The organism is Sphingomonas sp. Leaf198 (assembly GCF_001424005.1).
Classification (GTDB): Bacteria; Pseudomonadota; Alphaproteobacteria; order Sphingomonadales; family Sphingomonadaceae; genus Sphingomonas.
In genome coordinates, this window is sequence record NZ_LMPX01000002.1 from 1,028,707 (window position 1) to 1,086,377 (window position 57,671).

A 57,671-nucleotide genomic window follows, 5' to 3' on the forward strand; every position below is an offset into this window, starting at 1 on the left:
GACGCTCATGTCCTCGCGGATCTGCGTCGTTACGGCCGGAAATACGCCCTTCCATTCGACAGACATTCGGTATCGACCTTCCTGCGTTTCAAGATATATATCGTATACGAATTCGTTAAGCGCCGTGCAACAGGAGATTGGATTGAAAACGATCGGTATCGTGGGGGGCGGCGTGGTCGGACTGTGCTGCGCCGTCGCGCTGCTCGACCGCGGCTACGACGTGAGTGTGTTCGAACGCGATGCCGATTACAACGCCGCATCCTGGGGCAATGCCGGGCACATCGCGGTCGAACAGGTCGAGCCGCTCGCCTCGCCCGCCGCGGTGCGCTCGGTGCCGAAGCGTCTGTTCAGCGTCGGCGGCGCGCTGGGACTGCCGGTGTCGATGGCGGCGCACTGGCTGCCGTTCGCCGCACGACTGGTGGCAGCGTCGACCCCGGCGAAGTTCGCGGCGGGCACCGCGGCGCTGACGCCACTGCTCGCCAGCGCGATGCCCGCATGGCGCGATCTGGTCGGCACGCTCGGCGCGCGCGATCTGCTCCGCGAGGACGGCCATATCGTCGTCTGGGACACACCCGAAAGTGCACGCGCCGGCCGCACCCATTGGTCGCGCGCTGCGATCGGCACGGCACGGATCGCGGACGCCGATCCCAACGTGCTGCACCGCCTCGGCTTTCTCGCCGATCCGGTCGGCGGCGCGATCCGCTTCACCGGGAGCGGACAGATCGCCGACCTTCGCGTGCTTGCCACGACACTGGAGGCCGCGGTCGAGGCACGCGGTGGCAGGATCGTCCGCCACTTGGCGCGGCTGGCCGACGATTCAGGACGGATCGTCATCCTCGGCCACGATGTCGATCAGGTGTTGGTCACCGCGGGCGTCCGCTCCCGCGCGCTGCTCGAACTGCTCGGCTACCGCGTGCCGATGATCGCCGAGCGCGGCTATCATATCCGCGCGCGTGCCGATGGCTGGCCGGCCGACCTGCCGCCGGTCGTGTTCGAGGATCGCTCGATGATCGTCACGCGCTATGCCGAGTGCGTGCAGGCGGCGAGCTTCGTCGAACTTGGTGATCCCGACGGCCCGCCCGATCCACGCAAATGGGACCGGCTGGAGCATCACGTCCGATCGTTAGGCCTGCCGATCGAGGGGCCGTTCGAACGCTGGATGGGCGCGCGGCCGACGCTGCCCGACTACCTCCCCGCGATCGGCCGCTCGACGCGCCACGCAAATCTCGCTTATGCCTTCGGCCACCAACATCTCGGGCTCACACTCGCGCCGGTGACTGCGACGCTCGTCGCGGCGATGCTGGCGGGGGAGACCCCGGCGGTGCCGCTCGCGCCATTCGACCTCGACCGCTTCGGTAAAAAAGGACCTGACGCATGACCATTGGCGGATCATCGATACCCGACGAGCTGGCGACCATCGCCCCCTGGGCGGACCGTGCGCCACCGATCACGCTGGCCGAGCGCACCGCGCGGCTCGACAAGGCGCGCGCGCTGACCGAGGCGGCGGGCGCCGACGCCCTGCTGATCGGCGCCGGGGCGAGCCTGCGCTATTTCGCGGGTGTGCCCTGGGGCGCGACCGAGCGGCTGGTCGCGCTGCTGCTGCCAGTGAAGGGTCAGCCGATGCTGATCTGCCCGCGCTTCGAACAGGGTTCGCTGGAGGCCGCTGTCGAGATCGACGCCGACCTGCGGCTCTGGGAAGAGGACGAGAGCCCATATGCGCTGGTTGCCGACACGGTCGGCGGCCGCCTGCTGCTCGACCCGCAGCTTCCCTACGGCATGGCCAGCGCGCTCGCCGCCACCGGGCTCGATGTTGCCGATGGCGCGTCGGTGATCGACGCGTGCCGGATGATCAAGAGCCCCGCCGAACTCGCGCTGCTGCGCCAAGCCAAGGCGATGACGCTCGATATCCAGCGCCGCGCCGCGCGCATCCTCCATCCCGCTATCGCCGCCAGCACGGTGATCCGCTTCATCGACGAAGCGCACCGCGCGATCGGATCGTCGGGATCGTATTTCTGCGCCGTCCAGTTCGGCCACGCGACCGCGTTCCCGCACGGGCTGCCCGGCGATCAGCTGCTCGAAGAGGACCAGCTCGTGCTGATCGACACCGGCTGCCAGGTCGAGGGCTATCATTCCGACATCACGCGGACCTACGCGTTCGGCAATGTCGGCGACGAGGCGCGCGCGATCTGGAACATCGAACACGAGGCGCAAGCCGCCGCGTTCGCCGCGGTCGAGCCGGGCGTGCCGTGCGAGGCGATCGACTATGCCGCCCGCGCGGTGCTGGAGAAGGCCGGGCTCGGCCCCGACTACCGCCTGCCCGGCCTGTCGCATCGCACCGGCCACGGCATCGGCCTGTCGATCCACGAGCCGGCCTATCTGGTCCGCGGCGACCGCACGCCGCTGGCGCCGGGGATGTGCTTCTCGAACGAACCGATGATCGTAGTGCCCGACCGCTTCGGCATCCGGCTGGAGGATCATTTCCACGTCACCGACACCGGCGCCGCCTGGTTCACCGAACCGCAACCCTCGATCGACCGCCCGTTCGGCTGAGGCGCCGCCATCCCGTCATCCTGGGCTCGACCTAGGATCCAGAGCCACCGAAGCCGACGCTCGAGGCTCTGGATCCCAGCTTTCGCTGGAATGACGGGGTTAGTCGGAAGGCAGTTCTTTCGGATTAGCCGCAGGGTGGCGCAGGCGTGGCGGCCGGGTCGCGCGCCGCGACCGCCTGTGGATGCGGGGCAAGCGCCTCCCATTCCTGCACCGCGACGCCGGCATGACCGCGAGCATCGCCCGATGTCTCGAACACCGCGCGTAGGCACCGCGTCGTCACCTGCGCAAAGCTCGCGGACTGGATCCCGTCCACCCCCGTGCCGAACCCACGCGCCCGCCGCACCCGTTTCCAGCCGAGATCCCAATATTCCAGCCACCAGCGCTTCGGCGGCGCTATCCCGGTGCGCGATCCCGCCGGCTGGTCCGCCCAAAAACGCATCCGCGCGCCGTCCAGCGTCACGGGAGCATCCCAGCGATACGCGATCCACTGCCGCGCAGGCCCCGCCCGGCTCCCCCACATATCCGGCGGCAGCGGGTTCGCGCGCACGATCCCGTCGTTCAGCGCGGCCAGCCAATAGCGCACCGGCACCGGCTCGTTCGACGCCTCGACCGTCGCCGCACCGGCGATATTGCGCGACGGCAGTGCCGCCGGCCGGGCGCGCCGCGTCGCCACCACCGGCAGGATCGCGGCGGGCGTCACGCTGTCGTCGAACAGCATCGGATCGATCGCGACGCTACGCCGGAAATGCCCGCCGCCGACCGCATCGGCGGTGTGATACACCAGATACCAGCGCCCTTTGAAGTCCACCGCGCCCGGATGCGACGTAGTCGACGACACCGGCTTCAACACCACGCCGCGATACGTCCACGGCCCCATCGGCGACGGCGCGGTGCCGTACGCGATGCACGCATGATAGATCGCCGGCGTACAGTCCGAGCCCGGTCCCGCGGTGTTGCCGGCGTACAGCATGTAATAGACGCCGCGCCGCTTCATGATCCACGGCGCTTCGAAGAACCCGGTCAGCCCGGTGATCCGCCGCTCAGGCCCGATCGGCGTCACCATGTCGCGCGCCAGTTCGACGCCGCGCAGTTCGCCGAACGTCCCCCAATAGAGATACACGCGGCCATCATCGTCGATCAGCACGGTCGGGTCGATATTTTGGATGGCGTTACGCACCGGCACGCGCTGCGAGACGATCGGGCCCAACGGATGCGCGTCGCGCCATGGCCCGGTCGGGCTGTCGGCAACCGCGACGCCGATCGCGAACCGGTCCTCGGCATCGCTGCCTTTCTCGACCACCGGCGCGTAGAGATACAGCCGTCCATCCCGCGCCTGGACGATCTGCCCGGCATAGGCGCGCGCCGGCTCGGCCCATCCGAATACGGTCTCGGGCCGTGCGATCGCCGGATAATGGACCCAGTCGCCCGACGCCGGATCCCGGGTCGACAGCAGCTGCCACTCCTTCATCACGAAGTCGTCGACGTCGGCCGCCGCCTCGTCGCGCCCGGCGAGGATCCACAGCGTGTCGCCGATCACCACCGGCGCCGGGTCGGTCGAATAATACCCGTCGGCGAGGATTGGATTGCCCGGCGCATGGATGTGCGTCCCGGCAGGAACATCCTGCGCCAGTCCGGCGGAGGCGATCAGTCCGACCGCCGCGAGCCAGCGCCTACTCCTCGTCAGGATACGGCCCCTTGCCGCCCGCCGCGATCAGTTCATCCGTCCGCGCCTCGATCACCGGCACCGGCACCGATCCCATCTCGAGCATCGCATCGTGGAACGCGCGGATGTTGAACTTCGCGCCGAGCTTGTCCTGCGCCTTCTTCCGCGCCGTCTGGAACGCGATCTGCCCCATGTAATAGGACAGCGCCTGCCCCGGCCACGCGATGTATCGGTCGACCTCGGTTTCGATCTCGTGGTTCGACAGCGCGGTGTTGTCGTGCAGATAGTCCTGCGCCTGCTTCCGGCTCCAGCCCTTCGCATGGATGCCGGTATCGACCACCAGCCGCGCTGCGCGCCATGCCTGGTAGCTCAGCATCCCGAACAGGTCGTACGGCGTCTCGTACATCCCCATGTCCTCGCCGAGCGTCTCGCAATACAGCGCCCAGCCCTCGCCATAGACCGACAGATACGTGTCACGCCGGAACGCCGGCAGGCTCTTGTTCTCGGACGCGAGCGGCATCTGGAACGCGTGGCCGGGCGCGCTTTCGTGCAACGTCAGCGCCACCTGCGAATAGAAGGGCCGCGACGGCAGGTCGTAGGTGTTGACCAGATAGATCCCCGGCCCGCCGCGACCGCCGGTGTAGAACGGCGCGATGTCCGCCGGCACCGGCTTGATCGCGAACCGGCTGCGCGGCAGGTGGCCGAACCACTGCGACGCCTTGCCGTCGAACGTCTTGGCGATCCATGCCGCGCGGTACAGCAGCTCGTTCGGCGTCTTGGGATAGAATTGCGGATCGGTCCGCAGATGATTGAAGAACGCCTGCAAATCGCCCTGGAACTTCACGCTCCGCATCACACCGTCCATCCGGCCGCGAATCTTGGCAATCTCTGCGAGCCCGAGCGCGTGGATCTGCTCGGGCGTGATATCCTGCGTGGTGTATTCGCGGACCTTCGACAAATAATAGGCCTTGCCGTCCGGCAGGTCGTACGCCGCCAGCCCCTCGCGGGCATGCGGGATGTAGTCGGTGCGCAGGAACTTCAGCAGCGTCGCATAGGCGGGGACAACCGCCTGCGAGATCGCCGCAGTCCCCTCGGCCCTGAGCGCGGCCTGATCGGCGGCGGGGATCGTCGACGGAAAGCTCTTGAACGGCTCGTAGAACGGCGACTCCTGCGGCGTCTTCGCGTCCGCGACCTGTGCTACGCCGTTGTCGCGCCCCGTCAGAGTCACCCGCGCCGGGGTGAACCCCCGCGCGAGCCCGGCGCGCATGTTGCCGGTCTGCTGGTCGAAATAGCGCGGAATCTGGCGCATCACCGCGATGTAGTCGCGATAGTCCTTCACCGACTTGAAAGTGCCGCGCGCGCTCTCGGCGACGTCTCCCCAGAAGCTCGTATCCGCGGTCAGCGGCTTTTCGTAATCACGAAAGCGTTGCTCGGCGAGCAAGGCGTCGATCTGTTGCGCATAGACCGCATAATTGACGCGATTGGCGGGGGAGAGTGTCGCCGGAGAGATCGCCGCCAGTTGCCGCGACACGTCGGTCCACCGCGCGAGGCGCTCCGCCTGCGCCTTGGGGCCGACATCGGGCAGCCGCGGCGCGGCGGTCGGATTGTCCTCGCCCTGCGCGAACTGGAGTTGCCGCCACGCATATTCCGCAGTGTAGAGCGCCTCGAACCGCGCATCCGCCGAGGTCGCCACGGCCGATTTCGGAGTTTTTGGAGGCATTGCCCCCAGCGCAGTCGAGCCCAGCGCCAGCAACAGGATCAAAGCCTTCATCGTCATTCTCCTGGAACCAGCGCCATGATGTCGCGGTACAGTGCGGCGGGTATCACCACACCCTCGGTCAGACTGCGCGCCCGCGCCGCATACCGCCGTTGCGACGGCAGGCGAGCACCCTGCCCCTCGATCGCCGCGAACATCGCTTCCGCGCGCGCGAGGTGCTCGGCGACCGCATCGCCGAGGAACCCGACCGGATCGATCGCGATGATCAGTTCACCCCCGATCGGCGATCCACCGCGCGCAGCGTCGGCCTCCAGCGACTCCCGGCTGGTCATGTCGCCGATCAACGGCCCGGCGAGCAGCTCGACCATTGCCGCCAGCGCCGACCCCTTGTGCCCGCCGAACGTCCGCATCGCGCCGTTCAACACCGCCGCCGCGTCGGTGGTCGGCTGGCCGTCCGCATCATAGCCCCAGTCGTCGGGCACGGCCTTCCCCCCGCGCCGATGCAGTTCGATCTCACCACGCGCAACCGCACTCGTCGCGAAGTCGAACACGAACGGTTCGCGGCCGGGCCGCGGCCAGCCGAACGCGATCGGGTTGGTCCCGAACACGGGTTCGGTGCCCCCCGCCGGCGCGACCCAGGCATGGCTCGGCGTGACCGCGAGCGCGACCAGCCCATCCTCCGCCAGCGCCTCGACCTCCGGCCACAACGCCGCGAAATGCACGACGTTGTTCAGCGCCATCGCGGCGATCCCATACGCGCGCGCCTTCTCCGCCAAGCGTTGCCGCCCTCGCTCGAACGCGAGTTGCGCGAACCCGCCGCCGCCATCGACCCGCACGAGCGCGCGCGCCGGCTCGCTCACGACCGGCTCGGCATCGACCGCCACGACACCCTTGGCGATGCTGTTCGCCGCGACCAGCAGCCGGTAGATGCCGTGACTCGCACACCCATCGCGCTCGCCCGCGACCATCGTCTCCGCCACCGCCTCGGCATGCGGACGCGACAGGCCAGCCCCGAGCAGGACTTTTCGCGCAAGCCCCCGCACCTCGTCGAGCGTCATTGGTACGTCTCCGCTCATGCGGTCGAGCCCGGCTTGGCAGCCACCATCCGCACCCCGAACACCGGCCCCGCCGACGACCGGTCGTGCGGCACGAACCGTATCTTCACGCTAGCCTTGCCCTTGGTAACCCCAATCGGCAGCGGATATTCAACATCGAAGAACTTGCCCGGCTGGTCCGCCTCGAGATGCTGCGTGGCGACTTTCACATTATCCACGAGGATGTCGAAATCGCGCGCGCGCTCGTCGCCCCAATAGGTCGCCTGCACCACCAGCGGCCCTGGCCGTGTCTTCAGCGCGAACTCGAAATAGCCGCCCGACCGCGCATCGCGCCCGTTCCGCCCGCGATAGCTGACCGGATACGAGATCTCCGACGTCAGCGCATGATCGCGCTCCGGCTGCATCTCGCCGAGGTGCATCACGTCGACCGACCGTGCGGCGAGATCCTTCAGCCGCGCCTGCTCGGTCAGGAACGCCGCCTCCTCGGTCTTCCACGCCGCCTCGCTGAAGCGCTTGAAATACACCGCGCTACGCCGGTCGTACTGGCTGTAGAACGGCACGAAGTTGAGGTCGGCAGGCCGGATGATCCCCTTCGTCGCATAGCGCGCGCCCGCGCCAACAGCCGGCGTAAACGCGGCGAGCAGATCCGCGCCGACCATCGCTGGATCGGCCTGCTCCCATTTCGCCTCGGTCGAGCCGAGATCGGCGGCCATCACCATCGGCCCGCGCAGCACCGCGACCGTATCGGCGTCGCCCGGGGCACTCTCCAGCCGCAGGTCGAGCGGTACGGTGATCGCAACCACGTCGCCAGACTTCCATTTGCGCTCGACGATCGCATAGCCCTTCGCCAGCACCGGCTCGACCGCGGCACCGTTGACCGTCACCGTCGCACGCCCATTCGCCCAGCCCGGAACGCGCAACGCGATCGGAAACCGCCCCGGCTTGGCCAGCTTCGTCAGCGTCAGCCGCGACTCCGGCTCGAACGGATAGCGCGTGTCGAGCGTCAGCACCGCACCTCGCGCCTGCCACCGCGCCTCCGCCGGGATGTAGAGATTGACCAGCAGCGTGCCGTCGCCCTCCCAGAAGATTGCCTCGCCGTGCTTGGCATGGCTTTCCATCCCCGTGCCGACGCAGCACCAGAACGCGTCGTCCTTCGGCGTCGAATATTCGCGCGCGGTGCCCGTCATCAGCGGCGTCATATAGGTGAAGCCGGCAGTCTTCGGGTCCTGCGCCGCCATGATGTGGTTCAGATGCGCGCGCTCGTAATAATCGAACATCGCGCCGTCCGGGGCCCAGCCATAGAGCTGCTGCGTGAGCTTGAGCATGTTGTAGCTGTTGCAATGCTCGCACGTCTGCTCGGTGATGTGCGTGGCGATGCTGTCGGGTTCGGAGAAATACTCGCGGTCGGCATTGCCGCCGATCACATAGCTGTGATGCTGCGTGACGGTCTTCCAGAAGAACCGCGCGGCGTTCGCGGGCGCGGGCTTGCCGTTCAGTTCATGGATCCGCGCGAGCCCGATCAGCTTCGGCACCTGCGTGTTCGCGTGGAAGTTGGCGAGCTTGTCCTCGCCCGCAACCATCGGATCGAGCATCTTGCGGTCGTACAACCGCTCCGCGACGTCGAGCCATTGCTTGTCCCCGGTCCGCGCCGACAGCTCGGCATAGCTCTCGTTCAGCCCACCATATTCGCACCCGAGCAGCGTCTGCATCTGCGCATCGTCGAGCGCCGCGAACACCTTCGCGAAATACTCGGCCAACCCGGTCGCGACGGTCAGCGCCTGCGTATTGCCCCACGCGGCATGCACGTCGAGCAGCCCCGCGAAGACCTTGTGCACCGTATACAGCGGCGACCAAGACCCGTTGAGATCGAACCCGCCCGACTTGATCTCGCCGCGCATCACCTCGGGGAAGATCTCCTCGCCGTCGACGATCATCCCGTCCTTCCGCTTGCGCCCCAGCGCACCGACATAGCCGGTGCCGCGCTTAGCCTGCGCCCGCGCCAGTTCTGCAACGATATAATCCGCGCGAGTACGGCACTCCGCGTCGCCGGTCTGCGCATGCATCAGCACGAGCGCGGTCAGGTAATGGCCGAGCGTATGCCCGGCGATCGTGTCGCTCTCCCACCCGCCATAGAGCGGCGCCTTCGCGGGGAGCCCGGCATACACCATGAAATTGTGCAGCAGCCGATCCGCGCTCAACCGCAGCAGATACGCGCGATTGACCTCGACCGCGGTTGCATAGGCGGACGGGAGCAGGCGCACCGAGGACAACGGCAAGGGCTTGGCCTTGGCCGGGAGCAGCGTCGTCCCCCTGCCAGTCGCGCTCTTGCCAAACGCCTGTTCGCCCACCGACAACAGCGCCACCGCCGTCGTCCCCATCAATACATCCCGGCGGTTTGCGAACATCTTTATCTCCATTCGGATATCGTATACTATACGTCCGACAAGGCAGCGCAAGTGACACTTTATCCTCACCTTTGACTTCGAGCGAGTAACGCCATGACAGCCTTCCGCCTCCTGACGCTGCTGCTGGCAACGACCGCGACGCTGCCCGGCGGTGCGCAACCCAAGCCCGCCAAGCCAAGCTACCGCCCGATCCCGCAGACCGCGATCCGCACCCCCGCCTTCCGCGTCGCACTGCGCACCGATACGCAGACGCTCGCCCGGCTGTCCCCCGCCGCCGAACCCGGTTTCGACTTCGTCCCCGGCGCCCGCGAAGCCGAGCGCGCCGCCGACGGCTATGTCCATATCGGCGACATCCACCTCCGAGTCCGCCAGCCCGGCGGCGCCTGGGCCGACTACGCCTCCGCGCAGCACCGCAAGGCGATCCGCCGCCTGCCCGCGACCGGCGCGACGCTCGCCGCCGCCGACATCACCGCCTCGCTCGGGGCCACCAGCCCGTTGCGCGTCGAGCGTCGCTGGATCGACGACCACGGCGTCCTCGCGCTCCGCTTCACGCTGACCAACACGACGAACGCCCCCGTCGAGATCGGTGCGCTCGGGCTGCCGATGGTGTTCGACAACATCATCACCGACCGCAGCCTCGAACAGGCGCACGCACAAGCCAGCTTCGTCGACCCCTATATCGGCCGCGACGCCGGCTACCTCCAGGTCACCCGCCTCAACGGCGCCGGCCCCGCGCTGCTCGTCCTCCCCGAAAAGGGCACACCGCTCGAGGCCTACCGCCCGATCCTCGAAGCCGCCAAGGCCCCCAAGGGCGACATCTTCACCGACCGCAGCAAGCGCGGCCAGACCTCGGAAGGGTTCTATGACTGGACCGTCGCCAGCAAAGCCTTCGCCGAGAAGGAATGGGCGAAGGCCGGCGAGCAATGGAACACGCCGACCAGCATCACGCTCGCCCCCGGCACCACCCGCACGATCGGCGTCCGCTTCGTCACGGCGCCGTCTATCGCGGCCATCGAGGACACGCTCGTCGCCAACCACCGCCCGGTCGCGGTCGGCATCCCGGGTTACGTCGTCCCGACCAACCAGGACGCGTCGCTGTTCCTCAAGACCCCGCAACCGATCGCCAAGATCGAAAGCCTCCCCGCGGGCGCACTCGTCGCGACACCGGCGGCGAGCGCAAAAGGCTGGGCTCGCTACACCGTCCGCAGCAAGGGCTGGGGCCGCGCGACGCTCGCGATCACCTATGCCGACGGCAGCGTCCAGACGGTCAGCTATTACATCACCAAGCCGCTCGATCAGACGATGGCCGACCTCGGCCGCTTCTCGACGACGAAGCAGTGGTATGAGGACAAGGCCGACCCGTTCGGCCGCAACCCCGCGATCCTCACCTACGACCGCGAGGCCGGCAAGGTCGTCACGCAGGACCCGCGCGTCTGGATCTCGGGCATGAGCGACGAAGGCGGCGCGGGCAGCTGGGTCGCGGCGATTTCAAAACAGCTGGACAACCCCGACCCCGCCGAGATCGCCAAGCTGCAACGCCTCGTCGACGAGACGATCCAGGGCGACCTGCAAGTCCCGGACGGCCCTCACGCCGGCGCCGTCCGAAAGAGCCTGTTCTACTACGACCCGGTCGCGCATCCCGGCTATTACGAACCGACGGTCGACTGGAAGACCTGGACCTCCTGGTCGAAGAAGGACGCCGGCGATCTCGGTCGGGCGTACAACTATCCCCACGTCGCGATCGGCCACTGGGTGCTGTACCGCGTCGCGCGCAACCACCCCGGCATCGTCACCGCGCACCCGTGGCGCTGGTATCTCGACCACGCCTATCAGACCACCACCGCGATGATGCGCGAAGCGCCCTATTACACGCAGTTCGGGCTGATGGAGGGCGACGTGTTCGTCGACATCCTGCGCGACCTGAAGCGCGAAGGCCTGACCGCGGAGGCGACCGAGATGGAGCGCCTGATGAAACGGCGCGCCGATCACTGGCGGACGCTGCGCTATCCGTTCGGCAGCGAGATGGCCTGGGATTCGACCGGCCAGCCCGAGGTCTACGCGTGGATGCGCTATTTCGGTTACCAGCCGCAGGCCGACGTGACGCGGAAAGTGATCCTCGCCTATGACCCGACGATCCCGAGCTGGGGCTATAACGGCAATGCGCGGCGCTATTGGGACTTCCTCTACGGCGGCAAATACCCGCGGATCGAACGCCAGCTCCACCACTACGGCTCGACGCTCAACGCCGTCCCGCTGTTCGACGCCTACCGCGCCGACCCGACCGACCTCCGGCTGCTCCGCATCGCGTACGGCGGCATGATGGGCGGCATCACCAACATCGACCGCGACGGCTTCTCGTCGGCCGCCTTCCACTCCGCACCCGACATGATGAAGTGGGACCCGTATAGCGGCGACTACGGCATGGGCTTCTACGGCCACGCCATCACCGCCGCGAGCTATCTGGTGAACGATCCGACCTTTGGCTGGCTAGGCTTCGGCGGCAATGTGGACCAGGCAGCTGGGGCGGTGAGCATCACCCCGAAGGACGGCGCCCGCACCCGCCTGTTCATCGCCCCCGCCGGATTATGGATCACCCTGGAAGCCGGGAAGATCGCCCGTGCGACGTATGTCCCGACGACAGGCGCGATTACGCTGACGCTTGATGCGGCGACGGAGATCAATCCGGCAGCGCGTGTCTTCGTAGAGACGACTACCAAGACCGGCCGCGCTTACACGGTAACGGGAGCGCAGATCGAACGCGGCGGCTACACCGCACCGCTGGGATCAACACCGACAGACCTCAGCCTCTCACCTCAATAGCTGGAATATCACCCCGGCCAAGCACCACCCCGGCGGAGGCCGGGGCCCAGTTGGCATGGCTGCAGTGATGAAGGACTGTCGTTAATCAGCAGCCTCTCCCAACTGGACCCCGGCCTCCGCCGGGGAGGTGCTTGGAAGGAGGCGGCGGCGGCTTCAGGCCCCAACAGGCCCCTTCACTTCACCGCATTCCAATTCGGCGCCGCGTCCCCCGCAAGCTCCCGCACGAAAAACCCGAACTGCCGCCGCGCGACATAATCGATCGGCCCGCTCGAGCGCCCGACGCTATGCTCGCCGCCCGGCACCGCCAGCAGCTCGAAATCCTTCCCCGCACGGATCAGCGCATCGGCGACCTGCATCGTCGAGGCCGGGTCGACATTGCTGTCCTGCTCGCCGACGATCATCAGCAGCTTGCCCGTCAATTGCGCGGCATGATCGACGCCCGATGCGGCGGCATAGCTCGCATCCACCGGCCAGCCGAGCCACTGTTCGTTCCAGCTGATCTTGTCCATCCGGTTGTCGTAGCAGCCCGCATAGGCCACCCCGACCTTGTAGAACTCGCCGTGGAACAGCAGCGCGTTCAGCGTACTCTGCCCGCCCGCCGACGCGCCATAGATGCCGACCCGGCCGATATCGTAGGACGGGTCCTTCGCCGCCATCGCGCGGTGCCAGAGGATACGATCGGGGAAGCCCGAGTCCGCGAGGTTCTTCCACGCGACGTCGTGGAACGCCTTCGAGCGGTTGGCGGTCCCCATCCCGTCGATCTGCACGACGATGAAACCAAGATCGGCCTGCTCCTGCATCCCGACGACCTTGTCGCCGCCGGAATGATAGCCGAACGGCCAATATTGCTTGGGCACGAAGCTGTCGTGCGGCCCGGCATAGATGTTCTCGATCACCGGGTATTTCTTGCGTGGATCGTAATCGCGCGGGCGGACGACGACGCCCCAGATGTTGGTCTTGCCGTCACGGCCCTTCGCGACGAACACCTCGGGCGGCCGAAACCCCACTGCGCGCAACGCGCTGTCGTCGCCCTTGGTGATCGTCGCGATCAGCGCGCCGTCGCTCGACCGGTGCAGTTCGCTGACGGTCGGCAGGTCGACGCGCGAATAGGTGTCGACATACTGCGTCCCATCGGGCGAAAACCGCACGTCGTGATCCGCCTTGGCCGGCGTCAGCGCGCTCAGGTGGCGGCCGTCGAAATCGATCCGGTAGACGTGGCGAAAATACGGGTCCTCGCCCGCATTCATTCCGCTTGCCGCAAACACGATCTGGCGCTTGGCATCGTCGACCTGGATGACGTCGCGCACGATCCAGGCCCCGGTCGTGATCCGGTTCTTCACTTTTCCAGTGCGCCCGTCGACGAGATACAGATGGTTCCAGCCATCGCGCTCCGACGCCCAGACGATCTCGTCGCCAAGACCGTTGACCTCATGCGCATAGCGGCGGTCGGCGAACACGAAGGTCTTCGCATCCTCGGTCACCGCGGCGTGCGCGACACCGGTTTCCGCATCGACCGCGACGATCCGCGCCTGCCCGAACCCGCGCCGGACATAGTCGAACGCGACGCTCCGCCCGTCGTTGCGCCAGCGTGGCGCGGAGAGTTCGTACGCGTTGGGGAACAGCGCGTCGTCGATCACCGTCTGGCGCCGCGTTGCGACATCGAACAGCACTGGTCGTTCCTGATCGATCGCGTCGCCGGGCTTGGGGTATAACTGGCTCCGAAGCTTTGGCTGGAGCTGATCGCGCGGCGACGATTCCACGCGCAAGACCCGCCGCTGATACCCCGGCCGGACGCGGTAGATCATGATGTGCCGGCTATCGGGCGACCAGCGCAGCGTCTCCGGATCGTAGAAGTCGCCTGCCGTCCCGTCGACGCTCAGCGGGACGACGATTGCATTGCCGGTCTCGCGCACGACGAGGTTGTCGCCCTGCACGAACGCGGTCCATTTGCCGTCGGGCGAAACCTTGGGACTGTTCTCGGCCGGCACCGCCATGTCGCGCACCACGCCGAAGCCGCGTGGGCGGCTCCGGTCGACGGCCGCCTCGCACCGGTAGGCGACAATCCCGCACTGCCACCGCGTCTCGTCCAGCGAAAACGCGATCGCCTTGCCGTCGTCGGCATAGTCGAACTCGGCGAACGGCAGGTGCATCGCATCGACCGCCTCGTGACGCGCATCGCCCAGCGCCGCCGCCAGCTTGGCCGTGTCGAATGCGGGCGACTTGGCGAGCCTCTTCGCGTCCACCGTCTCGAACGCAAACCCGCCTGCCACCGTCTTGCGATAGGAAAAGCGCCGCCCGTCCGGCGTCCAGTGCGCAGGCCACGCGACGTCGCGCGTGAGATCCTGCCACGCCCGCCGCAAACCGATCGAGCGCCGAAACGCGGCCTCGTCTGGTGCAGCGTGCGCCGCCGCCGATGCACATAGCAACACCAGCGCGAGCGCCCGCGACGAACGACGTACCAGCATCAGATTTCCTTGGTCATGCCGATCAACGGCAGCATTGCCGGCGCCAGATTCGAACCGCGTACCTCCAGCCTGATCGGCCCGCCCGTCGCACCCGCCTGCACCAGTGCCATACACAGGCCATTGAACGCCGAGCGCGACGTCGCATGATCCGGTTCCAGACTCCGCGGATCGCCATTGCCGACCCCCAGCAGCTTGGCGTCCCCCGACAGCGCGAACGTCACGCGATCGGATGCGGTCGCCACCTCCCGCCGTTTCGCATCGAGGATCGCGACGCGTACCACCGCCACCTCGCCCGGCGCCAAGTGCCGCCGACCGCTCGACAGGCCGATCCGCGCCGGCGCGCCGGTCGTCTCGCGCACCGCGTGCATCACGCGCTTGCCGCCGCGATACCCGTGCGCCTCGATCCGGCCCGGCGCGTACGCCACCGGCCATTCGAGATGCGTGTTCTTCACCACCGCCTGCCGCCCGAGGCTGCGCCCGTTCAGGACCAGCTCGACTGCGTCGCAGTTGCTGTGCACCCAGACCGACACGGGCTGGCCCTCACGCCCCGCCCAGTTCCAGTGCGGGAACAGGTGCAGCACCGGCTCCCCACTCCACCACGCGCGGTAGTAATGGAAATTGTCCTTGGGGAAGCCGCACAGGTCCATCTGGCCGAAGTTCGAGACGTTCTCCGGCCAGCGCTCGAACGGGGTAGGCTCGCCCCGATAGTCGAACCCGGTCCACACGAACCCGCCGCTCAGGAACGGCCGCGCGTCATAGAAACTCCACCATGTCTCCGCAGTCGTCGCCCATTTGGGAAACTCGCGGTCATACGCCGGTACGAAGCCAGCCTTGTCGTCGCGCGCATATTCGCCGCGCGTCATCACCGTGCTGCCCGTCTCGGTGCCGATCATCGGCATGTCGGGGTGCGCGGCATGATACGGATCGATCGCATCGAGGTAATAATTGCACCCCATCACGTCGAGCACACGCGACGCGCCCTCCCCAAATTTGCCGTTGAACGCCTCCGTCACCGGCCGCGTCCCATCGAGTTCGTAGATTTTGCGCTTCATCGTCTCGGCGATCCGCGCGCCGGTCTCGGTGCCGCGGTGGATCTCCTCGTTGCCGATGCTCCACAGGATGATGCTCGGGTGATTGCGCCCCTGCCGCACCATCCGTTCGAGCTGCCCCAGCCCCTCGGCGTTGCTCGACATCTGCCGCGTCTCGTCGATCATCAGGATGCCCATCCGGTCGCACGCGTCGAGGATCGCGGGCGACGGCGAGTGGTGCGTCGAGCGATACGCGTTGCTGCCCATCGCCTTCAGTTGTTCGAGCCGCCAGACGTGCAGGCTGTCGGGCACCGCGAAGCCGACGCCGGCATGATCCTGATGGTTGCAGGTGCCCTTGATCTTGACCGGCTTGCCGTTGAGGAAAAAGCCGTGCGTCGCGTCGAACCGGATCGTGCGAATGCCGAAGGTGGACGTGTCGCGATCGACCACCGCGCCGTCGACGAGAATCTCGCTGACCAGTGTGTAGAGATGCGGCGTTTCCAGCGACCAGAGCGCAGGCGCGACAATACGAGTCTCCTGCGTCGCGGTCGTCGCGCGCCAAGCCGGCAGCGCGAGCGGGTCCGCGAACAGCACCAGGCTCTTCCCGTCGGGGCCGATGACCGTCGACCGCACCCGTGCTTCGCAGGCGGCACCATCGTTTGCGATCTCGGTCGCAACCCGAACCGTGGCGCCGCCGGCCTCAACGGAACAGCGCACCGTGGCACCCCAGCGCCGCACATGCACCGGCGCGGTCTTCACTAGTCGCACGTCGCGGTAGAGCCCTGCCCCCTCGTACGACCAAGCCTCGCCAAGGCTCACGTCACAGCGGATGACGAGTACATTTTCCTCGCCCGGCTTCGCGAAGTCGGTGACGTCGATCTCGAACGGCGCATAGCCGCTCTCGTTCGATCCCACGACGAAGCCGTTGAGGATGACGAGACAATCCCGCGCGACCCCATCGAACTGGAGCAGCAACCGCCGCCCCGCGTCCGCCTTGGCCAACGCAATCACGCGGCGATACCAGCCGACGCTGGTCGCCGGCCACATCCGCCCGACCGGCTTGAACCCCTGGAACGATCCGGTGCGGTCCGCCTCGCTCCCCGCTGGCCCGAACCGTTCGAACGGCAGGTCGACCGCCCAGTCGTGTGGCAGCGTCACCGCCGTCCAGGCGCTGTCGTCGAACTTCGGCTCGGCAACCGGCGTGCCGACATCGCCCGACTTGCCATAGGTGTCGTGCGAGCGACCGAAGCCGAAATCCTTCGCCGGATCGCTCGCATGGCCGAGATGGAACCGCCACCCGGTCCCGAGCGACACGATCTCGCGCGGGCTTACCGAGACCGTCCCGGCCGCGCCGATCGGCACGACAGGAACGATCGCGGCAAGCGCGGTCACGCCGCCCGTCTTCAAAACGTCGCGGCGGACCATGTTCGTCATGCCATCATCCCAGCGTCAGAAGTTCACCGTCGCGCCGACGAACAGCGTGCGGCCCAGCACGTCATACACGCCGGGATAGGTATTGCCGTTGCCGAACGACGACAGGATGCCGGAAGCGATCACCGGCGGATCCTTGTCGAACAGGTTGTTGACGCCGGCACGAAGCTGGAGCCCCTCGCCGACCGCGACCGTCCCCGCGAGATCAATGTAGTTATACGCCGAGATCTTCCGGTTGATCACGCTTGATGCGCCCTTGAGGAAGCTGTTGGTCGACAGCGACGAGAGCTGGACCTCGTCGATATGCCGCCACGAGAGCGATACGCTTGCGCCCTGCGGCATCGACCATGTCGTGCGCATCACGTGCCGCCACTTCGGATTGGGCTGGCCGCAGGTATAGCCGTACAGCCCCTTGCAGTCATAGCTGCCGAGACCCTTCAGCGGCTCGGACTCCTGCGAGATCAGCCGCGTGCCGACCATGTTGAGGTTGAGCTTGCCGAGTGCGCCGATCCCCAACGTATAGTCGGCGGTGAGATCGATCCCGGAGGTCTTGAGCGAACCGGTGTTGTACGTCGTCGAGACGATATACCCGTTGCTGCCGAACAGCGCGCCCGAGCGCGGGTCGCGCGTGAACAGCCCGCAATAGAAGGGATCGCTCGCCGCGACGCACTGGCTGATCGCCAGCGACGGATCGACCGAGCTGATGTAATCCTTCACCTTGATGCGGTAATAATCGACGGTGAGCGTCAGATTGCGCACCATCCGCGGCGTCAGCACGAGGCCTGCGGTGTAGGTATCGGCCTTTTCGGGCTTCAACGCCGAATTACCGCCATATTGCGCCGAACACGTGTCGGAGGGGCATTCGACGATGTTGCCGTATTGCGCCTGCGTCACACCGGTCAGGCGGCAGATGTCGACGGACGCGGTCGGCGCGGTTCCCGAGCACGGATCCTGCGCAGATACGTTGCCGATCGACCGCGACCCGAAAAGCTCCGAAATGTTCGGCGCGCGGATCGCCCGGTTGTAGCTGAAGCGGAAGCGTGCATCCTTCGACGGCGCCCAGGTCGCCTCGCCCTTGTAGGTCCAGACGTTGTATTTCGACTTCAGTCCGGTCGACTGCTGGTCGTTGCGATAGGCGGAATAGCGCAGGCCGCCATTCACGGTCAGTTCGTGGGCGAACGGAAGGTCCTGAAGGATCGGGACTTCGATCTCGCCATAGCCTTCGTTGACGGTAATGCGGCCGTCCGAATTGGTCGTGCCACCCTGTTGCGCGATGGCATCGGCGGTGAAGTTCAGGGTTTCGCGGCGGCGTTCGGCGCCGACGGCGATGTTGACGCCGCGCGTGGCCCACGGGCTGGAGATGCCGAACGTGCCGAGGTCGCCATTAAGGTTTGCAGAAAACACGTCCAGCACGTTGCGCGACGCGGTGTTGCTCTCCGAGAACAGATACGCGCCCTGCGTGTCGGTGATCGCATTCGCCTGGAAGACGTTGACCGGCACGCACGCCGGATCGCTGCCGTCGACGACCGAGCGACAGGTCGGCACGCCGTTGACGGTGACGACGTCGAGCGCGCGCTGCGCCTTCACGTTGTCGACGTTGTTCAGATACGTCTCGTTGTAGCGTACCAGCGAGTGAAGGTAATTCAGGTCGTAATGAAAGCCGTGGCCGAGATCGCCGCGGACACCGGCCGAATAGCGGTAATCCTGATGCCGCAGATCGTCGCGACGCGACTGACCCGAACCCAGGCGATACCCGATCAGCGTATCCTGCGTCGCCGCTGTCCCCGCGGTCGCCCCGCACAACGACTGCTGCTGCGCGGCGCTCATGAGCGGATTGTTGCACGGCACGGTGAAGGTCGTGCCGAGGAACAGCGCGGATGGCGCGACCTGCGAGAACGTATGGTCCTTCATGTACATGAAGCTGCCATAGATCTCGGCGATCGGCGCGATCTCGAACTTGGCGAAGGCGCCGCCGGTATAGCGCTCGTCCGACCGCTGGAAGTAGTTGGTCGGCGCGTAGTTATACGCATAGGCCGAGGTGTACGGCACCCAGGTCTGCGTGCCGTTGGCGTTGTTGGTCAGCGTGGTGCCCGAATTGGGCCCGCCGAGCGGCACGAACGTTCCGATCGGCGTATTGCTCGATCCGCCGCAGATCAGACCATTGCCCGCCGAGTCCGATGGATTAAGCGCGCAGGCGGAGACATCGCGGTTGGCCTGCAACACCGGATCGGTGTGGCGATAGCCGCCATAGACGGTGATGTTGCCGCGTCCGTTTGCAAAGTTCTTGCCGTACGCCGCGTTGAGATCCTGCTTGCCGCCATCGGCGACCCGGCCCGGCGCGTTCGCATAGCCGCGCGTGGTTAGGATATTCCGTACCGCGCTGTTTTCGTTGGTATGCAGACCGAGCCCGGACTGGACGTCGATCCGCAACCCGTCGAGATGATCCTTCAGTACGAAGTTGACGACACCCGCGACCGCGTCGGACCCGTAGACCGCGGACGCGCCGCCGGTCACCACGTCGACCCGGTCGATCAGCGCCGATGGGACGAAGTTCAGATCAATCGCCTGCTGCGGCAGCAGTCGCTGGCCGTTGAGCAGGATCAGCGTCCGGTTCGATCCGAGGTTGCGGAGGTTGATGTTGGCGGTACCGTCCGATCCGTTCGAGACGTTCTCGTTCGCGTCGGCGGTGAATTGCGGCAGGCGGTTCAGCACGCTCTCGACGTTGACCGCGCCTTGATACTTGATTTCCTGGTCGGTGACGGAGGTGATCGGGCTGTTGCTCGCCAGATCGGGGCGGCGGATGCGCGTTCCCGTGACGGTGATGGCTTCGTCGGCGCTCGCATCGGGGCTGGGCTGCGGCGCAGGCGAAACCTGCGCATACGCTCCTGATGAAAGGAGCATTGCAATCATCGCCCCGATGCTCGACCGATTTCGCAACTTACCGACCAAAAATGTCATGAGTGCCCGCGCCCCTGTTTGGATGTTGCGCGCAATCCATCATGTCTACCAGATTAAGTCAAATATAATATACGATATCCACTTTGTAATAAATGAACCCGATACCACGAACGCGACGGAAACCCGCCACGCTTGGCAGCATGCTGAAACATGACCGTAACGATCGAGCGCGTGAGTGGATGGCTTCTGCGCGCGTCGTGCGCAGCGCTGCTTAGGCAGCGCGACGCGCTACATTGCTCTAAAGCGCGCGGACCGCGGCCAGGATCATCCGGCCTGTCAATCGCGCGGTCTGATCTTCCGACAGCCGAGGACGCGACAAGGTACGGTGGCCAAGCCCGAACATGAAGGCGAGGATCAGTTCCTCAGCGCCCTCCAGCTCGTTTTCCTCGAGATTCGGATTGGCGACGCAGGCCAGTTCGCGGATCATCTGGCGGAATCCGCGGCACAGATCGGCGATCGTGTCGGCGACGTCGGTATTGCGATGTGCCTCGGCCATGATCTCGAACGACAGCGCTTCGTCACCCTTCGACAACGCGCGGCGAGCCAGTTCGACGAACCCCTCCTCGATCGGCAATCCCTCGAATTTCACCGAGTCGTTCATCGTCTGCAACTCGGCCATCTTCGCCGTGGCGTCTTCCATTACGATCGCCTGGATTACCGCGTTCTTGCCGGTAAACAGGCGATAGATCTGGCCGACGGAAACGCCCGCCGCCACCGCCAGTTCGGACATCGGAGTCTGGTGAAACCCTTGGGTCGCAAACAGATGACGGGCCGCGGCGACGATACGTTCCCGGCTCCCCATCTCATGCTGCACTGCACTCAAAATCATATTCCCGATGCGTTTTTTGGTTGACCCGCCGCTCGCACGATCATAGCGGGCAAAGCAAGCGGAATGAACGTTCATTCCGGCAAAACTCATCTGCACGACGTCGGGATGCTTAACATGCAGCAATTGAACCTCAGGGGAACGGTGGCTCTGGCCGCGCTGGCGCTGATGACGGCGTGCAGCAAGGAGCAGGCTCCGCCGCCTCCCCCGACACCGACCGTCGGCGTCGTCACCGTTGGCGAGGAGTCGGTCGTCCTCACCTCCGAGCTTCCTGGCCGGGTCTCTGCCGTGGAAACCTCGGAAGTCCGTCCGCAGGTCAGCGGCGTGGTCCGCGATCGGCTGTTCACCGAGGGTGCGATGGTCAGCAAGGGGCAGGTGCTCTACGCGATCGAGGACGCCCCCTATCGCGCGGCGCTCGCCAGCGCGCAGGGCCAGCTTGGCGCCGCCCAGTCGCAGATCAACGCGACTCGCCTCCAGGCGCAGCGCTACGGCCAGCTCGTCCAGCTGAACGCGGTCAGCAAGCAGGAGGCGGACAACGCCACCGCGTCCGCACAGCAGGCTCGCGCCAATGTTGCGGCGCAACAGGCGGCGGTCCAGTCGGCGCGCGTCAATTTGGGCTTCACGCGCATCAAGGCGCCGATCTCGGGTCGCATCGGCCGGTCGCTCGTGACCGTCGGCGCGCTGGTCCAGACCGGCCAGACCGATCCGCTCGCGACGATCCAGCGGACCAACACCGTCTATGTCGACGTCGTCCAGTCGGCAGCCCAGCTGCTCGATCTCAAGCAGGCGATGGCGACCGGTGGCGTGACGCGCGGCGACGGCAGCGCGCGCGTCCAGCTGATCCTTCCGAACGGCAGCACCTATCCGATCGAGGGTCGGCTGCAATTCTCCGAAGTCACGGTCGACCAGACCACCGGCGCGGTGACGCTGCGCGCGAGCTTCCCGAACCCCAACGGCCTGTTGCTGCCCGGCATGTACGTCCGCGCCAAGCTGGTCGAAGGCACGCGCGCGCAGGCGATCATGGCGCCGACCGCGGGCATCACGCGCGATCCGCGCGGCGGTGCGACCGCTCTGGTCGTCAACGCACAGAACAAGGTCGAGCAGCGCACCGTCACCACCGATCGCGTGATCGGCGACAAATGGATCGTCACCAGCGGCCTGAAGCCCGGCGACAAGCTGATCGTCGAGGGCCTGCTCAACCTGCGTCCCGGCGCGACCGTCAAGCCCGCTGCCCCGCAGCAGGTCGCCAAGCCGGCTGGCGGTGCGCCCGGCGCGGCACCCGGAGGCGGCGACGCGTCCGGTGCTACCAGCAACAGTTCCGCGCAGGCCGGGAAGTAACTGCCCATGTCACGCTATTTCATCGATCGACCCATCTTCGCATGGGTCATCGCCATCATCCTGATGCTGGCCGGCATCCTCGCGATCCGGTCGCTGCCGATCGCGCAGTTCCCTGAGATCGCCGCGCCCAAGGTGACGGTCGCGACGTCCTATCCGGGTGCCGACGCACAGACGCTCGAGAATACGACGACGCAGATCATCGAGCAGCAGATGAAGGGCATCGACAACCTTCGCTACTTCGCCTCGACCTCGGACGGCTCGGGCAACCTCGCGATCACGCTCACCTTCGAGCAGGGCACCGACCCCGACATCGCGCAGGTCCAGGTGCAGAACAAGCTGCAGCAGGCGACGCCATTGTTGCCGCAGGAAGTGCAGCAGGCCGGTCTCCGCGTGACCAAGGCGACCGCCAACTTCCTGCTCATCATCGCCGCCTATTCGGAAAACGGCGACCACGACCAGGTCGATCTCGGCGACATGATCGCCTCGAAGCTTCAGGATCCGCTCAGCCGCATCAAGGGCGTCGGCGACACGCAGGTGTTCGGCGCGCAATATTCGATGCGGATCTGGGTCGACCCCTTCAAGATGTCGAACCTCGGCGTCACCGTCACCGACATCACGTCGGCGCTGACCGCGCAGAACGCGCAGGTCTCGGCCGGTCAGGTCGGCAGTCTCCCGGCGGTGAAGGGCCAGTCGCTCAACGCCACCGTGACCGCACAGTCGCGCCTCCAGACGCCGGAACAGTTCCGCGCCATCATCGTCCGCTCGGCAACCAGCGGCGCGACCGTGCGCCTGTCGGACGTCGCCCGCGTCGAGATGGGTTCGGAGAACTACAGCTTCCAGGCACGCTATAACGGCAAGCAGGCGGCAGGCTTCGGCGTAAAGCTGGCACCGGGTGCGAACGCGCTCGACACCGTCAAGCTGGTCAAGGCCGAGGTCAACCGGATCGCCAAGCAGTTCCCGCCCGACGTCAAGGTCGCGTTCCCGATCGACAATTCGACGTTCGTGCGGCTGTCGGTCGAGCAGGTCATCCACACGCTGATCGAGGCAATCGTCCTCGTCTTCCTCGTGATGTTCCTGTTCCTCCAGAATTTCCGCGCCACGCTGATCCCGACGATCGCGGTCCCGGTCGTGTTGCTCGGCTCGCTCGCCGTGCTCCAGGTCGCGGGGTTCACGATCAACACGCTGACCTTGTTCGGCATGGTGCTGGCGATCGGCCTGCTGGTGGATGACGCGATCGTCGTCGTCGAGAACGTCGAGCGCCTCATCCAGGAAGAAGGGCTAAGTCCTAAGGAAGCCGCCAAGAAGTCGATGGACGAGATCAGCGGCGCGCTGGTCGGCATCGGCCTCGTGCTGTCGGCGGTGTTCCTGCCGATGGCGTTCTTCAGCGGCTCGACCGGCGTGATCTTCCGCCAGTTCTCGATCACCATCGTGTCGTCGATGGCACTCTCGGTGCTGGTCGCGTTGATCCTGACGCCTGCGCTCTGCGCGACGATCCTGAAGCCCGCGAAGGAAGGCCATAGCGAGAAGAAGGGTTTCTTCGGCTGGTTCAACCGCACTTTCGACAAGGGCGTCGGCAAGTACGGCAACGGCCTGCGCCGCGTCGAGAAGGGCTGGGTCCGCACGATGCTGGTCTATGCCGTGATCGTCGCCGGGATGGCCTTCATCTTCCTGCGCCTGCCGTCGGGCTTCCTCCCCGAAGAAGACCAGGGCGTGATGTTCGCACAGGTCTCGATGCCGTCGGGTACGCCGATGGAGGAGACCGCCCGGACGATGGACAAGGTCCGCGATCACTTCATGATCGACGAGAAGGCCAATACCGCGGGTATCTTCACGATCAGCGGCTTCGGCTTCGTCGGCCAGGGCCAGAATGTCGGCATCGCCTTCATCCAGCTCAAGCCGTGGGAAGATCGTAGCGGCGCGGAGAACGGCGTCGCCGCGGTCGCGGCGCGTGCCAACCAGGCGCTTGCAGGCGTCCGTGCCGGCATGGTGATCGGCTTCGTGCCGCCCGCCGTGCAGGAACTCGGCAACGCCAACGGCTTCGACTTCATGCTGAAGGACAATGCCGGCGTCGGTCACGAGAAACTGCTCGAGGCGCGCAACATGCTGCTCGGCATGGCCAGCCAGGACAAGCGCCTGATGCAGGTCCGCCCGAACGGCCTGGAGGATGCGCCCCAGCTGAAACTGAACGTCGACCAGGCGCAGGCCGGCGCACTCGGCCTCAGCCAGGCGGACATCAACACCACCGTCAGCACCGCGTTCGGTGGCGCGTACATCAACGACTTCATCGACCGCGGTCGCGTGAAGAAGGTGTTCGTGCAGGCCGACGCACCGTTCCGCACGACGCCCGCCGATCTCGGCAACTTCTACGTCCGCGGCACGACCAGCAACGCGATGGCACCGTTCTCGTCCTTCTCGACGACGAGCTGGAACTACGGTCCGTCGCGCCTCGAACGCTACAACGGCGTAGCCTCGTTCGAGATCATGGGTTCGCCGGCGCCGGGCGTCAGCAGCGGTACCGCGATCAAGGCGATGGAAGAGATGGCGGCCAAGCTGCCCCCCGGCATCGGCTATGAGTGGACCGGCCTCAGCTACGAGGAAAACCTGTCGGGCGGCCAGTCGACCACGGTCTATGCGCTGTCGCTGCTGATCGTGTTCCTCTGCCTCGCGGCACTGTACGAGAGCTGGTCGATCCCGATCGCCGTCCTGCTGGTGGTGCCACTCGGCGTCCTCGGCGCGGTCGGCGCGGCGATGATCTTCGGGCTGAACAACGACATCTACCTCCAGGTCGGGCTGATCACGACGATCGGCGTGGCGGCGAAGAACGCGATCCTGATCGTGGAGTTCGCCGAGGAGAAGATGGGCGACGGGATGAACGCGGCCGATGCCGCGGTCGAGGCGGCAAAGCTTCGCCTTCGCCCGATCCTGATGACGTCGTTCGCGTTCATCTTCGGCGTGTTGCCGCTCGCCTTGTCGAGCGGTGCCGGCGCCGGCGGCCAGAACGCGATCGGCTGGGCGGTGGTCGGCGGCATGCTGTCCGCGACCGTCCTCGCGATCTTCTTCGTGCCGCTGTTCTTCCTGCTCGTGAAGCGCGTCTTCAAGCAGGACAAGGCCGGCTCGGGGCAGGACCGCGACCAGGTCCGCACCGACGACGACAACCGTGACGACAACCGTGACGGCGGCCATCCGCCCCACGACCAGCGGCCGCAGGAGGCCTGATCCAGATGTTCTCTCGCAAAACCGCCCTAGCGTTCGCCGCCGGGCTCACGCTCGCCGGGTGCAACCTCGCCCCCAAATACGTCCGCCCGGAGCTTCCCGTGGCGCAGAGCGGACCGACTGGCCCCGCCTATGCGGCCGGCAACGCCGCGAACGCGATCGTACCGGCGGACACCGCGTGGGAGGCGTTCTTTACCGACGACCGTCTGCGCGGAGTGATCCGCCTCGCGCTCGACAATAACCGCGACGTCCGCATCGCGGTCGCCAACGTCGCACAGGCACGCGCGCAATACCGCGTCCAGCGCGCGGACCTGTTCCCGACGCTCGGCGCGACCGGCAGCGCCACCTACCAGAAGTCGCCGTTCAACGCGGTCGGCGGCGGTGGCGCCGGCGGTGGCACAGGTGGTGGCACAGGTGGTGGCGTTGGCGGCGGTGTCGGTGGCGGAACCGGTGCAGGCGCGGTGGCCGGCAGCGGTCGTATCGATATCTACTCGGCCAATGTCGGCGTTTCGGCCTGGGAGATCGATCTCTTCGGCCGCATCCGCAACCTGACGCAGGCACAGCAGGAAGCGTATTTCGCCGCGGAGGAAAACCGCAACGCAGCCCAGGTCTCGCTGATCTCGGAAACCGCGACCGCATGGCTAACGATGGCCGCGGATCAGGACCGCCTCAAGATCGCGCAGGATACCGAGCGCGCGTTCGGCCAGACGCTGAAGCTCACGCAGGACCGTTTCCGGATCGGCATCGCCTCCGAGCTCGAAGTGCGTCAGGCGCGCACGACCTATGACCAGGCGCGCTCGGACATTGCCGACGCGACCACGCTGATCGCGCAGGACCAGAACGCGCTCAACCTGCTCGCCGGGACGACCGTGACGCCGGAGCTGCTCCCCGCGCGGATGCCGGACAAGACGCCGACGCTGGAGAATCTGCCCGCCAACCTGTCGTCGGAGGTGCTGTTGCGCCGTCCGGACGTCGCAGCGGCCGAGCACAACCTCATCGCCGCGAATGCGAACATCGGCGCGGCGCGCGCGGCATTCTTCCCGAACATCTCGCTGACCGCGGCGTTCGGCACGCTCAGCCTCGGCTTGTCGAACCTGTTCGGCAGCGGCAGCCAGCAATGGTCCGTCGCGCCGACGATCACGCAGCCGATCTTCGATTTCGGCCGCAACAAGGGTAATCTTCAATACGCCAAGGCGACGCGCGACGCGATGCTGGCCACGTATGAGAAGAGCATCCAGACCGGCTTCCGCGAAGTTGCCGATGCGCTGGCACGTCGTGGCACGATCAACAGCCAGCTGGAGGCGCAGACGTCTTTGCGTGACAACGCGGCGGGCGCGTACAATCTGTCGCAGCTCCGCTTCCGCGCCGGGATCGACCCTTTCCTCAACACGCTCGATTCGCAGCGCGCGCTCTACACCGCGCAACAGAGCCTGCTCGCGACACGCCTCGTCCGCGACAGCAACGCGGTCGAACTCTACCGCTCGCTCGGCGGCGGCCTGAAGTAACGGTTAGGGGCGCTCCGATGGTCATGCGCCCTGACCATCGGAGCGTGCAGAACGTGGTGCAGCCGATACGAGCGTGATCGGTGACGCTGGCTGATCGCAGCGACGGAAATCGCTACGTTCATTCCAGCCGAACTTGTGGCGATTGCGCCTTAGTCTGCAACGCGCGAAGCACGCTGGTTGAGCACGATCTTCATCGGTCCCTTGGGCGTCACGCCGGTGACGATCGCTTGGCCGACGAAGCCCGTGCGATCATACGTCCCCACGCGCGCGATCTCGACCGGCTTGCCGCGCTTTTGCGGGCATGTCAGCGCCTGGACATAGTGGCCGTCGGCAACGTGCTGACCGTCGACCCGGCATTGCGCCTTGGGATCCGGCACGAGCAGTGCGTCGATCGCCTGCGCGGTCGCAATGCTCTTGCGCTCTGACTTCGACTTGCCGCGCATCATCCGCATGACGAACCCAGGGATACCGGGGATCGACAGCTCGGCGACGGTGGATGTGATATCCCAGCGCCCCGCCGCGATCGTCGGTAGATCAGCGGCGGGGGCAACGGCGGGAGCGGCGAGGATGAGCGCGACGGCGGCGTATCTGAGCATGGCTCCGCTTACCCGCGCCCCCGGCGCTTCACCAGACCGCAGTGATCGCGGCCCGCCGTCGCCGATATCCTCGCGACAAAAGAAAAGAAGAAACTGCTCAACCGTCTCAAGCGGCTGCGGCGGCAGACGAACTCGTTCACATCGTCCACACCTATCTGACCTGACCGTCGGTTCCACCATGCGCGGTCCGCAGCCGGCATTTGCGGCAATCTGGGGCGATCCGTTATCAGCCGTCGGGATACGCTTCGGCGATCATCACCCCTGCAGTTTCCGCATAGACCGTCTCCCAGGCTTCGCGGATCTCCGGCGTGAAACGGCTTCCCAGGATTTCCGAAAACGTCGCGATCAATACGGCACCGACGGCTTCGTATTGATAGGGTCTGACGCCGTATCCGACATGTTTTCGGGCAAGGTCCGCTAAGGTGGGCCGCAGACCGGCAATATTCCCGACCTCCCTGACGAGAATAGCGATCGTCTTCTCGAACACGAATGCCTGGTGGCGCAGATCGTCGGGAAATAGCGCCCGTGCGAAAGGGTGATCGAGCAGCAGTCGATGATAGAAAAGTTCGGAATACGGGCGGGGTGAGCATCCGATCAGCGCATAGCTTTCTGTCACCAGCCGGACCTGATCTGCCGTCAAGGACATGCCCCCCTCCCCCGCGGATGAATTTCCCCGCACCGCCGAAGATCTCGACCAGAGCGAAATATTCCCGCCCACAGCCAAGGACTTATGCCCGATTGCATTATCAGATCAGATCGCTGAGCGATGTCAAGATGCTTGCGGCATCGCGGCCGTCTGCGCTCGACGGTTAATGCCGGTACACGCTGCGCAACAAAGCCCGCACCGGCCGCCGGCGAAGGACTGGCCAAAGCCACCGACGCGGCCATGTGCCTAGCGATGTCCTTGACCGTGGGACTGCATTTCTCGTCGATGGTATAGCCAGCGGAGCGACGTCGACCCTGTCGGGCACCGGCTCATCCGGCTGTCGTCGGAATGACACGAGCGCGGCCTAGTAGACGCGCTCCCCTCCGCCACGGTGAGAGATTGCGTGTCTGTCGTCCGCCCTATCGATCGCTGGTTCGTCGAGGAGGTTCTCCCCCATGAACGCGATCTGCTCGATGCGGCGTATCGGTTGTGCCGTGGTACGGACGAAGCGCGCGATCTGGCGCAGGACGTGCTCGCGCGGATGCTCGCGACGGAAGCGTGGGGCGCGATCGTCAATCCTAGGACGTATATGCTGCGGATGATGCGCAATCTGGCGATCGACCGGCTGCGCCGCGCCAAGATCATCGATTTTCGCCATTTCGTCGAATTCGAGAACTTCGATGCTCCCGACGAGACCCCCGACCAGCACCGGATCGCCGAGGACCGCCAGCAGCTCGACGATCTCGCGCATGCAATACGCGCGCTGCCGGACAAGTGTCGAACCGTCTTCGAGCGCTGTCGCGTCGATGGCCAGTCGCCGCGACGGATCGCCGACGAACTCGGCGTGAGCCTGTCGACGCTCGAGAAGCGGCTCGCCCGTGCGATATACCTGCTCACCCAGGCGCTTGAGCCGCGCCGTCGGGACACGTACGAGGTGCCGGAGCCAGATATCGGACACCGCCGGCTCGCCGGATCTCGAAAGCCGCATTGAACGGCATCTTGGCGGATTGCGATGCGGCGTTCGTCTAGGGGAGTATGTATGTGCTGAAAGAGGATCGCGCATGACGCGGTTCGGCGGTCTTCTTCGTAACGATGCCGATATCGATGCTGCCGAAGCCGCCGCATGGTTGGCGCAGCATCGCCTGGGCACGCTGGACGAGGTCGCGTTCCAGACGTGGCGCGACGAGGATGTCGCGCACGCGATCGCCTTCGCGCGTGCTCTGGCGATGTGGGACAGGGTCGGCAGTGAGACTCCGCGGGCTGTGCGCGAACTTTCGGCGCCCGGCACCGCCGCCGCGGTCCCCGACGCACCGAAAGGGCCCTGTTCGCGACGGATGTTCCTGCAAGCGGCCTGCGCGGTGGCGGCGGTCGGCGTCGTCGCGGCCGGTACGAGTGCGACGCGCGCCTATGCCTGGGATAGTGAAACGACCGCAGTCGGCGAGAGCAAGACGATCCGCCTGCCGACCGGCGGTGTCGTCGCGCTCAATACGGACTCGCGGCTATCCTGGCGCGTGTCGAGCACCGAACGAACGTTCTGGATCGAACGCGGCGAAGTCTCGCTGAGTCTCCTGAAGGGACCGAATGCCGTGTTACACGGCGACGGGCGCATGGTCGTCCTTTCGGCGGGGCGCTTCAACGTGCGTGCTCGGGGCGGGGCGCTGGATCTGCTGGTGCAGAAAGGTATGGCACGCGTCGCCGGGCAGGCTGGGTCTATGCCCGGTTCGACGATAGACGCGCGCACTGGCGCAACGAGCCTGCTGGTATCGTCCGACGGCGCAATCGTGCGTCGGGCCGATGCCGAGCAGGTCGACCGGGTCACGGCGTGGCAGCACCAGGAGATCCTCTTCCGCGATGCGACGCTGGGCAGTGCGGTCGAGGAGTATAACCGATTTCTGGTCCGCAAGATCGTGATCGTCGATCGCGAGCTCGCCAGCATCCCAGTCGGCGGACGGTTCGTCACGAGCGACCCGACCGCTTTCCTCGATGCGGTCTCCACCGGCTTGAGCATCCGGGTATCGCGCTCGCCGACCGCGTATCTGCTGACCCGCTGACGCTTCGACCGATCCCTCATGCCGTCGAGCTGAAAATCGCCAGAAAGTTTTGTCGGAGTTGGCGGTTGGTTCCGCGCTGATCGTCTTTCGGGATGAAGACGGTCTCGACCAACCATTCCAACCGAGGTTTCCTCCATGCGCTCGACACTCGCCGGGACGTCGCTGCTCGCGACGCTCTTGATGACGCCTGCCGCCCATGCCGCGCCGATCGCCGCGCCCGACATACACAGCTTCGATATCGCTCCCCAGTCGCTGGCCAACGCGCTGACCGAATTCGGCCGGCAGGCGAACGTGCAGATCTTCTTTCCCCGCGCCGCGATCGCGCAGGTCCAGTCGGCGGCGATTCACGGCGCGATGTCCCGACAGGCTGCATTGCGCCTGTTGATTGCGAACAGCCCGCTCCAGCTACGGCGCGACGACGGGAAGACCATCGTGCTGGGCGCAGCCGACCCGCAAGCGCGCGCTGGCCTGCGTCATCCGGTCGCCTTGACCACGGGCGCCGCGGCCCCCGATCGCACCGCCGTAACAGCGCCCGATGCAGCCCCGGACCCCGCCGCCGATCCCGGCAATGATATCGTGGTGACCGGCGCGGTGCCGCTCGAGGAAGAGCGCGCGCTTGCCTGGAAACGACAGCAGGTTGGCACCAACGCGGTCATGTCCGGCGAGACGATCGCCCGGCGTCCGGGTGGCAACATCGTCGACATCCTGGCAGTGCTGCCGGGCGTCAGCGCCTATGCGGACATGGGGCTCGGCCAGGCAGCGACCGGCGAAGCGGAATTCATTTCTATCCGCGGCATCGATTCGAGCTACAACGCCTATTCGATCAACGGCATGCGCGTGGCGGAATCCGATCCGGCGACCCGCGCGCTGTCGCTCAAGATGATCGCGCCCTACGGCCTGCGCTCGGCGAGCGTATCGAAGACCCCCGGCGCCGCCGATTACGGCGACTCGATCGGCGGCACGGTCGACATCGCGACGCCGACCGGTTTCCAATATGGCGACCATTATCTGAAAGTCACCGGCGCCGCGAATTACAACGACCGCGCCGACAAGCTCGGCTTCAAGGCGTTCGGCGGGGTCGGTCAGATCGAACTCGCCAGGACGTTCGGCGCGAACCACGCCATCGGCGTCTACGCGACCGGCTATTACGAACAGCGCCGATCGGCGGCGGAGAGCGTCGAAGCGGTCACCTATATCCCCGCGACGGCGTCCTCCGGGCCCAACGACCTGACCGCGATGGGGATCAAATACGATCTCTACGATTCGAACATCGAGCGGTTCGGCGGCAATTTCTCGATCGATTTCAAAGGCGATGCGGTCTCCGCGTTCATCCGCGGCACCTATGGCCATTACAAGGTCTCGTCGGTCGACGTGCAGCACAGCATTACCGGCGGCGTCCTCCAGCTTCTCGGCACCGCCCCCTATTACGGGGCTAACGGTGCGTATAACCCGCTCGGCACGCTGGCCGGCAGCTACTTCCAGGCCCGCGACCAGATCTCGCAACTCGGCACGATCCAGGCCGGCAGCGACATCAAGATGTCCGACAAAGTCTCAGCATCGTTGCGCGCGTCCTATGGCTATGGCCAGCAGCGGCGTCCGAATTACGTCGAAGGAAGCCTGTACAGCGACACGAGCCTGTTGACCGACAGCGCCGGCAATCCCCGCGGCAGCGTCCTGATCGACACCGGCAATCCGACCAATATCGGTCTCGCGTTCGCCGACCCGGCGACGCGCAACGCCGTCTTCAGCGCCGACTCGATCCGCGCGTGGAAATTCCAGGCGCGCGACGTCGAGTCCGACGACAATCTCTACGAACTGAAGCTCGATATGGATTACGCCCCCGACGGGCTGATCAAGCATATCCGCTGGGGTACCGACCTCAGTCTTTCGGACCGCTCGCAATACGACCGCGGCCTGCTCGGCAACAACGGCGACAATTTGGTCATCCCCGCCGCCGACGGCAGCCGTCCCGATTTCGATGCCGGGCAAGGCCCGACCGGGTCCGCACTGCCCGGCCGCAACGTCGATTTCATGGGCGCGAACTATCCCGGCTTCCGGATCTACGACCGGACGTATTTCGAAAAGAGCATCCTGCCCTACGCCTATACCAACCAGTTCACGCCCGACGGCACCCCCAACCCCGGCTATTACACGACCAACGACTATGCCCGGAACACGGTCTTCGGCACGGAGACGGTCGTCGCCGGCTATGCGCAGGCGGACGCCGCGCTTGGGCCCGTGCAGATGGTCGCAGGGCTTCGCTTCGAGCACACCGACTTCACTGCGACCCACTGGGTAGTGGTCACCGATTCCGGCGGGGCCTCGCCGAACGATACCGGTCATTTCACGTCGGACGGCAACAGCTACAACGAATTTCTGCCAAGCCTGAACCTGGCCTATCGCCCGACCGATCGGCTGGTCATCCGCGGCGCGGCGCGGCGCAGCTTCGCGCGGCCGGCCTTCGCGCTGGTCGCGGGTCCCGAGACCTATAGCTACAACGACGTCACCGGCGCGCTGGCGTTCGTCAACCGATCCAACCCCGATCTGAAACCGACGACCGCGACCAACCTCGACCTCGGCATCGAATGGTATCCCGATCACAGCGCGGTGATCGAGACGGCCGGCTTCTACAAGCATCTGTCGAACTTCGTGTTCACCGCCAGCGCGACCGGCAGCACGCCGAGTTCGAGCGGCGGCACCAACACCGTCGGCGGGATCGTCTACACGATGCCGCTGAACGGCAGCGACGCCGATCTGTACGGCGTAGAATTCCATGCGCGGAAGCAGTTCTTCGAACTCGGGCGGTTCTTCGGCGGCTTCGGGGTCGAGGGGTCCGCCACGTTGCAGGACAGCCGTGCCGACAGCGGCGTCGCCGGGCGCGGCACGACGGTGCTGCCGCGCGCGCCCAACGTCATCTACAACACCGAGCTGTTCTACGAGCGTCCGGCATTTTCGGGCCGCCTCGCCTGGCAATATGTCGGCCGCCAGTTGCTGAGCCTCAACGACCAGCTCGACACCTATCTCCAGCCCAACCGCCAGCTGAACTTCAACGCCACCTATCACATCGGCCGATGGTCGCTGTCGGGACAGGTGCAGAATATCCTCAACAAGGAAAGCTTCTACAAGACGATGGGCAAGAGCACGCGCTATCTGGGTGTGCAGGATGGCGGCGGTAACGGCTCGTATGTCGAGACCGGTCGTTTCTTCAAGCTGACGACCTCGTTCCAGTGGTAAACGCCTGTCAAACACGAGGCTGGCGATTGGCAGCCGCAGCGTTTCTGACGATCGCTGCGGCTGGTTCGGCGGCGGCGCGACACGGCGACCGGGTCGAGGGACTGCCGGCGACGCTGCGGCTCGATCAGGTGCAGCTGCTCGGCTCGCACAACAGCTACAAGCGCTACCCGTCGGCCGACGAAGAGGCGCGAATCCGCACGCTGGCGCCGCAATATTGGGACGAGCTCGACTATGGCCATCCCCCACTGGAGGCGCAGTTCGCGATCGGCATCCGTCAGATCGAGATCGACGTCGCGCCCGATCCACAAGGCGGGCTGTATGCCACGCCCTATCAGATGGCGGCGCCTGCGACGCGCAAGGCGATGATGGCACCGGGCGCGAAGGTGCTGCATTTTCCGCAGATCGATACCGAAAGCCATTGTCTCGTCTTTCGCGACTGCCTGGCGATCCTGCGGCGCTGGTCCGACCGGCACCCCGACCACCTGCCCGTCACGGTGCTGGTCAACGCCAGCGACTTCCCGCCGATCGCCGGGTCGTGGCTGCACGATGCGAAGTTCGAGGCCGCCGATCTCGATGCGCTCGATACCGATATCCGCACCGTCATGGGCGAGGATCGGCTGATCGTGCCCGACAGCGTGCGCGGTGATCGTCCGACGCTGGCGCAAGCCGTGCGCGCGCATGCATGGCCGACGCTGGCCGCCGCGAGAGGGCGGTTCGTGTTCGTTCTCGATGGCGACGAGCGGCATTATGCGCTCTACCGCGCGAACCACCCGTCGCTGCGGGGGCGTGCGATGTTCGGCTATTATGACGAGCGATCGCCCGAAGCCGCCGTGTTCAACATCCAGGACCCGCGCGGCGAGGACGCGCATATCGTTCGCCTCGTCCGCGCCGGCTATCTAGTGCGCACCCGCGCCGATGCCGACACGAAGGAAGCGCGCGCCGACGATCCGACCCGGCTCACCGCGGCGATCGCCTCTGGCGCGCAGTTCGTCAGCAGCGACTATTACGACGGCGTGCCCAACCCGCATGGCTATGCCTATCGCGCGAGCCTGCCCGGCGATGTCCTACACCGCTGCGACCCGGTCGCCGCGCGCTGCGAGGCGCTACCGTCAAGGCGGGCGGACCGGTGATGCGGTTACGGCGTATCGCGGCGGCGTTGATCGTCGCACCGCTTCCGGTCTGTGCGCAGACGACCGCGCCCGCATCGTCGCAGGACGTGGTGATAAGCGGCGTGATGCGGGACAGCGACCGCGGCAGCTACCGCGAACTGCCCTTCGACGTGCCCGCAGGCGTCACCAGATTGACGATCGACGTCCAGGGCGCGGATCACAAGGACGGCACGTATCTGGTGCTCGGCGTCTACGACCCGACGCGTGAGCGCGGCTGGGGCGGCGCGATCAAGCCGCACATCGTCATCGCCGAGACCTTCGCCTCCACCTCCTATCTGCCCGGGCCGCTACCGGCGGGCCGCTGGCGGTTGAGCATCGCGGTGGCGTCGATCCGGCCCGCTACCGTGTCGCCCTACACGGTGACCGTGCATTTCGATCGCGGCGCCGCGGCGCAGGCGATCACGACGACGGTGCTGAAGACCGGTCCGGGCTGGTATCGCGGCGACTTCCACACGCATACCGGTCAAAGCGACGCGGTCTGCCGGAGCGAGCCGAGCCGTAATCCGGTGCCCTGCCCGGTCTTTTTCACGCTCAAGGCCGCGCGCGATCATCAGCTCGATTTCGTGACGGTGACCGATCACAACGTCCGTTCACAGGTCGCCGAGCTCGCCAATCTCGCACCGTTCTTCGACAATCTGCTCGTGATCCCCGGTCGCGAGATGACGACGCAATACGGGCATTTCAACTTGCTCGGCATCACCGATTTCGTCGAATATCGGCTTGGCTCGGTCGGTGCGCCGAACATTGACGCGATGTTCGACGGCGCACGCGGGACCGGCGCGGTGATCTCGATCAACCACCCGGAGATTCCGACCAACGAGAACTGCCTCGGATGCGGATGGTCGGCGCCAGATACGGATTACACGCGGGTCGGCGCGATCGAGGTGGCCAATGGCGGCATCGCCGCGGATCACGGCGGCGCATTCGACGATGGGGCCGGTTCCGGCACCGCCTGGTGGGAAAAGCTGCTCGACCGTGGCTACCACCTGACCGGTATCGGCGGCAGCGACAATCACGATGCGATCGACGGTCACGCGGGCAGCTCCCCGGTCGGCGCGCAATCCCCCGTCGGCACCCCGACTACCGTGGTCTACGCCTCGGAGCTTTCGCAAGCAGGCATCCTTGCAGGCGTCCGGTCGGGGCGAGTGTTCATCGATCTCGAAGGCGCACATCCCGGACGCGTGCTCGATCTGACGGCAAGCGCGGGCAAGCGAGCCTCCGCCGTGATGGGCGGCACGTTACGCCGCCATCCGGGACATGCGATCCGCGGTACGGTCCGCGTTGCCGGGGCAGATGGCGATGTCGTCGATCTCATCGTCGACGGCAGGCATATTCTACGTGGCCAACGCCGATGCGTGCTGGGCTCAGACGCGAGGATTACCTTCAACATCCCCGCAAGAGACAAGGTTCACTGGCTCCGCGCCGACGTACGCACGCCCGACGGAAAACGGGTCCTCATCGGCAACCCGATTTATGTTCGGTAGCGCATCGGAACGACTTAAGTGCGAACCACCCCGCGAGCGGCCAAGAGCCTGTCGACGAGTCCCCTTTATATCCGCTGCCGGTACGTGGGCGCGGATCGTGGTGCCAGCGATGCTATAGTGGCCGGTGTCCGCTATCATCTAGGCCAAGGTGAACGACACGATCTCCTACGTCGGGCGAGCGTGCCTGTTTCGCGCTGTATCTCGGCGCTCTGAACGCGGGTCATGGCGGCGGTACACACCGGGACGACTTGCTCGACACCCGCCTGTGATCGACTGGCGTGATTGATCCTGCCCGAATAATCGATTGGACAAATGTCCGTCAAATCCTGCATCTTCAGTGCAAGCACGGAATACTCATCGAGAGAGGACGCCAAGATGGCCGATTACGAACAGCCCAAGAGCAGCGGTTGCCCAATGGGCCCCAACGGTGGCGGCGAGGTCAAGGCCCGCTCGCTGCTCGGTCGTACCAACAAGGATTGGTGGCCGGATGCGCTGCCGATCGACATGCTGCACCAGCACGGCGTCTCCCCCGACCCGATGGGCGAAGAATTCGACTATGCCGAGTCGTTCCAGCAGCTCGACTATGCCGCGCTCAAGGCGGACCTGACCGCGCTGATGACCGATAGCAAGTCCTGGTGGCCTGCCGATTACGGTCACTACGGTCCGTTCATGATCCGCATGGCATGGCACGCCGCCGGCACCTACCGCGTGACCGATGGCCGTGGTGGGTCGTCGTCGGGTCAGCAGCGTTTCGAGCCGCTCAACTCGTGGCCGGACAACGGCAACCTCGACAAGGCGCGTCGCCTGTTGTGGCCGCTGAAGCAGAAGTACGGCAAGAACATCAGCTGGGCTGATCTGTTCATCCTCGCCGGCAACGTCGCGATCGAAAGCATGGGCGGACCGATCTTCGGTTTTGCAGGCGGCCGCAAGGACGTCTTCGCCTCCGAGGGCGACACGTTCTGGGGTGCCGAGGAGCTGTGGGTCAACGAGGGTGCGCAGACGCGTATCAGCGAGGACCTGCCCGAGCTCGAAGGCCCGCTCGCCGCGATCCAGATGGGTCTCATCTACGTCAATCCGGAAGGTCCGGGCGGTGATCCGAACCCGCTCCTGTCGGCACGCGACATGAAGGCGACGTTCCTGCGGATGGCGATGAACTCCGAGGAAACCGTCGCGCTGACCGCTGGCGGCCATGCGTTCGGCAAGTCGCACGGCGCCAAGCCCGCACCGCATTTCAAGGCACCGTCTTCGGAATCCGTGCACATGCAGGGTCTTGGCTGGCTGACCGACAGCGAGGAGATTGGCCAGGGCCACATCACGACCTCGGGTATCGAGGGCGCATGGTCGAACAACCCGACCAAGTGGACCGGCGATTACCTGCGCCTGCTGTTCAAGTACGACTATGAGCTGACCGAGAGCCCGGCCGGCGCGAAGCAGTGGCAGCCGGTCAACCCGGCACCGGAGGACATGGCACCCGACGCCCGCGACCCCAACAAGCGCGTGCCGACGATGATGACCACCGCCGACATGGCGCTGAAGATGGACCCCGAGTTCCGCGAGATCGCGCTGCGCTTCCGTGACGATCAGTCGGCACTCGACGACGCGTTCGCACGCGCCTGGTTCAAGCTGACGCACCGCGACATGGGTCCGCGCGTTCGCTACCTCGGGCCTGAGGTTCCGGAAGAGACGCTGATCTGGCAGGATCCGGTTCCCGAAGGCACCGCGCCGTCGGATGCCGACGTCGCTGCGTTCAAGGACGCCGTGCTGTCGAGCGGCCTGACGATCGGCCAGCTGGTCAAGACCGCCTGGGCGTCGGCATCGAGCTATCGCCGGTCGGACCACCGCGGCGGTGCGAACGGTGCGCGCATCGCGCTCGCACCGCAGAAGGACTGGCCGGTCAACGAGCCAGAGCAGCTGAGCAAGGTCCTGGCCAAGCTCAATGAGTTGCGCGGCGACATGTCGCTCGCCGACGCGATCGTGCTGGCCGGTTCGGCAGCGGTCGAGAAGGCGGCGCGCGATGCCGGTCATGACGTGGCGGTGCCGTTCCTCGGTGGCCGCGGCGATGCGACGCAGGAGTGGACCGACGTCGAGAGCTTCGTGTGGATGGAGCCGCAGGCCGATGGCTTCCGCAACTACCTGAAGACGCGTCACCCGGTGAAGACCGAGGAGTTGTTGCTCGACAAGGCTTCGCTGCTCGGCCTGTCCGCGCCGGAAATGACCGTGCTGGTCGGTGGCCTGCGCGTACTCGGTGCGAACTTCGGCGATGCGCCCGAGGGCGTACTCACCACGCGTCCGGGTCAGCTGACGAACGACTTCTTCGTCAACCTGCTCGACAACGACACCTTCTGGGATCTGGTCGACACGTCGAGCGACGAGAAGTTCATCGGCTACGATCGCGGTGGTCGCGAGAAGAAGTGGCAGGCGACCCGTACCGACCTGATCTTCGGCTCGAACTCGCAACTGCGCGCGACGGCCGAAGTCTATGCCGAGAACGGCCATGAGCAGAAGTTCGTGCGCGACTTCGTCAAGGCATGGGTCAAGGTCATGAACGCCGATCGCTTCGACGTCACAGCCAAGCCTGTGTCGTCCAACCAGGCGGCGTAAGCTTCGTCGGCCGGGGGATAGGCCGTGGTGGTCCGGGAAGGTTTCCGGAAGACCACGGCTTATCCGTCGCTGATCTGATCTATCAGATAGAGACTTCGATCGTTGGACGGCTTGTAGACGCCGTACTCAATGGCCCCTCTCCATCAGCCTTTATACTGCTGTTCGTACAGTCCACTACGACCTTGGCTCGCTGACGCGTTGATAACTCTGCTGCGCTGCGCCATGAGCAAATACCGGTCAGGACTATACCGTCTTTGCACAGGTTCCGGCGGGAAGACTAAATGGCCTATACTCGGCTATTCGCGCAAACGGCTCTAGCAGCCAAGATCTGAGGGCAATCGTCGACGGGGTCGCACCGGCCTGATAGGGAGACCCCAATCAGCCCTTATCGATCGGCGATCCGCACCGCGCTGGTATAGCTCGATACACTAGAACCGGATATTGCGATCCTGTTGCTCGATAAGATGCATCTAGCTGACTAAGGCGAAGCTCCAGCATTTTGCCAAGCGTGCGGCTAAGCGCTCGCTCAGGCAAATGCGCACCTGCTGACCGACGCGATCGCCGACTATGAGATCGAGTGGGGCAACACGAGCCTTGCCGACACGATTGCGAGCCGCCTTGCTTAGGTCGTCACATTCTCAACGCAGAGCAGGCCATAAGTGCCTAACGGCGGCTTCGCCATGGCTCGACATGCGCGATGGCATGCGCGTCAATTTTCGTTCACGCATTACGCGCTAGTCCAAGCAGCAGCGTAACGATAAAGGTGAAATCACCATTTCGCATTCTCGGCGCGAGCCGCGACCGAGGCTTCAATCGCGCAACTTATCGCGGCACGGAACCACTCGGCCAATGCCGAGCTGCTACCTCGGGAGCGGTGGTCGCCGGGCGCCCCGACGATCGACCTGAAGCCCCAGGGAAGAACGCAAAACGAGAAGCACCGTGCACTCGTGCCCGTTCTACCAACGCTCGATCGCTGGCTGCGCGCGGAATACGCGACGTCCATGAATCTGAAACCGACCGCCCGCACCGGCCGCGGTTGGCTCGTCAATTATCATGGGCGGCCGGTGCAAGATGTCGATCGGGCTTGGGACACCATGCTCACAAGGCTCGAAATGCCGAAGGGCCGCGAGTGGCGGTCGTATCTCCTGCAACACAGCCTCGACGCTCGCTCGAAACCGCGGCGCCACGAAATGGGATCTCGAAGGCTTCATTGGCCACAGCGATGACAGCCAGACCGAAGTCTACGCGGTCCGTGAATTTCCAAGCGTCGTCACCGCACTGACCGGCATTCTGGCCGACTTTGAGAAGCTCGCCCCTGGTGCAATGCACGGAAGCCGCACCGAACAGGAAAACGCAGCAGCGCAGACCGGAGTGACAAGAATGTGAGTTAAACCAAGAATTTGTCACTTGGAAAAATGGTGCGCTTACAGGGCTCATATTTAGTGCCGTAAGCCGCAGAAATGCTCGGATTTTCGCTCACCACTAGATCCGTGGTCCCTGCGTGGCCCACTCAAAATTCGGTCCTTATTTTGGCTTCGAACCCATGCCTAATGGGACACCGTGCCTTGCTCTGAGAACCTGTGCGATCGTCGATTCGACCCTCAGTTTGAGCATTCATTCCGGAGAAGTTTGGCATCCACGGGTCGGATGATTTTTGACGATACATTCCGGGACTGCCCGAGGCGCCAGCCCCGAAGCGCTTTGCCTATCGCGTCCGAAACTCGTTGTTCAGCACGCGTTATCACGGCTCAGACCAACAACAGTTCATCAGTTGAAGCTTTACGACGAAAGGCATGATGCATGTACAAACCATCCCGCAGATTCCTGGTGCTCGGCACGGCGCTGCTGGCACCGCTACTTGTCCTGCCGGGGTGCGCCACCACCGGTTCGGGTGGGGATTTAACGGAGGGTCTCCGGCGGCTCCTTGGCACCTCCAGCCAGCGCGCGCTGGCCCGGCTCGTCACGGACAACGGATATTTCAACGACCCGGTGGCTCGTATTTCCCTGCCGGCCGGTCTCAACGATCGTTCGACCGCTGTGCTGGGAGCCCTGTTACGTTCGGCGCCGGTACAGCGCGAACTGACGATCGTGGTAAACCGCGCCGCGGGCAATGCAGCAGACCGCGCCGCGCCACTGATCTATGACTCGATCCGGTCGCTGACCTTCTCCGATGCAGCGGCCATCGTGAACGGCGGCCCGACCGCGGCGACATCCTACCTCGAGCGGAGGATCGGCGATCGGATCATCGGTGCGATGTTCCCTGAGTTCGGCGACGCGCTTCACCAGTTTGGGAGCGGGTCGATCCTGGGACCGGTTCTCGGCGCGGCGACCGGGATCGATATTCCAGCAATCCAGCGCGCTGTCACCGATCAGGCTTCGCAGGGTTTATGGCGCGCTATTGGGCGCGAAGAAGCAGCTATCCGAGCAGAGCCGGCCCGCGCGGGCGATCCGTTGGTCGAGAAAATCCTGAGTGAGCGCGTGCTGAACTGATCTCATAGCCCGGTGCAGGCCGCTGAGCTCCACTTTCCGTCTCGTAGGAAACCGCCCCATTTTGGAAGGAGGATCGCCTCACTTCCCACGCGGAGGTCGTTTCGATCCTACCCGATCGAATTTAGTCGGGGGCCCCTGCCCCCCGACATTAAGTCTTACGCCGTGACCGCATCCGCCTTGGCGTTGACGGTGGACGTCGCCATCGCAGTCAGCTCGTCGTCGGTCGCATATTCCTCGTCGAGCGTCTCTTTTAGGATCGCTGCAATATCAGTACGGCCGAGCTGGTTCGCCCAAGCGATCAACGTGCCGTAGCGCGCGATCTCGTAATGCTCGACCGCCTGTGCCGAGGCGATCAGCCCAGCATCGAGAACCGCCTTGTCCTCGATTTCACCCGCGACTTCGTTGGCTTCCTTGATGATCCCATCGATCGCCGGGCAGGTCACGGCCTTGGCCTTCTCGCCGAGAAGATCGAAGATTTGCTCAAGGCGTGCGATCTGACCCTCGGTCTCGCGCAGATGCGTCTCAAAACCCTGCTTCAGAGCCGGTGCGGTCGCTTTGTCGATCATCTTCGGTAATGCCTTGGTGATCTGGTTCTCGGCATAATAGACGTCCTGCAACTGGTGCAGGAACAGGTCGTCGAATGTCACGATATCTTTGGAAAACAAGCCCATGATAGTGTCCTCGCATAGCTGATAGCCGCGAAGCAAACTGCTCCGGCGTCGGAATAACGCACTGGGATTGGCAGAAGTTTCGGTTAGCCGGAAGCGCGTTTCAGCGTGAAGCATATGCCGCTTACATGCGGCCTTACTCTTGGCAGCCGACCCGCTCACCGGTAACGAGCATAGCCGAGATTACCGACACAGCTAGGGCAAACACGCATGCTGATTACCGTCCGCGATAACAACGTCGATCAGGCGTTGCGCGCGTTGAAAAAGAAGCTGCAGCGCGAAGGTGTGTATCGCGAGATGAAGCTGCGCCGCCATTATGAAAAGCCGTCGGAGAAGCGGGCGCGCGAGCATGCCGCTGCAGTCAGTCGCGCGCGTAAAGCCGATCGCAAGCGCGAGGAACGTGATCGCTGATAGGAACACTCATGATAGAAATCGGAGCTCGCATTGATGAAACGGGCACTTTGTCACGCGATGGTGGTGCCTTCTACCTACGCCGCGACGCAGGCGGACGCTATCAGCTGGAACTTCAGCGGACGCCCGTGGACCTGGTTGAGAAGCGGGTTAGGCTCATCGGCACACTCGTTGGCGCCGAACTGGTCAGAGCCGACGGGGTCGCGCCAGCATAACGCGAGCGGGCGTCATCTGTTCTCGAATAGCGCACTTGTTTGAGCGGTAGCTTGCAGTCGCGGCGGCAGGCTGGACCCACAAGTGGACGTTCGAAGCGACTGAAGCGTCTCCCGAAACCAGCCGTTCGTTCAGGTACGGCGTGACAGCAAAGGGGCCGCAATCCGGCGGCTTTTACCGGATGGGAGGGTGAGATGAGAAGTCGCGCCCGGCCAATGGCTCCTGCGGCCGTTGATTAAGGCGGCGTGGTCTGTTCCGTATCATCAAGAAGATGGCATGCGCTTTCTGGTTCGCACCGAAATTTAGCGTGCCAACGTCCAATTTGGTCGCATCTGTCGCGACCAAGGGTCGACAATCTTCAGTTGCGGCAACGTCGCTTAGGTATTCTTGAGACGCGGCCGCGATCAGCGCGCAAGAAGCCGGATTATAAAGTCACACCAGATATACCGCGACCGTCATCACGTCCGAGCCCAACCCGAGTACGATGCCTTTCCGCTAGACATATCAATCACGAATGTGTCGCCGTTCTAGCGGCTGGCGTAATAGTTTCCGTCCGCCTCGAACACGCTGACGAAAGGCTCGCTGGTCACGGTCGCGTGATCGAAAGGATGCGTTCTGGAATCGGTCGTCCCGGCCTCAGCTGCGATCTGCCACATAGGCGCGCCACGTACGTCGCAGCGGAATACCTCGCGTCCGACAATCGCCGATACCGTCGGGTCGTTCGCATTGTCCGACAGAAAGACTACCAACTGTCCGCCGTCCTCGAGAAGCACTCGGGTGTTGATGGTCCACCGCCCATCCGCGATCGCAGCCGCAACGTCCGACGACGTGCCGTGGGACGGCGCGGCATCGACATGGTGCGCCGGCGCCGTCCACTCACCGATACCCCACCCCTCCGCTTTCGCGGTTAATGAGGTACTGAGCGGCTGGCCCAGAGTGACGATCCCCATCTCGGCGGTAAACAGGACACCGAGTCCGGTGAGCGACACGAGCAGCGTTTCCCACGCCTGATCCTCGCCACCCCTATCGTATGGATGGTCGCGAAGATGCTTGAGGTGGGATGTCGACGTACGATCTCCACCCTCGATCGTCGCGAGACCTTCCCCGATTAGCGCCTCGACGAACCATAGAACCAGATCCTTCCAGTCCGAACGATCCTCGACGTCGTTGAGCAAACGGGCGGGTGCGCGAGCCGTTCGGGTAAGTATGAACAGGGTGTCCTGCACAGCGTGGAGGAGCCGGTCGCGTTCGGACGGCCCCCGCCTGGCGACGTCGGTACGATTGCCTTCGTCGGTATTCGAAGGCGGCTTCGTCACCTCACCCTCGCGCCGTCGGCGAACAAGCTCATGCAGCGCGAGCAACGCAGCTTGCAGGGCGTGGTCAAAAGCAAGTCGCTCCGTGTTGCTTTGCGGCTGATAGGTATTGCCGCCGTCGAGCGTCATGACATGGCTGTCGAATTGATCGAACCATTGCTCGTCGCCCGGCTCCAGGGCGTCCCTCAGGCGCAGCAGCAGTTCGGTCGTGACGGCTGCCTCATCGGGGGTGAAACGGCCTAGGGCGGACTCCATTTCCGACAGGATTGCAGCGCTCGCCACGCTCATCGCTGCCGCCCCGGGATCACCACCAAACTCGGCAGTCTTTGGATAGGCCAGCGTGTTGTTGATCCTCATGTTCAGCCGCGCGCTTCCGTGCATAGGTTCGCACTTCCTGAGGGACGTGGCCACGTCGATGCCACTTCTGCAGCAACGCAATATACTCAATTACGACTATTCTGACATAGTTCGTACAATTCAGACCTTAGCGCGTCGAACTCCTCATTTTCTTGAAATTGAGGCTGCCCCGCCTCGTAGAGAATCACGTCGTTGAGCGACCCCATACCTCCATACATGCCAATGATGGCACTCACCCCTTCGTGAAAATCGCGCTCCAAATTCCCGGCGGCACGATCGAGCGACGCTCCGACGTGGTCGGAATTACCCTGCCGAGCCAATTGGCTCATGCGTTTCAAAATATAGGATAGTCTATCAATTACGCTCATTTTATCGGCTTTCTTCCTACTACCTCAACACCCTTGACGATCCAGGGCTTGACCACAACTATTTGATCCGCGCCGCCGGCATACAGACTTCCTTGGCTTCCGATCTTACCGACATAAACCTCGGTCCCGGCAGGAATTTTGACAGCGAAAGAGGTGTCGAGAGGCGAAGTCGCGCCGTTCGGCCAAGTGGGCGGAACCGCACTATCAATACGGGTTTGCAATACGCCCTGAGCCTCGGCTCGGCTGAAGAATTGCCCTAAGGGTTGATCGGCAGTTCCTGCACGATACAAGATCGTATCTTGCGTGAGCGTAACGACGTCATATCGTCCACCGGAAAACGTTTCCGCCAAATTGCTCTGTAATGGCCCGGCTTCACCAACCTTTACGAGACCAGTGTACGTGCCCTTGAAATCACCCAATCCGGTAGAGAGCGGACTCGCTCGACCGAGGGCACTTTCTGCGGCGGCCATAGGCTTGACGACCATTCCAGCGTTGGCTGGCGACAGCGCATCGATGGCAGCACGATTGATCGCCGCGTCCTCAACCCCGCGAGCGGTGATCCGAGCGCCCACAAACCCCCGAGCGTCGCCCGCCAGCCCGACGATGCGCCCCGCTGCGAACTCGGCGGCGGGCCCGCTACCGATGGCGACGAGCCCTTGGGTCGCTCCTGAGGTGCACGCTGCTGTTGCGTTGTTGACGAGGCAATTGTCGATGCCCTGAGCGATGGCGCCGGGCAGGCCGAGCAGCCCGTTGCCCAATGCTTCCGCATCCCGCTCGGCAGCGCCGGGATTGAGGATTCGCCCGATTGCCGAACTGTCGTAGGCGAACTGGCCGAGCGCGTAGGCGCCGTTTACCGCGCCAACCGCCGAACTCTTCAACCCGGACCCCACACCGTTGCCCGCCTGACGGAAGGTTTCGAGACCGGTGAGGCTGGTGACGAGCAGATCGGACTGTGTGTTCGAAGACAGGCCGGACGTTGCGTAGGCGCCCAACCACGTTAGCGGATTGTCGAGGGAAGCAGACGGCATCATCCAGGAAAGGTCGCTCTCGACACCCGGGCGAACGTCCGACGGGACGCCGTTAAGCGCGGAGGCCAATTGATCGCCATTACCCTGTCGCTGTGTATAGGCGGCGACCCCGTTTGCTACCTGGGTGTCGGTGATCGCCTGGCCGGTCGCCGCCGCGTCCGACGCGAGCTGCATGTAAATCTCCGCGATCGCGTTCTTGTCGCCGCTGCCGAGCGCCCTCGAAATGCTTGTGAGCACCGGCGCCCACGTCTTAGGATCCCGCACCAGCATTTGCTCGACCGTCAGCGAGCTGCACCCGCTCGTGGTACCTGCGACGCACACCGCGCCGTAGCGGGTGCGGGTCGTCGCATTGTTGGACGTTTCGATCGAAGCCGAAGTGACGGCGGCGTTGGCATCAAGGCCTGCGCCGGAGGCGATGCCGGCGACGATCGTCGCAATCAGGGTATTGCGTCCCTGTTGATCAATGGCGCTGAGCGGCCGTCCATCGGCATCGGTTGCAGTGCTCGTGCCGACGCTGAGAAGGTTGTTGAGCACCACACTCCCCGCCGCGCCGAGCGCTGCGCCGCCACAGGCACCCGATCCGCCCGCGACGCTTCCCGCGCACGCGGTCAGTGCCTGAAGCGCGCTACGTGTCGCTTCGCGGCCGGTTTCCGAACCGTAGGTGCTCGTCGGCAGCGCATCGACGAGCGCCTTGACCTGCTGCGTTCCCAACCCTTGCAGCACGTTTACCGCACTTGCCTGTACCAGCCCTCCGAGCGATCCAGTGACGTTGCTTCCCGCCGCGCCGTTCAGCGCGGTCAGCACCAATCGCCCGGTGCCGCCCGCCGTCCAGGTTGCGTAGGGATTGTCCGTGGGCGCGGCATCGGGGTTGGCCTTCGTCCACTGGTCCGCCTTGCGGCCCTGTTCGGTCAGGAACGTGCCCGTCTGGTTCGCCAGCTGGCCCGCGGCGGCGAAGCCAAGCGCGATCTCCTCGCGCTTGTTCGCGTCGTATTGTTGCGTCAGCGCGCCGGCGTTCGCGCTCAAGGTGTTGCGGCCGATCATCGCCGCCACGTTGCTGCTCGCCGCGTCGCCGCTGCTGATGTCGATCATCCCCGGCGCGATTCCGGATAGCGTCGTGCCCGACTGGCTGCCCTTCGCCCCCAACGCGACCGGCGGGGTTGCGCTGACCGTGCCGATGCCGGTGCGGATGCCTGCGACCGGGTTGGCGCCCGACGCATCCGCCTGGCCGCTGCCGTTCTTGCCGATGTTGCCCAGCCCGCCGCCGATGCTAAGCGAATTGGCGCTGTAGCGCTCGCGGTTGGCGAGATCGCTGGCGGTCAGCGTGCCGGTTGACAGCCGGTTCGCTTCCGCCGGCGCGTCGCTCGCGATCACACCGCCGACGAGGTCGGTGTTGCCCCTCACGTTGAGGTCATAGCCGCGCGCACCGGCGTAGATGCCGGACTGCTCGGCGACGCTCGTGAAGTCGCCGTTCTGCCGTTCGCGCGACAGGTTGCCCGCGATGCCGGCCGCGCCGCCGGCAGGCGCCTGCACCGACAGGCCGAAGCCATTCTGCTTCGACGCGTAGGTCGACGTGTCCTGCTCGCTGCGGATGGCGAGGCTCGCGGCATCCACTGCCACGCGCTCGCCGGCGACCTGCGCACCCTGCAGCGTCAGCGCGCCGCCGGTGTTGATCGTCAGGTCGCGGCCCGCGGTCAGCGTCGTCTCGGCGTGGCGCACGTCGGTGCCCGACGCATTGCCTTTGCTCGTGTTGAACGACGCGTTGGGAGTCACGCCGCCGGCCAGGCCGAAGTCTACCCCGACGGAGAAGCCGGACGAGCTGTTCTTCTGTGCCAGAGTGTCGGTCTCGGTCGCGGAGCGCAGCGTAATCGCGCCGGGCGCCGACAGCGTCAGGTCGCGCGTCGCGTCGATCTGGCTGCCCTGCACCGCGATCGTCGAGGCTGCGCCGGCGCCGCGTGCCGCGATCGCCACGTCGTTGCCGGCGATCCGGCTGGCGACATTGGTCTCGTCGCGCGTTTTCGAGGTCGCCTTGGTGCTCGACACGCCGAAGCTGACGCCGACCGCCGCGAGATTGGTGAGGCCGCCCTTGAGCGCATCCGCGGCGTTGTAGGCGGCCAGTCCGCCTGCGAGCCCGGCCACCGCGCTGGTCCGGGCGTTCGTATTGGCGTTGCCAAGGATGCGCCCGGAATCGCGCACGCCCTGCAACCCGCTGAGCACGGGGCTTTGCGCGCCGACGCTGATGCCGATGCTCGACGACTTGTTGAGCGTGTCGGTGGTCGTCACGTCGGTCGCATTGCGGATCGCGACGCTCTCGCCGCTCAGCCGGGTAAGACCGGTGCCGGTCACTTGGCTGCCGGTCACGGTCAGCGCGCGACCGGCATCGAGCGTCACGTCGCCCGCGGTCGATCCGATCAGCGAGCCGGTGTTGGTGATGCTGGTGGTGTCGGCGTCGTTGCGGTTCTTTGCGACGCCGAGGAACAGCCCGCCGCCACCGATCGACAGTCCGCTCTTCTTGACGCGCGTAGATTGCGTCTCGGTGTCGGTCGCGGTCAGCGTGCCGATGTCGATCGCGCCGCCCGCGGCGATCGAGACGCCGTTGTTCGCGACCACGTTGGAACCGGCGATCCGCGTGTCGCCCGTGCTTCGCAGCGCCACCGTGTCGCCCGACAGCGTCGAGGCGACGACGCTCTGATCGGTGCCGGTATAGGCCGTGGTGGTCTTGGTCGAGGACAGGAAGCCGCGGGAGGTCTTCTGCGTGTCGCGCTGCAGCTGCGTGCTGTCGACCACGCCGGTCACGCCGATGCTCCCCGCGTCGACGGCGAGCGCACGGCCTGCAGTGACCGTACCGCCGTTCACCACGAGCGCGCCTGGCGTCGCCAAGGTGACATTGCCGCCCGCGCGCAGATCCGACAGGACATTGCTGCGTTCGGTCTGGGTTTGCGTGAAAAGCGTCTTGCCTTCGCGGCCGACCGCAAACGATGTGCCGCTGTCGGTCGCGCTACCGATCGCAATGGTCTGACCCGCCGAGGCGACCAGATTGCCGCCCGCCGCCGCGCTCGCGCCGGTGACCGACAGCGTCCGCCCCGCGAGCAGATCAAGGTTCCCGGTCGCCGCGATATCGCTGCCGCGATTGGTGGTGGTCGTCGTCAGCGAGACCTGCTGGTCCGAACGCCCGGCATAGTAGCGCGTAGCGACGGTGCGGGTCATCGCGACTGGGGCGAGCGTCAGATCGCGGCCCGCCGCCAGCGTCAGGTCGCCACCGGTGATCGCACCGCCCCGGTCGATCAGGTCGCCGGCCGCGGAGACGATGCCGCGGTTGCCTAGATCGAGCCGACCGCTGTTGACGATCGTGCCGCCGACCAGCGTGCCACTGGCGCTAGCACGGATGACGCCCGCATTGGTCAGCGAGTCCGATGCGCGCAACTGGATATCGCGCCCGGCGATGATCGCGCCGCCGCTGGTGAGATCGCCAGCCGCCGCCTTGGTCAGGTAGACGCGCGGTGCGAGCACCGTCTGCGGTCCCGACGGGGTCTGAACCGTGGTTTCCACGAGCAGCACGATGTCGCTGGTCAGCGTTGCCATCTGCGTCGGCGAGAGCGAGACGCCGAGCGCGAGATTATAGGTCTTTGCGAAGGTCGCGCCCGCATCGAGCAGCGCACGATACTGGCCCTGGTTGTCACCATAGCCGACCAGTCGCTGCGCGCCGACCAGCGCAACGAGCTGGTTCGCGATCAGCTGCTGCTCGTAAAGCCCGTCGCCGAGCCGGCGCTGCACGCGCGACGGATCATAGCCGAGCTTGTCGAGAAAATAGTCGCTCGACAGGAAGGTGTCGTAGTTGTTGAACCGGGGATCCGCCTGGACCAGCACCTGCGAACTCGCCCCCGCGAACTGGAACAGTCCGCCCAGATCGAGTGTCGCGCTGCCCGCACCGCCGCTCGCGCGGTCGGTCGGCGGCTTGACCGCGAAGCCGAAGGTCGGGTCGATCGCGGTGCCGGCGATCACGCCAGGCGCGCTGCCGGGTGCGACGACCGCGCCCGTGGTCACGGCGGCGACGGCGCCACCAGCGGTGACGGCACCGGGCCCAGCGCTCGCGGCGAAGATGTCGGCGGTGCTGCCGTCCGGGGTCAGGACGAGGTTGTCGATCGTGACCGCATCGATCGTCAGCGTGCCCCCCGCGGTGATCGTCGAGGGGGTCGTGAAAGTCGCTTGCGCATCGACGGTATTGAGCGGCGTCGTCGTTCGCGTCCGCCAATCGCCGCACCCGAACAGCGGGCAGCTACGCGTCTGGCCTAGGATCACGCCGTCCTGCTTGGTGGTGTAGTACCCGGTGAACGCGGTGTTAGTCACGGCCGCGGCGCCAACCCCAAGGTTCCCTGCAGCGCTTATCGTGGACAGCCGGTTGGTGACGCTGTCGGCATCAATCGTGACGTTGGTGCCGATGATCTGCGCTTGCCCGCTGTCGGCAAGGATTTTCGTGTCGGTAATCGTCTCCAGATACTGGGTTATGGTCCTGTTGCGCCGATTGCGGTTGTCGATCGTCCGGACGTCCTGACTGGAGACGAGCGCCTCTTCGGTGGTGAACACGCTACGATCGTTGAGCAGGCGGGTCGCGGCGATCGCGATGTCGCCTTGTGCCTGAATGTCGGAGGAGAGGTTCTGCAGCGAGCCCGCACGCCCGGTTCCACCGACACCGGTGACGACCAGATTGCCGAGGCTGTAGAGCAGTGCGCCATCGCGGTTGACGATATCGCCGCCGCTCGACAGCGACAGGAGCCCGCCGCGGGTGGCGATCACCGCGCTGTCGCCCGCGTTGACGATGCCGCCAGTACCGGACAGTGCGACGCTGTCGCCGAAGATCGCGCTACCATTGGCGATCTGCGCGGCGCTCATGGTCACCGCACCGCCATTGATCAGCCCCTGGTTCTCCAGCGTCGTGCCGGCCGTCAGCGTCAGCGTCGGCGCGACGATCGAGCCGCCGGCCTGGTTGGCGATCGATCCCCCCGTGGCGATCCCGATCGCGGTGCCGCCCTGCACCATGCCTGCGTTGGTGAAGCTCCCGCCGATGTTGAGCGTCAGCGCGCCCGGCGTCGCGATCGTCTCGCCGGCAGCGTTGGTCAGATCGCCGGCTATGCCCAGCGTCAGCGCGGTCGGTGCGACGAGCCGCCCGAATGTGCCGCCGCCCGACGTGATGTCGAGCAGTCGGCCGCCGGCGAGCGTGCCCGCACCGGCTCCGCTGCCGCCATCGAGCGTGCCCGCGTTCACGCTCAGGTCGCGTGCGGCGGCGATGCTCCCGCGGTTGGCGAGCGTCCCCGTCACGGTCACCCGCGCATCGCGGTCCGCCCAGATCTGCCCGCCGGTGGCGTTGACAAGGCTTGCGGCCGACAGCGTCAGATCGCCGCCTGCCGCAAGCGTACCCGCGCCATTGTCGACGTTCGTCGCCGTCACCACGACCGATCCGTCACCGCCCAACGTCCCGCGATCGTTGGCCAGCGAATTGACGGTGAAGGTCGCGCCATCGGCGCCCGACGCCAGCAAACCGTTGCGATTATCCAGCGTGCTCGCGTTCACATCGAGCTTGCCGCCCGCGACAACCCGCCCGCCACTCGTGGTCAACGAGCCCGCCGCGATCATCATCGCGCCGGTCGACTGGATCAGGCCACCATTGCCCGTGAGGATGGCGCGCGCGGCGGTCAGCTTGAGTTTCGCCGCATCGAGCGTGCCCCCCGCGAGCGCGATGTCGCCATCGCGCGCGCCCACCGTCAACGTTCCGCCCGCCGTCAGGCGCGACCCGCTGGCGAGGTCGAGCGAACTGGCGTTGATCGTCGCATCGGTGGCGGCACCTATCAGGACCGAACCACTGATCGCATCGCGGACGTCGAGCGTCAGCGTTCCCGCCGAACCGGTCGCGACCAGCGTGCCGCCGTCGAGCGCGGTAAGACGCGCGTCCAGCGGGCCGGCGGCCTCGATCGATCCTCCGGCGTTGCGGGTCGCCCCGGCCCGAAGCGTAAGGCCGCTGCCTGCCGCGATCAGGCCATTCTCGTTCGCCAGATCGCTGCCGATCGTAAGCCCGGCGCCGCCTGCCGCGGTGAGCGTGCCACCGGTGTTGGCGAACGTGCCCGCGATCAGCGACAGCGCGCCATTGCTCGCGATCCGACCGCCGCTGTTGTCGATCGCATCGCTGCCCGACAGCGCGAGCGTGCCGGTGCCGAGATGCAGGATCGCACCGCCACGGTTGTCGATCGTCGCCGCGCGCAGCGTCAGATTCTGTCCGCGACCGACGATGTCGGCGGCATGGCTCAGCGTGCCCGTCGCGGTCAGCGTCAGGTCGCCGCCATTCTCGATCGTCGCACCGCTGCCGAACGCCAGATCGCCCGCCGTCGCATTGAGCGCGAGCGCGCCAATCGCGGTGATCCGGCTGTCGGTGAACGCCAGCGTCGTGGCGCCGATCGCCACGGCGCCGTTGCTGCCGATGCGCGTTCCCGCTGCGGTCAACGCGCCCCGGCTTGCCAGCGTCAGTGCGCCCGATCCGAGCGCGGTCAGGCTGGCGCGATCGAGCGCCACCGATCCGGCCGTGACGCCGAGCGTCCCGCCCGCTTCGACCGTGCCGCCGCGCGCGGTGAAGGCTCCTGCATTTACGGCGATAGCGCCGTCGGACGCGACCAGACCGTCCTGCGCGACCAGCCCCGCGGCCGTGAGGCTCGTGCCGCCCTTACCCGAAATCGTGCCGGTGTTCGTCAGCGTGGCTGCGGTCAGATCGACACGGCCCGCGCTCGCGATCAGGCCCCCGTTCGTCATCGCGCCGACTGTGTCCGCAGTCACGTTGCCACCGCTGACCTGGCCACCGCTGCCGATCGTGACCGAGCCTGCGCGCACCGACAAAGCACTGCCGCCCTGCAAGCCGCCTTCGGTGACGCCGAGCACGCCGCCGACATTGGCCGTCGTTGCACCGCCGCCCGCAACCAGGCCCTTGCCGGTGATCGCGAAATCGCCGCCGACCTTAAGGTCGAGCGCCTTACTCGCCGTGATGCTGCCCGCCACACCGTCGATACCGAGCGAACCAGCCGCAACCGACACATCGCCGTTGCCGCCGATCTGCCCCCCGCTGCCGCCGATCGCGCCGGTGAAGCCCAGCGTCAGCGCGCCGTTGCCGAGTGCCAGCACCGCGCCGCGCTCGTTGGCCAGGCTGCTGCCGCTTAGCGACAACGTGTCACCGGACTGGATCACACCGCCGATATTGGCGACCGCCCCAGCCTGTGCGTCTAGCGCCGTTCGCGCGTCGATCGTACCACCGCTATTGTCGAGCGTCGTGGTACGAAGCGTCAGCGTCCCGCCACTCGCGAGCCCGTGGTTGACGATGCTGCTGGCCGTCAACGACACGGCGTCGCGCGCCAGCACCCGTCCGGTCAACGCCGCCGTCCCGCCGACGTCGAGCCGCAACGTCCCAGCCTGCGTGACACGTCCGTCACGGGTCAGCCCGGCGGCGAGCGTGCCACCGCTGCTCAGCGCGCCGGTCGTGATCGTGAGGTCGCCACCACTGCCGATCAGGCCGTTACCCGTCAGGCTCGCGCCTTTCAGCGTCGCCGTGCCTTCGCCGTAGATCTGGCCGGCGACGTCGAGCGCACCGGCGGTCTCGATCGCGACAGCGGTCTTCGCCGTGATCGCGCCGGGCACCGATATCTTGCCGTCGAACGACAGCGTCACGCCCTGTTCGAGGCCCGCGAGATCGCCGGCGACGTTGACGCCGAGCCCGCGTTCGGTGCCGATCAGCTTGATCGAGCGCGCATACATCCCTCCGAGCGCCGCCACGTCGAGCGCGAAGGCAGGCTGGTTCGGCTGCGCTGCAGTACGCTGCCCAACCACCACGATGTCGCCGTCGCGCGTGATGTCGCCAGCGCCGAGGCTGGTGGTTACGGTATCCGCATACAGCCCGGCGTTGATCGAGACGGCACGCGCGAACAGGTCGAGCCGCGCATTCGTCGCGTCGAGGCCGCTGCCGGACACGTCGATCGTACCCGTCGCCGTCCGGAATCCGCTGAGCGCGCCGACGCCGTCAACCAGGGGTTGTGCCGCCGCCAGCGTCACACGCGGCGCGTTGACGAAACCGCAACCGTTGCACGAGATGCCATAGGGATTGGCGAGCACCAGATCGGCGGTCTTGCCGGCGACCTCGATATAGCCGCGCAGGCTAGACGGATTGGCGGCGACCACCTCGTTGATGATCAGCGACGCCCCTCCAGACGCATTAAGCTGCGCGTTGCCGTCGATATAGCCTGCGAGCCGGCTCTGGACGATCTTGTCGCTGTTGTTGAGCACCACGCCGCGCGCGTCGACGTTGAACGCTTGGTAGCGGTTGTAGCTCGTCCCTCTGGCGTCCGGCGTCGCGATCTTGACGACCGGCACGCCGTTCGCGCCGTAATCGAGATGCGTCGGGCCACCGGGGACCGGGACGACAGGATTAGGCGCACCGCCGTCCTGGCCGCGCGCCGGCACCGTTGCGACCAGCAACAGTGCGGCGAGCCCCGCGCCGCCGCCGAGCGGAGACAGCGCGCTGGCTGAACGCATCCGGCGACGCAGCACGGCGAAGGTCAGCTTGGTCATGCTCAAAATCCTACACCGGCGGAAAGGCCGAACCGAACGCGGTTGCGATTGGGGATCTGGCGCCCGAACACCGGACGCGCCCCGAATACGTCGACGAAGAACGGCCCACGCCGCGCCCTCAGACCGAGGCCGCCGCCGCCGCGCGCGCCGGTCCCTTTGCGGACTGCGCCCATGTCGAACAGGACATACGGACGGAACCCATCGGTGATCTTGGCACCCAGCTCCTGGCGCAGATAGAAGCCGTCACGCCCCAGTTCGGCGGTGTCGGTATCCAGGCCGCGGATCGTGTATGGGCCGCCGATCTGGATGAGATCCGAGCCGAACAGGTTCCGGTCGCTGACCTGCCCGTGAAACTCGGCACGGTATCCGTCGATGAAGCCCTGGCCCAAGGGCACGAACAGTCCGAAGTCGGCGTTGACGATCCGGTAGCGTGCACTTGGCAGCGCATCGGGCCGATCGTCCGGCTGCTTCTGCGCGCCGAGGATGCCCAGACCGATCCGGACGCCCACCGACCCGTCGAACCGCGCCGCGCCGAACGTCCGTCGATCGATCAGCCGCACTTCGAGGTCGGTGAGATCCTGTCGCTGGATGCCGATCTCGACATCGTTGATGAAGTTGCGACCCCATCGCCGCGCCAGCCCGAAACTGATCGAATCCTTCGCCGTCTGATTGCGGTAGAGAACCCGCTCGGCGCCGATCGCGACCCGGTCGAGTGTGCCACGCGTGCCGAAGCTGCTGACTTCGCCGACCACGGTCTGGCTGTAGCGATTGGCGGAGCCGCTCGCGTTGAACGTCCACCACCCGGCCGGCACGGAGATCGATCCGCCGATGCCGCGGCTATCGGCGGGCACGCCGGGCGAATCCGTCCGGCGATTATAATAGGCGCTGATCACCTCCGAAAAGCCCAACTGCCCAAGTTCGGCGACCTGCGCCGAGCCCTGGTAGCGCCCCACCCGTTCGCCGGCGAAGTTGTTGATCGACAGCGATCCGGCGATCGGCCGCGCCTGGTTTACGGTGACGTCGAGGACCGACTGGCCCGGCGCATCCCCCGGCACGATATCGACGGCGACGGTGCGACCGGGAACGCTGCGCATCTGCTCCAGCCCCTGTTCCAGCGCGCGCAGATCGAGCAGGTCGCCGCGCCCGACCGGCGTCGCACGCCCCCACACCTTGGTGTGTGCCGTCTTGTTGACCCGGATATCCTCGACGACGCCCGGCACCACGACGATGCGCAGCGTGCCGCTCGCGAGATCCTGTTCGGGCAGGCCTGCGCGCGTCGTCACCAACCCATGTTCGATAAACGCGCCCTGCAGGCTGCGGACGATGTAATCGAGACCAGCCGTCCCGACGCACCGCCCGCGATACTGCGCGACGAACCCCGGCACCCATTGCAACTTCGCAAGGCTCGCATTCTCGACGACGATGTCGCGCACCGTGAAGCAGCCGGCCTCCACCGGAAAAGGCCCGAGCGGCGCCGGCTCGTGCCGCTCGATGGTCGCGACCGGCGCTGCCTCGCGCGCCGCGCGTTCTGCTGCCTGCTGCTGCGCTCGGATACGCGCCTGTTCCTGATCGGCGGGCGAGGCCACCTGTGCCTTGGCAGTCGTCGACAGCAACACGATGCCGGTAAATGCAGCAACCCATATACACGGCAGGCGACAAGATCCGCCCCTAGCTCGTTTGGCCGATCCCCTAGTCATGCAAGCCCCGTCCCTGTTTGAACCAGCGATACATTCGATGTTCGTAAATTTACAAGAACGTTATGTGCTCAAAGACGGAATTCACCTATCTCAGATAGTTAATGAAATACTGCTCAAGGGCAGCAGACGCCGAGATGGCATTCAAAATGGACTATTCTGGTGTTCACAAAATATTCGAGGATACGCTGATCACTCCGCAAGCAGCGGATAAATATTCCCCGGTACTCGCTGCGCTCTCACGTCGGCGGGTCGGTCCACGCCTCCGTCCCCTCGGAAGGCGGGGCCGTTCGCACACTACGAAAGGACCCAAACCGGGACATTCGCGCGCCCTTTCCCGCTCCCCAAATTTAGACATTCGTTCATCCTCGCGCTGAGTGAGCTTGGCGAAAGATCGTCCGTCTTGGATGTCGTGAAGGGGAAGGAAAGCGGTCTGACCGCTTGCAGGTGGGAAATGCGGTAAGCTGGCATTAGCTATTCAACACGAAGAGGAGGCAGTCCTTTTGAGGGCGATTGCAGCGTTGGGGGCGAAGGTTAGGTTGATCGCCCGATCGTTGATCGGCCAGAGAAAGCCGCCAGTGCCGCCCGTCGCTATGACCAGACCACCTCGCCCGCTCGCAAGGGTGAGCCCACTAACCTCCACAAGGTAGCCGTGCTTCCCTCCCACCGGCTTTACAATCCGAGATGAACCTGCCGCCGTTCCGTTTATGGCGAGCCTGCCGTTGGCTTCGAGCAGCAGCCGATTAGCTCCATCCGAGTAGCACCCGACGAAGGGCTCGATAGATGCGTATATGGGCTGGCGGTTGCGGGTCTCGATCACGACGATGAAGAGGCCAACGATCACGGCGATCAACGCCCACGACACCAATCTCGAACTTGGACGATTACCCATCCCGCGTAGCTGAACCAATGGCCGTTTTCGGGCAAGTTGATCGTGCACCTGAATGTCTATGTTTGGGCGTAAGCGGTCGGGGTATCGCGGGGGTATATCGCGGCTACTGTCGCATGAACCTCAAAGGCTTTCGGCGGAGCTTGGGAAGTCGCGGCGGAGGGGATCTCCGCCGCACCTAATGTCCGATTTGGGAGGAAAGCGGACGGGCTGCTTTCGGGAAGATGGGTAGCGATCGCAGCCGTTGGGCGGCTGCTTACTTCCCAAAAAGGAGCAAGAACTGGGAAGCCGCATCGGTTTCCAAAATTCACGTCAGTTGAGAAAAAAGCTTAGTCCCGATCGCCTTATAAAGTGTCGCTCTCGTGGTGCTTCGGTCGGGCAGATACCCATTGACGGCTAAGTCTACATATGTGACGTTTGACCATGGTTCGTGCCCGACGCCCTTCGCAACAGATGCGGCTCCTGTTGGAAGCGCTATCGGCGCGCAGTCAGGAGTGGCGTCACGGCTATGACCTGATGAAGCAGACAGGGCTCCAGTCCGGGACGCTTTATCCATTGCTTATGCGGATGACGGAGCAAGCCTTGGTCGAGGCGCAATGGTGCGAGCCCACACGCCCAGGACGGCCAGCTCGCCACGCTTACCGGTTGACGGCTGCCGGCGTCGCCTTGGCGAATGCCTCGATCACTGCGAACAGCGGACCGGGCTTGCGGGCGGCGCTGGCATGAGGGTGGCGCTCTCCCGCGCCATCCTTACGCTCGCCACGCTCTGCATGAGAAGCAGAGACTATGGCTGGGGCATCGCTATGCAATCCGAGCTAGAGGAAGCAATTGCCGACGGAGGCGGCTTGCGGTTTGCCTTCGGTTGCCTCGTCGCCTCCTGGGGGCGGATG

At 65.5% G+C, this 57,671-nt stretch carries 35 protein-coding genes (2 of these 35 only partly in view); 18 read left to right on the forward strand and 17 right to left on the reverse strand.

What is annotated here, in order from left to right; genetic code table 11:
- On the reverse strand, positions 1–66 hold the start of the coding sequence (locus ASG20_RS11705) for a dihydrodipicolinate synthase family protein (protein WP_056052314.1). 861 nt of this gene lie to the left of the window's left edge; only the first 66 of its 927 coding nucleotides appear in the window; the start codon lies at positions 64–66; its stop codon lies off the left edge, out of view.
- Positions 67–142: 76 nt separating this feature from the next.
- On the opposite strand from ASG20_RS11705, the gene ASG20_RS11710 reads away from it, so the two are divergent.
- Together ASG20_RS11710 and ASG20_RS11715 are read left to right on the forward strand one after the other, a co-directional pair.
- Positions 143–1,378 carry an NAD(P)/FAD-dependent oxidoreductase gene (locus ASG20_RS11710; protein ID WP_231420724.1) on the forward strand — a complete coding sequence of 412 codons (1,236 nt, stop codon included), beginning with the start codon at positions 143–145 and terminating at the stop codon, positions 1,376–1,378.
- A complete protein-coding gene (locus ASG20_RS11715) occupies positions 1,375–2,550 on the forward strand; it encodes a M24 family metallopeptidase (RefSeq protein ID WP_056052319.1) in 1,176 nt (391 codons plus the stop codon). Before ASG20_RS11710 ends, ASG20_RS11715 begins: the two co-directional genes overlap by 4 nt.
- 124 nt (positions 2,551–2,674) lie before the next feature.
- Here ASG20_RS11715 and ASG20_RS11720 read toward each other — a convergent pair whose 3' ends face one another.
- The 4 genes from ASG20_RS11720 to ASG20_RS11735 all read right to left on the reverse strand — a co-directional run bounded on the left by ASG20_RS11720 (position 2,675) and on the right by ASG20_RS11735 (position 9,363).
- Positions 2,675–4,087 carry a family 43 glycosylhydrolase gene (locus ASG20_RS11720; RefSeq protein WP_236698766.1) on the reverse strand — a complete coding sequence of 471 codons (1,413 nt, stop codon included), beginning with the start codon at positions 4,085–4,087 and terminating at the stop codon, positions 2,675–2,677.
- Positions 4,088–4,220: 133 nt separating this feature from the next.
- Positions 4,221–5,984 (reverse strand): DUF885 domain-containing protein, encoded by a 1,764-nt coding sequence (locus ASG20_RS11725; protein WP_330218672.1) that lies wholly within the window; start codon positions 5,982–5,984, stop codon positions 4,221–4,223.
- A 2-nt stretch (positions 5,985–5,986) separates the two neighbouring features.
- Positions 5,987–7,006 carry an Ldh family oxidoreductase gene (locus ASG20_RS11730; protein WP_056052327.1) on the reverse strand — a complete coding sequence of 340 codons (1,020 nt, stop codon included), beginning with the start codon at positions 7,004–7,006 and terminating at the stop codon, positions 5,987–5,989.
- Entirely contained in the window at positions 7,003–9,363 is a 2,361-nt protein-coding gene (locus ASG20_RS11735) for a glycoside hydrolase family 127 protein (RefSeq protein ID WP_231420722.1), read from the reverse strand. Before ASG20_RS11735 ends, ASG20_RS11730 begins: the two co-directional genes overlap by 4 nt.
- 120 nt (positions 9,364–9,483) lie before the next feature.
- Here ASG20_RS11735 and ASG20_RS11740 point away from each other — a divergent pair, with 120 nt between their 5' ends.
- The gene (locus tag ASG20_RS11740) at positions 9,484–12,210 is read left to right on the forward strand and encodes a DUF5695 domain-containing protein (RefSeq protein ID WP_056052329.1); all 2,727 of its coding nucleotides are present in this window, start codon (positions 9,484–9,486) and stop codon (positions 12,208–12,210) included.
- Between the two features lie 173 nt (positions 12,211–12,383).
- Here the strand turns inward: ASG20_RS11740 and ASG20_RS11745 are convergent, their stop codons facing one another.
- The 4 genes from ASG20_RS11745 to ASG20_RS11760 all read right to left on the reverse strand — a co-directional run bounded on the left by ASG20_RS11745 (position 12,384) and on the right by ASG20_RS11760 (position 21,011).
- Entirely contained in the window at positions 12,384–14,675 is a 2,292-nt protein-coding gene (locus ASG20_RS11745) for a DPP IV N-terminal domain-containing protein (RefSeq protein ID WP_056052331.1), read from the reverse strand.
- Positions 14,675–17,137 (reverse strand): beta-galactosidase GalA, encoded by a 2,463-nt coding sequence (galA, locus tag ASG20_RS11750; protein WP_056052336.1) that lies wholly within the window; start codon positions 17,135–17,137, stop codon positions 14,675–14,677. The genes ASG20_RS11745 and galA overlap by 1 nt, the downstream gene beginning before the upstream one ends.
- Positions 17,138–17,152: 15 nt before the next feature.
- The gene (locus tag ASG20_RS11755) at positions 17,153–20,044 is read right to left on the reverse strand and encodes a TonB-dependent receptor (RefSeq protein ID WP_082470907.1); all 2,892 of its coding nucleotides are present in this window, start codon (positions 20,042–20,044) and stop codon (positions 17,153–17,155) included.
- A gap of 286 nt (positions 20,045–20,330) precedes the next feature.
- Positions 20,331–21,011 carry a TetR/AcrR family transcriptional regulator gene (locus ASG20_RS11760; RefSeq protein WP_231420735.1) on the reverse strand — a complete coding sequence of 227 codons (681 nt, stop codon included), beginning with the start codon at positions 21,009–21,011 and terminating at the stop codon, positions 20,331–20,333.
- 24 nt (positions 21,012–21,035) lie between these two features.
- Between ASG20_RS11760 and ASG20_RS11765 the strand changes: the two genes are divergently transcribed.
- The 3 genes from ASG20_RS11765 to ASG20_RS11775 are packed head-to-tail and all read left to right on the forward strand — an operon-like array spanning position 21,036 to position 26,974.
- The gene (locus tag ASG20_RS11765; RefSeq protein ID WP_056053124.1) at positions 21,036–22,256 is read left to right on the forward strand and encodes an efflux RND transporter periplasmic adaptor subunit; all 1,221 of its coding nucleotides are present in this window, start codon (positions 21,036–21,038) and stop codon (positions 22,254–22,256) included.
- A gap of 6 nt (positions 22,257–22,262) precedes the next feature.
- On the forward strand, positions 22,263–25,472 hold the full coding sequence (locus ASG20_RS11770) for an efflux RND transporter permease subunit (protein WP_082470908.1): 3,210 nt from the start codon (positions 22,263–22,265) through the stop codon (positions 25,470–25,472).
- Between the two features lie 5 nt (positions 25,473–25,477).
- Positions 25,478–26,974 carry an efflux transporter outer membrane subunit gene (locus ASG20_RS11775; RefSeq protein ID WP_056052343.1) on the forward strand — a complete coding sequence of 499 codons (1,497 nt, stop codon included), beginning with the start codon at positions 25,478–25,480 and terminating at the stop codon, positions 26,972–26,974.
- Between the two features lie 149 nt (positions 26,975–27,123).
- Here the strand turns inward: ASG20_RS11775 and ASG20_RS11780 are convergent, their stop codons facing one another.
- A complete protein-coding gene (locus tag ASG20_RS11780; RefSeq protein WP_082470909.1) occupies positions 27,124–27,570 on the reverse strand; it encodes a DUF3617 domain-containing protein in 447 nt (148 codons plus the stop codon).
- Between the two features lie 226 nt (positions 27,571–27,796).
- Positions 27,797–28,216, reverse strand: a complete 420-nt coding sequence (locus tag ASG20_RS11785; RefSeq protein WP_056052346.1) for a globin domain-containing protein — start codon at positions 28,214–28,216, stop codon at positions 27,797–27,799.
- Between the two features lie 403 nt (positions 28,217–28,619).
- On the opposite strand from ASG20_RS11785, the gene ASG20_RS11790 reads away from it, so the two are divergent.
- The 8 genes from ASG20_RS11790 to ASG20_RS11820 all read left to right on the forward strand — a co-directional run bounded on the left by ASG20_RS11790 (position 28,620) and on the right by ASG20_RS11820 (position 41,245).
- Positions 28,620–29,207: an RNA polymerase sigma factor gene (locus tag ASG20_RS11790; RefSeq protein WP_056052348.1), complete on the forward strand. Its 588-nt coding sequence runs from the start codon at positions 28,620–28,622 to the stop codon at positions 29,205–29,207.
- 70 nt (positions 29,208–29,277) lie between these two features.
- Complete coding sequence (locus tag ASG20_RS11795) at positions 29,278–30,267, forward strand: FecR family protein (RefSeq protein ID WP_056052351.1); 990 nt, start codon at positions 29,278–29,280, stop codon at positions 30,265–30,267.
- A 135-nt stretch (positions 30,268–30,402) separates the two neighbouring features.
- The gene (locus ASG20_RS11800; protein WP_056052353.1) at positions 30,403–33,501 is read left to right on the forward strand and encodes a TonB-dependent receptor; all 3,099 of its coding nucleotides are present in this window, start codon (positions 30,403–30,405) and stop codon (positions 33,499–33,501) included.
- 26 nt (positions 33,502–33,527) lie between these two features.
- Positions 33,528–34,631, forward strand: coding sequence for a Ca2+-dependent phosphoinositide-specific phospholipase C (locus ASG20_RS11805; protein ID WP_231420720.1), 1,104 nt, complete (start codon positions 33,528–33,530; stop codon positions 34,629–34,631).
- Positions 34,631–36,154 (forward strand): CehA/McbA family metallohydrolase, encoded by a 1,524-nt coding sequence (locus tag ASG20_RS11810; RefSeq protein ID WP_056052359.1) that lies wholly within the window; start codon positions 34,631–34,633, stop codon positions 36,152–36,154. The genes ASG20_RS11805 and ASG20_RS11810 overlap by 1 nt, the downstream gene beginning before the upstream one ends.
- Before the next feature lie 375 nt (positions 36,155–36,529).
- The gene (gene katG / locus ASG20_RS11815) at positions 36,530–38,755 is read left to right on the forward strand and encodes a catalase/peroxidase HPI (RefSeq protein ID WP_056052361.1); all 2,226 of its coding nucleotides are present in this window, start codon (positions 36,530–36,532) and stop codon (positions 38,753–38,755) included.
- Positions 38,756–39,826: 1,071 nt separating this feature from the next.
- Positions 39,827–40,141 (forward strand): hypothetical protein, encoded by a 315-nt coding sequence (locus ASG20_RS19400; protein ID WP_156364256.1) that lies wholly within the window; start codon positions 39,827–39,829, stop codon positions 40,139–40,141.
- Positions 40,142–40,555: 414 nt separating this feature from the next.
- Positions 40,556–41,245 carry a DUF4197 domain-containing protein gene (locus tag ASG20_RS11820; protein ID WP_056052364.1) on the forward strand — a complete coding sequence of 230 codons (690 nt, stop codon included), beginning with the start codon at positions 40,556–40,558 and terminating at the stop codon, positions 41,243–41,245.
- Between the two features lie 155 nt (positions 41,246–41,400).
- Here the strand turns inward: ASG20_RS11820 and ASG20_RS11825 are convergent, their stop codons facing one another.
- The gene (locus tag ASG20_RS11825; protein WP_056052367.1) at positions 41,401–41,916 is read right to left on the reverse strand and encodes a YciE/YciF ferroxidase family protein; all 516 of its coding nucleotides are present in this window, start codon (positions 41,914–41,916) and stop codon (positions 41,401–41,403) included.
- Positions 41,917–42,123: 207 nt separating this feature from the next.
- Between ASG20_RS11825 and rpsU the strand changes: the two genes are divergently transcribed.
- Both rpsU and ASG20_RS19900 read left to right on the forward strand, forming a co-directional pair.
- Positions 42,124–42,324 (forward strand): 30S ribosomal protein S21, encoded by a 201-nt coding sequence (gene rpsU / locus ASG20_RS11830; protein ID WP_056052371.1) that lies wholly within the window; start codon positions 42,124–42,126, stop codon positions 42,322–42,324.
- Between the two features lie 11 nt (positions 42,325–42,335).
- Positions 42,336–42,539 carry a DUF5818 domain-containing protein gene (locus tag ASG20_RS19900; protein ID WP_056052373.1) on the forward strand — a complete coding sequence of 68 codons (204 nt, stop codon included), beginning with the start codon at positions 42,336–42,338 and terminating at the stop codon, positions 42,537–42,539.
- Positions 42,540–43,064: 525 nt separating this feature from the next.
- Here ASG20_RS19900 and ASG20_RS11840 read toward each other — a convergent pair.
- The 5 genes from ASG20_RS11840 to ASG20_RS11860 all read right to left on the reverse strand — a co-directional run bounded on the left by ASG20_RS11840 (position 43,065) and on the right by ASG20_RS11860 (position 56,745).
- Positions 43,065–44,207 carry a hypothetical protein gene (locus ASG20_RS11840; RefSeq protein WP_156364258.1) on the reverse strand — a complete coding sequence of 381 codons (1,143 nt, stop codon included), beginning with the start codon at positions 44,205–44,207 and terminating at the stop codon, positions 43,065–43,067.
- Between the two features lie 86 nt (positions 44,208–44,293).
- On the reverse strand, positions 44,294–44,575 hold the full coding sequence (locus ASG20_RS11845; RefSeq protein WP_056052378.1) for a DUF6966 domain-containing protein: 282 nt from the start codon (positions 44,573–44,575) through the stop codon (positions 44,294–44,296).
- The gene (locus ASG20_RS11850) at positions 44,572–54,198 is read right to left on the reverse strand and encodes a two-partner secretion domain-containing protein (RefSeq protein WP_056052381.1); all 9,627 of its coding nucleotides are present in this window, start codon (positions 54,196–54,198) and stop codon (positions 44,572–44,574) included. The genes ASG20_RS11845 and ASG20_RS11850 overlap by 4 nt, the downstream gene beginning before the upstream one ends.
- A gap of 2 nt (positions 54,199–54,200) precedes the next feature.
- Positions 54,201–55,811 (reverse strand): ShlB/FhaC/HecB family hemolysin secretion/activation protein, encoded by a 1,611-nt coding sequence (locus ASG20_RS11855; protein WP_056052384.1) that lies wholly within the window; start codon positions 55,809–55,811, stop codon positions 54,201–54,203.
- A gap of 559 nt (positions 55,812–56,370) precedes the next feature.
- Positions 56,371–56,745, reverse strand: a complete 375-nt coding sequence (locus ASG20_RS11860) for a hypothetical protein (RefSeq protein WP_156364260.1) — start codon at positions 56,743–56,745, stop codon at positions 56,371–56,373.
- A 489-nt stretch (positions 56,746–57,234) separates the two neighbouring features.
- On the opposite strand from ASG20_RS11860, the gene ASG20_RS11865 reads away from it, so the two are divergent.
- Entirely contained in the window at positions 57,235–57,507 is a 273-nt protein-coding gene (locus ASG20_RS11865) for a PadR family transcriptional regulator (protein ID WP_056052390.1), read from the forward strand.
- Positions 57,504–57,671: the start of a hypothetical protein gene (locus ASG20_RS11870; protein WP_056052393.1), read on the forward strand. 468 nt of this gene lie beyond the right edge of the window; only the first 168 of its 636 coding nucleotides appear in the window; it begins with the start codon at positions 57,504–57,506; its stop codon lies off the right edge, out of view. Before ASG20_RS11865 ends, ASG20_RS11870 begins: the two co-directional genes overlap by 4 nt.

Coding starts and splice junctions, on each gene's coding strand:
- ASG20_RS11715 (WP_056052319.1), top strand. CDS start 1,375: ATGACCATTGGCGGATCATCGATACCCGACGAGCTGGCGACCATCGCC.
- ASG20_RS11725 (WP_330218672.1), bottom strand. CDS start 5,984: ATGAAGGCTTTGATCCTGTTGCTGGCGCTGGGCTCGACTGCGCTGGGG.
- ASG20_RS11730 (WP_056052327.1), bottom strand. CDS start 7,006: ATGAGCGGAGACGTACCAATGACGCTCGACGAGGTGCGGGGGCTTGCG.
- ASG20_RS11735 (WP_231420722.1), bottom strand. CDS start 9,363: ATGGGGACGACGGCGGTGGCGCTGTTGTCGGTGGGCGAACAGGCGTTT.
- ASG20_RS11740 (WP_056052329.1), top strand. CDS start 9,484: ATGACAGCCTTCCGCCTCCTGACGCTGCTGCTGGCAACGACCGCGACG.
- ASG20_RS11745 (WP_056052331.1), bottom strand. CDS start 14,675: ATGCTGGTACGTCGTTCGTCGCGGGCGCTCGCGCTGGTGTTGCTATGT.
- galA (WP_056052336.1), bottom strand. CDS start 17,137: ATGACGAACATGGTCCGCCGCGACGTTTTGAAGACGGGCGGCGTGACC.
- ASG20_RS11755 (WP_082470907.1), bottom strand. CDS start 20,044: ATGATTGCAATGCTCCTTTCATCAGGAGCGTATGCGCAGGTTTCGCCT.
- ASG20_RS11760 (WP_231420735.1), bottom strand. CDS start 21,011: ATGAGTTTTGCCGGAATGAACGTTCATTCCGCTTGCTTTGCCCGCTAT.
- ASG20_RS11765 (WP_056053124.1), top strand. CDS start 21,036: ATGCAGCAATTGAACCTCAGGGGAACGGTGGCTCTGGCCGCGCTGGCG.
- ASG20_RS11770 (WP_082470908.1), top strand. CDS start 22,263: ATGTCACGCTATTTCATCGATCGACCCATCTTCGCATGGGTCATCGCC.
- ASG20_RS11775 (WP_056052343.1), top strand. CDS start 25,478: ATGTTCTCTCGCAAAACCGCCCTAGCGTTCGCCGCCGGGCTCACGCTC.
- ASG20_RS11780 (WP_082470909.1), bottom strand. CDS start 27,570: ATGCTCAGATACGCCGCCGTCGCGCTCATCCTCGCCGCTCCCGCCGTT.
- ASG20_RS11785 (WP_056052346.1), bottom strand. CDS start 28,216: ATGTCCTTGACGGCAGATCAGGTCCGGCTGGTGACAGAAAGCTATGCG.
- ASG20_RS11795 (WP_056052351.1), top strand. CDS start 29,278: ATGACGCGGTTCGGCGGTCTTCTTCGTAACGATGCCGATATCGATGCT.
- ASG20_RS11800 (WP_056052353.1), top strand. CDS start 30,403: ATGCGCTCGACACTCGCCGGGACGTCGCTGCTCGCGACGCTCTTGATG.
- ASG20_RS11810 (WP_056052359.1), top strand. CDS start 34,631: ATGCGGTTACGGCGTATCGCGGCGGCGTTGATCGTCGCACCGCTTCCG.
- katG (WP_056052361.1), top strand. CDS start 36,530: ATGGCCGATTACGAACAGCCCAAGAGCAGCGGTTGCCCAATGGGCCCC.
- ASG20_RS19400 (WP_156364256.1), top strand. CDS start 39,827: ATGTCGATCGGGCTTGGGACACCATGCTCACAAGGCTCGAAATGCCGA.
- ASG20_RS11820 (WP_056052364.1), top strand. CDS start 40,556: ATGTACAAACCATCCCGCAGATTCCTGGTGCTCGGCACGGCGCTGCTG.
- ASG20_RS11825 (WP_056052367.1), bottom strand. CDS start 41,916: ATGGGCTTGTTTTCCAAAGATATCGTGACATTCGACGACCTGTTCCTG.
- rpsU (WP_056052371.1), top strand. CDS start 42,124: ATGCTGATTACCGTCCGCGATAACAACGTCGATCAGGCGTTGCGCGCG.
- ASG20_RS19900 (WP_056052373.1), top strand. CDS start 42,336: ATGATAGAAATCGGAGCTCGCATTGATGAAACGGGCACTTTGTCACGC.
- ASG20_RS11840 (WP_156364258.1), bottom strand. CDS start 44,207: ATGAGGATCAACAACACGCTGGCCTATCCAAAGACTGCCGAGTTTGGT.
- ASG20_RS11845 (WP_056052378.1), bottom strand. CDS start 44,575: ATGAGCGTAATTGATAGACTATCCTATATTTTGAAACGCATGAGCCAA.
- ASG20_RS11850 (WP_056052381.1), bottom strand. CDS start 54,198: ATGACCAAGCTGACCTTCGCCGTGCTGCGTCGCCGGATGCGTTCAGCC.
- ASG20_RS11865 (WP_056052390.1), top strand. CDS start 57,235: ATGCGGCTCCTGTTGGAAGCGCTATCGGCGCGCAGTCAGGAGTGGCGT.